46 protein-coding genes and 7 pseudogenes (2 of these 53 running past the window's edge) are annotated in these 57671 nt (G+C 65.4%); 34 read left to right on the top strand and 19 right to left on the bottom strand.

Features of this window, described 5'->3' with window-relative positions; all coding sequences use genetic code 11:
- The 4 genes and pseudogenes from JVH1_RS40985 to JVH1_RS40970 all read left to right on the top strand — a co-directional run.
- Positions 1-671: pseudogene (locus JVH1_RS40985) on the top strand (IS256 family transposase) (its annotated part extends 379 nt beyond the left edge of the window); the annotation flags it as partial.
- Between the two features lie 112 nt (positions 672-783).
- The gene (locus JVH1_RS40980) at positions 784-1845 is read left to right on the top strand and encodes a tyrosine-type recombinase/integrase (RefSeq protein ID WP_043783004.1); all 1062 of its coding nucleotides are present in this window, start codon (positions 784-786) and stop codon (positions 1843-1845) included.
- On the top strand, positions 1842-3785 hold the full coding sequence (locus JVH1_RS40975; protein ID WP_043783006.1) for a tyrosine-type recombinase/integrase: 1944 nt from the start codon (positions 1842-1844) through the stop codon (positions 3783-3785). Before JVH1_RS40980 ends, JVH1_RS40975 begins: the two co-directional genes overlap by 4 nt.
- A 49-nt stretch (positions 3786-3834) precedes the next feature.
- Positions 3835-4065: pseudogene (locus JVH1_RS40970) on the top strand (transposase); the annotation flags it as partial.
- Between the two features lie 542 nt (positions 4066-4607).
- Here the strand turns inward: JVH1_RS40970 and JVH1_RS40965 are convergent.
- A complete protein-coding gene (locus tag JVH1_RS40965) occupies positions 4608-5756 on the bottom strand; it encodes an RNA-guided endonuclease TnpB family protein (protein ID WP_009472290.1) in 1149 nt (382 codons plus the stop codon).
- Between the two features lie 22 nt (positions 5757-5778).
- Between JVH1_RS40965 and tnpA the strand changes: the two genes are divergently transcribed.
- The 3 genes from tnpA to JVH1_RS40950 all read left to right on the top strand — a co-directional run bounded on the left by tnpA (position 5779) and on the right by JVH1_RS40950 (position 9561).
- Positions 5779-6225: an IS200/IS605 family transposase gene (gene tnpA / locus JVH1_RS40960; RefSeq protein WP_083849675.1), complete on the top strand. Its 447-nt coding sequence runs from the start codon at positions 5779-5781 to the stop codon at positions 6223-6225.
- 826 nt (positions 6226-7051) lie between these two features.
- Positions 7052-8899: an RNB domain-containing ribonuclease gene (locus tag JVH1_RS40955; protein ID WP_237735057.1), complete on the top strand. Its 1848-nt coding sequence runs from the start codon at positions 7052-7054 to the stop codon at positions 8897-8899.
- 413 nt (positions 8900-9312) lie between these two features.
- Positions 9313-9561 carry a hypothetical protein gene (locus JVH1_RS40950; protein ID WP_009472295.1) on the top strand — a complete coding sequence of 83 codons (249 nt, stop codon included), beginning with the start codon at positions 9313-9315 and terminating at the stop codon, positions 9559-9561.
- A 505-nt stretch (positions 9562-10066) separates the two neighbouring features.
- Here the strand turns inward: JVH1_RS40950 and JVH1_RS40945 are convergent.
- From JVH1_RS40945 to JVH1_RS40925, 5 genes are all read right to left on the bottom strand, one after another.
- A complete protein-coding gene (locus tag JVH1_RS40945) occupies positions 10067-10714 on the bottom strand; it encodes an NUDIX hydrolase (protein ID WP_009472296.1) in 648 nt (215 codons plus the stop codon).
- A gap of 7 nt (positions 10715-10721) precedes the next feature.
- The gene (locus JVH1_RS40940) at positions 10722-12014 is read right to left on the bottom strand and encodes an adenylosuccinate synthetase (protein WP_009472297.1); all 1293 of its coding nucleotides are present in this window, start codon (positions 12012-12014) and stop codon (positions 10722-10724) included.
- Positions 12015-12098: 84 nt separating this feature from the next.
- A complete protein-coding gene (locus JVH1_RS40935; protein WP_009472298.1) occupies positions 12099-13085 on the bottom strand; it encodes a hypothetical protein in 987 nt (328 codons plus the stop codon).
- Between the two features lie 6 nt (positions 13086-13091).
- The gene (locus tag JVH1_RS40930; RefSeq protein WP_009472299.1) at positions 13092-13469 is read right to left on the bottom strand and encodes a hypothetical protein; all 378 of its coding nucleotides are present in this window, start codon (positions 13467-13469) and stop codon (positions 13092-13094) included.
- On the bottom strand, positions 13466-14170 hold the full coding sequence (locus tag JVH1_RS40925; protein ID WP_371113152.1) for a hypothetical protein: 705 nt from the start codon (positions 14168-14170) through the stop codon (positions 13466-13468). The genes JVH1_RS40930 and JVH1_RS40925 overlap by 4 nt, the downstream gene beginning before the upstream one ends.
- A gap of 33 nt (positions 14171-14203) precedes the next feature.
- Here JVH1_RS40925 and JVH1_RS40920 point away from each other — a divergent pair, with 33 nt between their 5' ends.
- Positions 14204-14407, top strand: coding sequence for a hypothetical protein (locus JVH1_RS40920; protein ID WP_016880578.1), 204 nt, complete (start codon positions 14204-14206; stop codon positions 14405-14407).
- 114 nt (positions 14408-14521) lie between these two features.
- Positions 14522-14725, top strand: coding sequence for a cold-shock protein (locus JVH1_RS40915; RefSeq protein ID WP_005242781.1), 204 nt, complete (start codon positions 14522-14524; stop codon positions 14723-14725).
- Here the strand turns inward: JVH1_RS40915 and JVH1_RS40910 are convergent.
- Positions 14637-15113: an aldolase/citrate lyase family protein gene (locus JVH1_RS40910; RefSeq protein WP_192817797.1), complete on the bottom strand. Its 477-nt coding sequence runs from the start codon at positions 15111-15113 to the stop codon at positions 14637-14639. The two genes, JVH1_RS40915 and JVH1_RS40910, sit on opposite strands and share 89 nt — an antisense overlap.
- Before the next feature lie 342 nt (positions 15114-15455).
- On the opposite strand from JVH1_RS40910, the gene JVH1_RS40905 reads away from it, so the two are divergent.
- Positions 15456-15638, top strand: coding sequence for a hypothetical protein (locus tag JVH1_RS40905; RefSeq protein ID WP_007299740.1), 183 nt, complete (start codon positions 15456-15458; stop codon positions 15636-15638).
- A 518-nt stretch (positions 15639-16156) separates the two neighbouring features.
- On the opposite strand, the gene JVH1_RS40900 is transcribed toward JVH1_RS40905, so the two are convergent.
- On the bottom strand, positions 16157-16525 hold the full coding sequence (locus tag JVH1_RS40900) for an Lsr2 family protein (protein WP_009472305.1): 369 nt from the start codon (positions 16523-16525) through the stop codon (positions 16157-16159).
- 194 nt (positions 16526-16719) lie between these two features.
- On the opposite strand from JVH1_RS40900, the gene JVH1_RS40895 reads away from it, so the two are divergent.
- Positions 16720-17124 (top strand): hypothetical protein, encoded by a 405-nt coding sequence (locus JVH1_RS40895; RefSeq protein ID WP_371113150.1) that lies wholly within the window; start codon positions 16720-16722, stop codon positions 17122-17124.
- Between the two features lie 35 nt (positions 17125-17159).
- Here JVH1_RS40895 and JVH1_RS40890 read toward each other — a convergent pair whose 3' ends face one another.
- The gene (locus JVH1_RS40890; protein ID WP_009472307.1) at positions 17160-17282 is read right to left on the bottom strand and encodes a hypothetical protein; all 123 of its coding nucleotides are present in this window, start codon (positions 17280-17282) and stop codon (positions 17160-17162) included.
- Positions 17283-17552: 270 nt separating this feature from the next.
- A pseudogene (locus tag JVH1_RS40885) lies at positions 17553-18973 on the bottom strand (wax ester/triacylglycerol synthase family O-acyltransferase).
- Between the two features lie 647 nt (positions 18974-19620).
- On the opposite strand from JVH1_RS40885, the pseudogene JVH1_RS40880 reads away from it, so the two are divergent.
- A pseudogene (locus JVH1_RS40880) lies at positions 19621-20166 on the top strand (transposase); the annotation flags it as partial.
- On the opposite strand, the gene JVH1_RS40875 reads toward JVH1_RS40880, so the two are convergent.
- From JVH1_RS40875 to JVH1_RS40860, 4 genes are all read right to left on the bottom strand, one after another.
- A complete protein-coding gene (locus tag JVH1_RS40875; protein ID WP_371113147.1) occupies positions 20167-21420 on the bottom strand; it encodes an ATP-grasp domain-containing protein in 1254 nt (417 codons plus the stop codon).
- A gap of 20 nt (positions 21421-21440) precedes the next feature.
- Positions 21441-22610: an MFS transporter gene (locus tag JVH1_RS40870; RefSeq protein ID WP_237735047.1), complete on the bottom strand. Its 1170-nt coding sequence runs from the start codon at positions 22608-22610 to the stop codon at positions 21441-21443.
- Positions 22611-22693: 83 nt separating this feature from the next.
- Entirely contained in the window at positions 22694-24034 is a 1341-nt protein-coding gene (locus JVH1_RS40865) for an AMP-binding protein (protein WP_371113145.1), read from the bottom strand.
- A 37-nt stretch (positions 24035-24071) separates the two neighbouring features.
- A complete protein-coding gene (locus JVH1_RS40860; protein WP_007299749.1) occupies positions 24072-24626 on the bottom strand; it encodes an acyl carrier protein in 555 nt (184 codons plus the stop codon).
- 509 nt (positions 24627-25135) lie between these two features.
- Between JVH1_RS40860 and JVH1_RS40855 the strand changes: the two genes are divergently transcribed.
- Genes JVH1_RS40855 through JVH1_RS40830 form a run of 6 tightly spaced genes read left to right on the top strand, consistent with a single transcriptional unit; the run spans position 25136 to position 31942 of the window.
- A complete protein-coding gene (locus tag JVH1_RS40855; RefSeq protein ID WP_016880531.1) occupies positions 25136-26464 on the top strand; it encodes a lysine 2,3-aminomutase in 1329 nt (442 codons plus the stop codon).
- Positions 26461-26829 carry a cupin domain-containing protein gene (locus JVH1_RS40850; RefSeq protein WP_007299751.1) on the top strand — a complete coding sequence of 123 codons (369 nt, stop codon included), beginning with the start codon at positions 26461-26463 and terminating at the stop codon, positions 26827-26829. Before JVH1_RS40855 ends, JVH1_RS40850 begins: the two co-directional genes overlap by 4 nt.
- Positions 26826-27926, top strand: a complete 1101-nt coding sequence (locus JVH1_RS40845; protein ID WP_029537965.1) for a MupA/Atu3671 family FMN-dependent luciferase-like monooxygenase — start codon at positions 26826-26828, stop codon at positions 27924-27926. The genes JVH1_RS40850 and JVH1_RS40845 overlap by 4 nt, the downstream gene beginning before the upstream one ends.
- The gene (locus tag JVH1_RS40840; RefSeq protein ID WP_009472317.1) at positions 27910-29253 is read left to right on the top strand and encodes a lysine N(6)-hydroxylase/L-ornithine N(5)-oxygenase family protein; all 1344 of its coding nucleotides are present in this window, start codon (positions 27910-27912) and stop codon (positions 29251-29253) included. Before JVH1_RS40845 ends, JVH1_RS40840 begins: the two co-directional genes overlap by 17 nt.
- The gene (locus tag JVH1_RS40835) at positions 29250-30725 is read left to right on the top strand and encodes a class I tRNA ligase family protein (RefSeq protein ID WP_009472318.1); all 1476 of its coding nucleotides are present in this window, start codon (positions 29250-29252) and stop codon (positions 30723-30725) included. The genes JVH1_RS40840 and JVH1_RS40835 overlap by 4 nt, the downstream gene beginning before the upstream one ends.
- The gene (locus JVH1_RS40830) at positions 30722-31942 is read left to right on the top strand and encodes a saccharopine dehydrogenase family protein (protein ID WP_043777088.1); all 1221 of its coding nucleotides are present in this window, start codon (positions 30722-30724) and stop codon (positions 31940-31942) included. Before JVH1_RS40835 ends, JVH1_RS40830 begins: the two co-directional genes overlap by 4 nt.
- Here the strand turns inward: JVH1_RS40830 and JVH1_RS40825 are convergent.
- Positions 31880-32572, bottom strand: coding sequence for a thioesterase II family protein (locus JVH1_RS40825; RefSeq protein WP_083849676.1), 693 nt, complete (start codon positions 32570-32572; stop codon positions 31880-31882). The genes JVH1_RS40830 and JVH1_RS40825 overlap by 63 nt on opposite strands.
- Positions 32573-32630: 58 nt before the next feature.
- On the opposite strand from JVH1_RS40825, the gene JVH1_RS40820 reads away from it, so the two are divergent.
- Entirely contained in the window at positions 32631-33854 is a 1224-nt protein-coding gene (locus tag JVH1_RS40820; RefSeq protein ID WP_237735049.1) for an ATP-grasp domain-containing protein, read from the top strand.
- Positions 33855-35135, top strand: a complete 1281-nt coding sequence (locus tag JVH1_RS40815) for a GNAT family N-acetyltransferase (RefSeq protein WP_009472321.1) — start codon at positions 33855-33857, stop codon at positions 35133-35135. It begins immediately after the preceding gene.
- 56 nt (positions 35136-35191) lie between these two features.
- On the opposite strand, the gene JVH1_RS40810 is transcribed toward JVH1_RS40815, so the two are convergent.
- Positions 35192-36685: a wax ester/triacylglycerol synthase family O-acyltransferase gene (locus tag JVH1_RS40810; RefSeq protein ID WP_009472322.1), complete on the bottom strand. Its 1494-nt coding sequence runs from the start codon at positions 36683-36685 to the stop codon at positions 35192-35194.
- Between the two features lie 492 nt (positions 36686-37177).
- On the bottom strand, positions 37178-37672 hold the full coding sequence (locus tag JVH1_RS40805; protein ID WP_043777091.1) for an SRPBCC family protein: 495 nt from the start codon (positions 37670-37672) through the stop codon (positions 37178-37180).
- Between the two features lie 556 nt (positions 37673-38228).
- On the opposite strand from JVH1_RS40805, the pseudogene JVH1_RS40800 reads away from it, so the two are divergent.
- From JVH1_RS40800 to JVH1_RS40750, 11 genes and pseudogenes are all read left to right on the top strand, one after another.
- Positions 38229-38663: pseudogene (locus JVH1_RS40800) on the top strand (hypothetical protein); the annotation flags it as partial.
- Between the two features lie 282 nt (positions 38664-38945).
- A complete protein-coding gene (locus tag JVH1_RS40795) occupies positions 38946-39659 on the top strand; it encodes an LppX_LprAFG lipoprotein (protein ID WP_043777094.1) in 714 nt (237 codons plus the stop codon).
- Positions 39656-41230 (top strand): MFS transporter, encoded by a 1575-nt coding sequence (locus JVH1_RS40790; protein WP_009472326.1) that lies wholly within the window; start codon positions 39656-39658, stop codon positions 41228-41230. The genes JVH1_RS40795 and JVH1_RS40790 overlap by 4 nt, the downstream gene beginning before the upstream one ends.
- 500 nt (positions 41231-41730) lie before the next feature.
- The gene (locus JVH1_RS40785) at positions 41731-41982 is read left to right on the top strand and encodes a type II toxin-antitoxin system Phd/YefM family antitoxin (protein WP_005569061.1); all 252 of its coding nucleotides are present in this window, start codon (positions 41731-41733) and stop codon (positions 41980-41982) included.
- Entirely contained in the window at positions 41979-42239 is a 261-nt protein-coding gene (locus JVH1_RS40780) for a Txe/YoeB family addiction module toxin (protein ID WP_009472328.1), read from the top strand. The genes JVH1_RS40785 and JVH1_RS40780 overlap by 4 nt, the downstream gene beginning before the upstream one ends.
- 672 nt (positions 42240-42911) lie before the next feature.
- Positions 42912-45896 (top strand): UPF0182 family protein, encoded by a 2985-nt coding sequence (locus tag JVH1_RS40775; protein ID WP_009472331.1) that lies wholly within the window; start codon positions 42912-42914, stop codon positions 45894-45896.
- Positions 45897-46294: 398 nt separating this feature from the next.
- A pseudogene (locus JVH1_RS40770) lies at positions 46295-47399 on the top strand (IS256 family transposase); the annotation flags it as partial.
- 76 nt (positions 47400-47475) lie between these two features.
- Positions 47476-48540 carry a site-specific integrase gene (locus tag JVH1_RS40765; protein WP_043777100.1) on the top strand — a complete coding sequence of 355 codons (1065 nt, stop codon included), beginning with the start codon at positions 47476-47478 and terminating at the stop codon, positions 48538-48540.
- On the top strand, positions 48537-49742 hold the full coding sequence (locus JVH1_RS40760) for a hypothetical protein (protein ID WP_009472335.1): 1206 nt from the start codon (positions 48537-48539) through the stop codon (positions 49740-49742). Before JVH1_RS40765 ends, JVH1_RS40760 begins: the two co-directional genes overlap by 4 nt.
- A 92-nt stretch (positions 49743-49834) precedes the next feature.
- Positions 49835-50767, top strand: a complete 933-nt coding sequence (locus JVH1_RS40755; RefSeq protein ID WP_202803468.1) for a tyrosine-type recombinase/integrase — start codon at positions 49835-49837, stop codon at positions 50765-50767.
- Between the two features lie 68 nt (positions 50768-50835).
- Positions 50836-50997 (top strand): annotated as a pseudogene (locus JVH1_RS40750) (IS256 family transposase); the annotation flags it as partial.
- Between the two features lie 793 nt (positions 50998-51790).
- On the opposite strand, the gene JVH1_RS40745 reads toward JVH1_RS40750, so the two are convergent.
- Complete coding sequence (locus JVH1_RS40745; RefSeq protein ID WP_009472338.1) at positions 51791-52033, bottom strand: DUF3263 domain-containing protein; 243 nt, start codon at positions 52031-52033, stop codon at positions 51791-51793.
- 416 nt (positions 52034-52449) lie between these two features.
- Here JVH1_RS40745 and JVH1_RS40740 point away from each other — a divergent pair, with 416 nt between their 5' ends.
- The 3 genes from JVH1_RS40740 (at position 52450) to JVH1_RS40730 (ending at position 54332) form a co-directional block, all read left to right on the top strand.
- A complete protein-coding gene (locus JVH1_RS40740) occupies positions 52450-53469 on the top strand; it encodes an alpha/beta hydrolase (protein WP_237735050.1) in 1020 nt (339 codons plus the stop codon).
- Positions 53470-53640: 171 nt separating this feature from the next.
- Complete coding sequence (locus JVH1_RS40735; RefSeq protein ID WP_005566052.1) at positions 53641-53955, top strand: multidrug efflux SMR transporter; 315 nt, start codon at positions 53641-53643, stop codon at positions 53953-53955.
- A 5-nt stretch (positions 53956-53960) separates the two neighbouring features.
- Positions 53961-54332, top strand: coding sequence for a multidrug efflux SMR transporter (locus tag JVH1_RS40730; protein ID WP_005566053.1), 372 nt, complete (start codon positions 53961-53963; stop codon positions 54330-54332).
- 157 nt (positions 54333-54489) lie between these two features.
- Here JVH1_RS40730 and JVH1_RS40725 read toward each other — a convergent pair whose 3' ends face one another.
- Positions 54490-57671, bottom strand: the 3' portion of a protein-coding gene (locus tag JVH1_RS40725) for a serine/threonine-protein kinase (RefSeq protein ID WP_009472341.1). The gene runs 193 nt beyond the window's last position; only the last 3182 of its 3375 coding nucleotides appear in the window; its start codon lies off the right edge, out of view — the gene reads right to left on this strand; it ends in the stop codon at positions 54490-54492.

Raw genomic sequence — 57671 nt, 5'->3', positions numbered from 1 at the left:
GACCCGCCGGATGGAGAAACTCGTCGACTCGCTCGGCATCACCAGCCTGTCGAAATCCTAGGTGTCCGTGATGGCCAAGGACCTCGACGCCCAGGTCGAGGCGTTCCGCAGCCGCCCGCTCGACGCCGGCCCGTACACGTTCGTCGCCGCCGACGCCCTCGTCCTGAAGGTCCGCGAGAACGGCCGGGTGGTGAACGTGCACGCGCTCGTCGCGGTCGGAGTGAACGCCGAGGGCTACCGCGAGATCCTGGGAATCGAGGTGACCTCCGCCGAGGACGGGGCCGGTTGGCTGGCGTTCTTCCGGTCGCTGGTCGCCCGCGGGCTGTCCGGCGTGCGGTTGGTGACCTCTTCACGCGCACGCCGGCCTCGTGTCGGCGATCGGCGCGACCCTGCCCGGGGCCGCTTGGCAACGCTGCCGAACGCATTATTCGACCAATCTCATGTCCCAGACACCGAAGAACTCGTGGCCCTGGGTGCGTGCGCTCCTGCACTCCGTCTACGACCAGCCGGACGCCGATTCCGTTCATGCTCAATATGATCGAGTGATCGACGCCTTGTCGGAGAAGCTTCCGAAGGTCGCCGACCATCTCGACGCGGCTCGCCCGGATCTGCTCGCGTTCACCGGCTTCCCGAAGCAGATCTGGCGTCAGATCTGGTCGAACAATCCCCGATCGGTTAACCGGCTCTCGGGCGACACGATTCTATGCGCGGCGTGAGGTCCGGGGCCGATGGCCGGATGGGGCGCATGCTGACGGTGTCGGCTCGATCGGAGAGGAGCAGGCGATGGCCGTTCGGGTGCACGCGGTGGACGACGGTTATGTGGTGGTCGGCGAGTGGGAGGGTTGCGCGGCAGCGAACGCGTTCCTCAAACATCTGGCCGGGCGTGCGTTCAGCGTGGCGACGGTGCGGGCGTATGCCTTCGATGTGCTGAACCTGGCGCGGTTCCTGATCGCCCGCGATCTCGGATTGGCGTCGGTGACGCCGGTGACCGTGTTCGAGTGGATCGACTGGCAGGGCGTGCGCCGTGATCCCCGACCCGGCGCAACGACGAGGAACGGCAGGCAGCGCACGGCGGCGGCGTCGACGATCAACCGGCGGGTCGCGGCGGTGCGGGCGTTGTTCGAGTACCTGGTGATGACCGGGGTGCGCGCCGACAATCCGGTGCCCTCACCCCGGCGGGGTCAAGGGTTACGTCCGTCGGGGCGGGGTTTGCTCGGGCATCTCGGGCCCGGCCGGCCCCGGGCCGGAGGCCGTCTGGTGCGCCAGCCGCGGTTGCTGCCCGAATCCCTCGACGCCGACGCGGTGGACGTGTTCGTCTCGTCGCTGCGCACCCATCGGGATCGGGCGATGGTGTGGGCGATGCTGCTCGGGGGTCTGCGCAGCGCCGAGGTGCGATCGCTTCGGTTGGCGGAGGTGGATTTCGGTCGACGCCGGCTGCGGGTGCTCGGCAAGGGTTCGAAGGAGCGTGTGGTGCCGGTCGATGCGGTGTTCTTCACCGAACTATCGGCCTATCTGCGCCTCGAGCGGCCACCCGGGTTGGTCACACCGGAGTGCTTCGTGGTGCTGCGGGGCCCCACCGTGGGGGCGCCGGTGACCGAGGCCGGGTTGCGATCGTTGTTCCGGCGGCACCGGGACCTGTCCGGCGCGGGTCGGGTGCGTCCGCACCGGCTGCGACACACCTACGGCACCGAACTCGCCTCCGCGGGAATCGATCTGATGGTGCTGCGGGAGTTGATGGGGCACGCCTCCCCGGAGACCACCGCCGAGTACGTGCACCTGTCGATCGAGCAGCTCGCCGCCGAATACGGCGCCGCCCGGGCCAGTCTCGCCGGGGCACGGCGATGACCACGGCATGGCCGACCGTGGTGGACCCGGATACGGTGCTGGCCGGCTATCTCGACCACGTCGCCACCCTCGGGCTGGGCGGAAGAGCCGTCCGCGGCCGCACCCGCATCGCAACCGCATTCCTGGCCGTGCACCCGGATCTGCGGGAATGGATGGCCCGGCCTGCCTCGGACCGGCTTACCGAACTCCGCAGCACCGGGGCGTGGCCGCTGTTGTGTCACGTCATCGGTCGAGACGAGCTGCGACTGGACCTCGAGTTCGCCGCGGTCAAGAACCTCACCGGACTCGGGAGTGCGGTCGAGGCCCGCGACCCGGACGGGTTCGCCGCGGCCCGGACTGCCGGACTGGCCTTGGGCTGGGCACCGTCGTGGGTCGAGACCGTCCTCGGCGAGTGCCTGGCGGTGCTGCTCGCCTGGCATGGCGGACTCGTCAGCGACATCACCAACGACACCGTCGACGATTTCGACGCCGCATTGGCTGCAACACAATCTATTCCGCCGTCGTCTCGGCGGGCATACCGCAACCGGATCGCGGGTCTGCGGCAGGTGCTGTTCGAGGCCCGCATCGTCGACATTCCACCACGGCGCCGGTCCTGGGCCCGCAGCCACGCCCAACGGTTCGCCGACGTTCCGATGGCAGACGCGATCCGCGAGACGTTGTTGCGCTACGTCACCGTCCGAGCCGCCGTGCTTCGCCCGAAATCCGTCGAATCACTGATCAACGACCTCCTGCCGTTCGCCGACTACCTCACCACACACCACCCCGAGGTCACGTCCCTCGACGGCCTCGACCGCAGTCACATCGAGGGCTTCCTCGCCTGGAACCGCACCCGCACCTGGCGTGGGCAACGCGCCGCCGCCGGCGCCGGACGCACCATCTCGAGGGCCGTGATCCAATCGGCGGTGCTGAGCCTGCGCAACCTACTTGACGATCTCACCGAATGGGGCTGGGAGCAGGCACCACCGCGTCGGCTGGTCTTCGCTGCCGACGTCCCCAAGCTCGACCAACCCTTGCCCCGCGCACTGGCACCCGACGTCGACGGCGTGGTGATGAACGCTGTTGCCGGATTGGAGGATCCGTTCGCCCGCATCGGGTTGACGGCGCTCCGCGGGGCGGGGTTGCGGGTCGGGGAACTGCTCGATCTCGAGCTCAGCAGCGTCGTCGACTACGGCCCGGCCGGGACCTGGCTGAAGGTGCCGCTGGGCAAACTCGCGACCGAGCGCATGGTGCCGCTCTCGGCCGCCACCGTCGCGGTGTTGGACGAGTGGACCACCCAACGCGGCGTCTGCCGACCACTGCCGCATCCGCGCACCGGAGCTTTGACCGATTTTCTGTTCGTCGCGCACGGCCGCCGCCTCGGCCAGACCCGGCTGCGCAACGGGCTGCTCGCCGCCGTTGAACGGTCTGGGTTGCGCGGCACTGGCGGCGGGCCCCTGATTGTCACCCCGCACCAGCTGCGGCATACCTGGGCCACCGAGCTCGCCAATGCCGGGATGAGCCTGCAGGCGTTGATGGCGCTGCTCGGGCACGTCACTCCTCAGATGACTCTCCGCTACGCCACCCTCGCATCGCCGACGTTGCGCGACGCCTACGACCAGGCCATGGGCAAGATGCGCCGCCGGTTCACCCTTACCCCGGTCGGCAAGCCGATCGTTCCCGACACCGTCAGCTGGCTCGGCAGCGAGATGCTCAAAACCCGTGTTGCCCATGGCTACTGTTCTCGGCACGAAGCGGCCGGAGCCTGTCCCTATGCCAACATCTGCGAGACCTGCGACAACTTCGTCACCGGACCCGAGTTCCGCGGCGCGCTCGAGGCGCAACGCACCGACGTCCAGGCACTCGAAGCCGATGCCTGCGACCGCGGCTGGCCCGACGAAGCTGCTCGCCACCACCGCGTTGCAGACGCCCTGACCGATCACCTCCACCGGCTCGACCGCTGACTCCAGATCGCCAGTCTGCGATTGACCCACACGCGAAGGCCGGTTAAAGGAACGGCTCAACAAGGAGATCCGGCGCAGAACCGACGTGGTCGGGATCTTCCCCGATCGCACCGCCCTGATTCGGCTTGTCGGCGCGGTACTCGCCGAGCAGCATGACGAGTGGATCGAAGGCCGCCGCTATCTCGGGCTCGACGTGCTGGCCCGCTCCCGCGGTGTCCACCCCGACGGCACCGCCACCGAATCCACTCAGGAGGTGACTCAAGCGGCACTGACCGCATAACCACCCGACGAAGACTCACGCGACGATGTCGTACACCACCTCACGGGACTTGACCGGGCCTTGTGGCATCGGTTACCGAGGGGCTGGGCTGGCCTTCGTCGTCTTCGAGCAGAACCTTCGCGAAGCTGCTGGTGACTTGGATTCTCGGCGCCGGTGGCTCTTTCGTTTCGTTGTTCGCCAACGGGTGGTGGACAGCGAGATTGTCGGGTCCGCGCTCGGGGCCTCTCCAAATTTCGGCGTCTTTGGTCGCAGCGGATGGCTCATACTGGGCAGAAGAGCGACTCGAAACTCGACCCGCACACCGGGGCCGGGGTCAAGCCGCCGACGGTACGGAATCGGAGGCCAACCGGTGATTACACTTCAGAACGCTTTCGAGCTTGCCCGCACGGAGCAGGGTTTAGCTGTCGTTGCGACACTGCGTACCGACGCGACCATCCAGTCAAGCGTTTTGACGTCCTCCCGGCCGTGAACGACCGGGATTCCTTACTGCGCCGCTGCGCGCCGCTTGGGTGGGTTCCTGTTTCGTTGGGGCTCGCTTCCCTCTAGGAGAGAAGGCTGACTGCCCCTCCGCAGGCGTTTAGCCACTCCGCACGTCCTGCGGCGTGGATGTTCTTCGCGGCGTTGACGTCGCGGTCGTGAACCGCTTCGCACGCCTTGCATGCCCACTCCCGGATCGAAAGCGGTTTCGGGCCGCCCCGGACCCCACATTGGGAGCAGATCTGCGACGACGGATAGAACCGGTCCACCTTGACGAAGGTGCGCCCGTAGCGGGCGGCTTTCTCCTCCACCATGCGGGTGAACATGCCCCACCCGGCGTCGTGGACCGATTTCGCCAACCGCGTCCGCGCCAGCCCCCTCACGCACAGATCCTCGACGAACACCGCTTGGTTCTCGCGGATAATCGCCGTGGAGTGCTTGTGCGCCCAGTCCTTGCGAGCGTCGGACACTCTGGCGTGGGCCTTCGCGACGCGAATACGTGCCTTGACCCGGTTGTTGCTGCCTTTCTCCTTGCGCGACAGAACTTGCTGCGCCTTGCGGAGCTTGCGTTCTGCACGGCGCAGGAACTTCGGCGAGCTGATCGTCTTGCCGTTCGACAGGACCGCGAACGTTGCCAACCCGAGGTCGATACCGACCTCCGCATCGACCGGCGGCAGAGGTTCGTCGGTGGTCTCGACCACGAACGACGCGAAGTACCGGCCCGCTGCATCCTTGACGATCGTCACCGAGGACGGTTCCGAGGGCAGATCGCGGGACCAGGCGACCTCCAACTCGCCGACCTTCGCCACGTACAGCTTCCCGTTCGGGCGATTCGAGAACCCGTTGCGGGTCAGCCGGATCGCCTGCCGATTGTCCCTGCGGGACCGGAACCGTGGCGCGCCGACCTTGCGGCCCTTCCGTTTCCCGGAGAGCGAGTCGAACCAGTTTCGGTACGCCCGCCGCGCGTCCTGACACGCCTGCACCAGCACCACCGATGCGACCTCGCCCAACCAGGCCCGCTCCGGAGTCTTCTTCGCTGCGGTGACTACCTGCTTCTGCACGGCGGTATCCGACAGCTTCACCCCGGACGCATACGCGTCCTGGTGGATGCGCAGGCAGTCGTTGAACACCACCCGCGCACACCCGAACGACCGGGCCAGCATGTCCTGCTGACCGGGCGTCGGATAGACGCGGTACTGGTATCGCAACTGCACACCCAAAGAATAACATTGGTCTATGGTTTCTGAACCTGAATACAGACGTGGCCGCTCCGTTGTTTCTGCCCTGCACGTCCACTTGGTCTTTGTTACCAAGTATCGGCGCGGAGTCCTCACCGACGAGCTGCTGACCACCTGCGAACAGGTGATGCGCAGCGTGTGCGACGACTTCGGTTCTCGGCTGGTCGAGTTCAACGGGGAGGGCGACCACGTGCACCTGCTGATCGAATATCCTCCGACCATCCAAATCTCGAAGCTGGTGAACAGCCTCAAAGGCGTCTCCGCACGCCGCCTACGCGACCAATACCGCGAATGGGTGAACCGACACTCGATGAACGGACACCTCTGGTCCCCGAGCTACTTCGCCGCATCGTGTGGCGGGGCACCTATCTCGATCATCCGGCAGTACATCGAGCAGCAGCGGCGACCGCCCCGTGCTCCCGGTAGGCCGAAGTCGATGCGCTAACCGGCCCTGAAGGACCGGGCTTGCGCGCTACGCACCGCGGTCAGCTGGACTTGGTTGTGGAGGCTGGCCACACCGGGACCAGCGTTCCGACCTTGTCGTAACGGTCGATCTGGGCGATGCCGCGCCGGGGTGGATGGGGCCGGTGCGTCTCGTTAATCGCGTGAAAGTCTGATTCGAATGTCTTCTCGCTCGATGTTCCATCATCGAGCGTTACCAGGTACCTGGGCATACTCAGAAATATGCCACTGCGGCTCTCGGTTCGGGCACAATCGTAGGATCCGTCCATAAACCAGTCATGACCGACTTCGATTCAGCGACAGCATTTTCCATCCGTGGGGCCAGCGGCAGGGCGGGCGGAGGAGTTGGTGACGGGGTCAAGCCGCGCAGGTCCATTGGCAGGTAGGGCAAATGTGAACTCTCACCGAATACACGGCGCGCCTCGCGTTAGGTTGTCGGCCCGGGTGTTAGACCAGATCTACGCTTTTGAGCGAGGTGGTCGTCTTGTTCGTGCTGGTCGGGCGTGTTCGTGCACGCTGGAGCTGCTCCCGTACAGCGCGGCCCCCGTTTCGGTGGTCGTCAGATTCGGAAGTAACGGGTGCTCAGGGGCAAGAGACCGGCACCAGGGGACACCAGGGTGGGCAGGGACGAAGCTGCCTCAACAGGGCGTTGGCGGCGTAGCCGCAAGTCCGCCGGATCGGTGGGCGTGTCGAAGGGAAGAGGTGATCGACACTGATGTCCGTCGCTGGTACTGATGGTTTCTGGTGCAGTGTCGCTGCCGATTTCTGGTTGAGGAGGCGCAGTGTCCAATAGTGGTGTGCCGTTGTTGATGGTGGATCGGTCCGAGGCCCTCGATCGCGATGATGCGTTCGCGGTGACCGAGCTCGCCGACGGTTCGGGTTGGAAGGTGGAGGTGCACATCGCCGGGGTCGCGGACGTCGTGGCCCTAGGTTCCGACGCCGATGCGACGGCATTCCTGCGCCGTGAATCGAAGTATCTGTCCCGTCGGACGGTGCCGATGCTTGGCCGCGACACCGAGCAGGCGGCGACATTGACCGAGGCAGCGGAGAGGTCCACGCTGCGGGTATTAGCTGATCTGTCCGCGGACGGGGTGGTGTCCGGGGTGAGCGTCGATCGCGGGCGGGTGCCGGCCGGTAGGTGTGTCGCGGTCGATCATGCGCAGATCACCGAAATCCTCAGGTCGGTCGCTGACCCGCTACACGAGGGCGTGCGAGCCGCGAATGGCGCTGCGGAGGTGCTGCTCCAGGGACGTCGCAGGTCCGGTGTCTTCGCCCTCTACGATCTCGCGCACGGCTGGGGCTCCACTGAGGAAGGGGGGATCGCGCCGATCCCGCTGGACGTGCGGACGGTGGGATATGTCATCGTGCAGGAGTTGATGATCGCAGCCAACGAGGCGATCGCCATGTGGTGTGTGCGGGAGGATCTTCCTGTACTGTTCCGCAATCACCGTAGCGCGGTGACGGCGGGCAGCACCGAGGACCTCGCGGCGGAGGTTGCGGTGGCGATGACCGATCCAGTGCTGTTCGAGAAGCTGCGTTCGCGTCTGCAATCGTCGTATCGTGCTGCCACGTACGCACCGACGGTGCATGGCCATCACGGGCTCCGGTTGGCGGCGTATACGCACGCGACGTCGCCGCTGCGTAGGGTGTCGGACCTGATTACCCAGCGGGTGATCTTCGCCCATCTCGACTCCGAGCCTGTCCCGTACACGACAGAGCAACTGGGCAACCTCGCCGCTGATATCAACCGGCGGGTCGCCGCGGACCGGGAAGAGAAGGCAGCGCACTTCAAGGCACGCGATCGAAAGGTGACCGCGCAGGTCGTCGCGGCCGGAGAACTCGAGGGTCTCGACTCGAAGCGGTGGGCGAAGGTGCTCGCGGCTGCAACAGCACGTGACCCGATCGGTGAGGTGGTCAGCGAGTTGCGCCGCCGCGTGCAGACCGATGACGTGACGGTGACCGCGATCGTGACGTTGCTCGAAGCCGGGGAGAATTGGGCGCCGATCCGACGTGAGGTCTTCGACTGGGCGTCGCGGGCGCATCCGGAGTTCGGGCCGAGTGTGGTGTCGATGTGGCTGCAGGCGCACCCGGACCTGCACCGGCCCGAGATTGACGGCGATCACCGCGGGCCCTCGCACACGCCGGTGTTCGCGGCCCGGTTCCGGGTGGGTCAGGTCTGTGGGCCGTGGGCCACCGCGGGCAGTAAGAAGCGCGCCGAGCAGGACGCAGCGTGGGGCCTGACGAAGGCCGTCGCGGCAGGGGAGAGCCATCCGGAGGTCGGCTCTCCGCTGCGTGACGATCCGCAGCCCGTTTCCCCGAGCGCCACCCACGCAGGGGTACGGGTGAGGTCGGCGTCAGCGCGCTGCGGACCCATGGATTCGGATTCGGGCCAGGCATCGAGACGGCGGGAGCGAGCGCAGAAGAACCCGATCGCCTGGGTGATCAGCCATGCCGAACACCACGGCCATCCCTCCCCGCAGTGGGCCGTGAGAATGGAGGGCGCCGCCCACGCGCCGGTGTTCACGTGCGAAGTCCGCTACCTGGATCACACAGCAACCGGCAGTGGGACAACAAAGAACCTCGCAAGAACCGCCGCGGCAGCGGACCTTGTCGATTCGCTTCTCGACGAGACGTCTCCAGCCCGATCACACCGGTAAACCGAAGCTCACTCACCCGGTCAGTGTCCGTGTCGATAAAGACTTTATGGGCGCCGCCGTGGCCACGGCGGCGCCGGCGAGCTCTTGATGCCTCGGCGGCGAGCGGCCCCCCGGCCAGCGAAAGGGGAGCGCTGGTCGTAGGGCCTGGCTGCCACCGGGACCGTCGAGCCCGCTGTGCAGCGTAGGTCGGGAGTACCCGCGGAACATCGGATTACTCCGCGCTTCGTCCCGGGAGAAATCGACCGTAATGCGGGCCGTGGGCGACCCGTATGCTAGCTCGCCACCTGCGCGGCCGGCGCACGTGTGGACCCACATGGCCTGAGCACAGATCGGCTGGTGGTTGTGAGTTCGTCTGGTGGGCGCGGACGGGTCATGCTTATGCTCCGAGGGGCAGCCGAAGAAAGGTGCAGTCCATGAGTGACGAGAGCGAGAAGGCGTCACCTGATGCGATGCGCGTGGGCACCCGGGTGCTGGTGCGTAGGCCGTCTGAGGCAGCGACAGGCGTGATCGTCGAGGACTACGCCGAACTGACCGACACCGCTGGACGCGGCCACGATTGGGCACCTGTCCATAGGTGGGCGGTCGCCCTTGACGACGGCCGTCTGGTCTTCGCCGACACCGAGGACCTCACGGTCGATATCGGCACAGCAGACTCCGAATAGCCGGCAGCACCACTGACGAGGTGGTCGGGAACGGTCGCACCGGCGAGTCGGTGCTGCTTCCCCAAGATCATCCCGAACCACGACGAGGAACGTTCCGACCCTCCATACGCCCTCCCAATCACCTCGGGATCTGCCGTCACCGACCCACCCACGAACCTGAGAAAGATTCGTTGCTCGACTGAATTTTCCAGCTCCTCCGTAATGGCTCATATTGTCGCAGTAGACAGTTCACGGGAACGAGTGCGACACGACGCTTTCGAGGGCGCACCGACGGTATACCGACCAATCCCGACTGGTACTACAACCTGCGTCACCGCATGCGGCAAAGATCGAACGAGACACCGAGCAGTACCCGGTGACAGGGTATGAGGTGTCGAATCCGAGCCCTGACCCCGAACAGCTGCGACCAGACTCGTTGCTACGTCTATGCTCGCGTCAGTGACCGACGTCAGGGACGGTAGCCCCGCTCGGTGCGCACGTGGCACGGCGTCCGTGGGAGTGTCATTTATGTTGTGGTCCAACGCCATACGACTGCCGGTCGGCCGGTGGCCTGCACTCGGACGCGCTCGTCGGTACGTTCGAGTCCAGGTATCGCCTTGAGCGTGCGATTGAGATTGCCTTGATCGGGCCGGCTGCCCGTGAGGGCAGTGGTGACCGTGACTGCGTGGGTGGCGGGAAATTCTGCGCCGAGGAGGGCCCGGGTGAATGTTGCGTCCCGCCAGAGGAGGCTGGTGGCGAGGATGCGGCGTCCGGCCGCGACGATGCGGTCGTGGTCGAAGGCAAGGGTGCCGTGTTCGTCGAAGCCACGCCACAGTGTGGCGGCGGCAGGGTCCGTGGTGATGTTGTCGGCGGTGATGACGGCCCACATGGCGATGGACAGGGTCGGCCCGCGTGGGTCGCGACTGGGTTCGTCGAACACCTCGAGTTGTCCCACGGCCAGGATCGCGTCGTCCGGGATACCGAGCTTGGTGGTGACGGCACGGCGGGCAGCCGTCTCGAGGCGTTCACCGGCGCCGAGAAGGACACCGGGCAGGGCCGTCTGCCCGGTGTACGGCTCCCAGCGGCGGGGCGCGACGCCGTAGCGCAGCGAGCCTGGCTCCGGGTTGCCGAACCGGAGAGCGACCACGTCGACGGAGACCGATGACTGTTCCATACGGTGATCATGCGACAGCAGGCTCTCGGACGCGACGAGCGGCCCGACGGGGACCGTCGGAGGTGAGCACCACCGGTGCGCCGACCAGCGATGCGAGGTGCGCCGCGACGTCTGCTGGATGTGTCGGCAACTCGACTGTGTCGGGCGTGAGTGCGGACAGGACGTCGGTGAGGTGTTGTTGATGCGTGAGGTCCTTCCACGGCCCGAGGGGCAGCAGGTCGCCGACGCCGGGGTACCGGCGTGCGCTACGGAGGGGAATGCCGGCCGCTGCGGCACGGGTGACGGCGTCGAAGTGGGTGACGGCGAGAGTGTCCACCCCGCCGCATACCTTTGTCGCGTACCGCATCAGTACCTCGTCGAGGTCCCCGATCCGGAAGGTGCCCTGGTAGCTGCCGGTGTCGTTGTGCCGTTCGGGTAGGACCGTAGCGAGTGTCGGGTTCTCGGTGGGCATCGGGCCTGCACCGTGCCGGGTGGTGTAGGTGCGGGTGACGCCGAGGACGTGGCTGTCGCGGCCTTGCTCGGCGGAGAGTGTGCGCGCGTTGCTCGGTTCCACGGTGGACCAGGTGGTGTGTGGGTGGAACCCGCGCCACTCGTCGAGTAGCACTCCTTGTGCGCCCTCGTAAACCAGGCGCCCTTGGTTCGCGAGGGCGGCGAGGTCACCGTCGTCGGTGATCCGGACCGCGGCCGCGAATTCGGAGTACATGATGACCATGTCGTCGAGGGCGGGCCACCGGTGCACGCTGGGGGAGACCAGGTGACGGTAGTGGTCGGCCATCGCGGCAAGTTTGGCACGCAGAACTGATGGGCGGTGGCAGTCCCCGACGGTGGGTGCGTCCGGGTGATCGAGGGCGTAGGCGGCGGTCTCGCCGATGCCCTTGCCGCAGGAGCCGTGCCGGCCGTCGCCGCGGGCGTCCTCGCGGGCGCGGTTGGCGGCGACGTGGATCGGGGTTGTCAGTAGCGCGTGGGCGTCGATGTGCAGTAACTGGAGCGGATTCGGCACCCCCAACGCGGCCAGGGCGCGGGCCTCGGTGGCGAGGGCGATCGGTTCGACGAGGACATGCTTCGACAGCACCGTGGGAACGCCGGAGAAGGTTCCGGATCCGAACTGGGAAAAGGTGTGGTGGCGACCGTCGACGACGACGTTGTGCGCGGCCTGTGCGCCGCCGTTGAACCGGACGACGGCTGCGACGTCGAGGCTGGCGTCCGGTGCGCAGAGCCAGTCGACGGTGGCGCCTTTGCCGGCGTCGCCGAAGCCCAGGTCGACGACGATGATGTCGCGGTCACCGAACACCGTGGTCATGGGTCTCCTGTCGTGGAAGGGGGCGTCCGGGAGGTGGGGCTCGCACCCGAAGCGGGATCGAATGCCCCGCCTACCGAACGGGTGTCAGGTGAAGGACACGTCGTCGCTGCCGGCCGGATCGATCGGCAGCGGGCTGACCACGACGGGGGTCCGCGCCGCACTGAGGACGGCGAGCGCGTGACCGACGGTGTCCGCTTCGGCGGCGGATCCGACGTCACGCAGGTCCGCCAGACCCTCCCCGAGGTCGATGCGGTCCTCGCCGATGCCGACCGTCAGCGCGATCAGCTCGCAGACCGCGCCCGGGTCGTCCAGCTTGAGGAACCGTTCCCCGAACAGACTTTGCCAGTGGTCCGCGATCTCGGGATCGTGGTAGTACGCCGACTGATTCGGCAGTACGAAGTAGACGTTCCACCGCCGTTCGAGTTCCCGGTACACCGACTCGACGGTGACATCGCGGTCGAGGTCGTCGCCGATCACCGTCCGCACGTGGCGGGCCGACAGTCGGGCCTTGTTCAGTTCGTCGCCGATGATGAACAGGTACCCCTTGTGGCCGCGTTTGTCCCACGCGTCCGTGGCGGTGTGACGGGCCATGAAATATGCGGCCAGTTCGTAGCTTTCGGACTTCTGCCCGCCGCCGTTGCCTTCGAGGAAGATGGTGCGGAGTTGCTCGTCCATGGCGTTGCCGGACTCGAATTGACCGACCTGCAAGGGCACTGGGTCGGAGTCGGCGTCCCCGATGCCGCCGAACAGGATCTGCGGGTCGTCGGCATACCCCTTGCGCTGCAGCAGTCCGTGCAGTTTGCCGAGCTTGTCCTGCATGATCCGCGGTACCGCGCCCATCGAACCGGTGACGTCGAAGAGCACGGCGATCGGTAGCGACTCGGGGTGCCCGGCCGAATCCCGGCATTCCCGCACGGTCACACCCAGCGGGTCCAGGGTCGGACCGGCCTTCCACTGGTCTCTCGGCCGTGCGTACATCGCGCTGGTGTAGCCGAAGTCGTCGACGCCGCGGGTGGCGCGGAACGTCTTGGCCGCGGTGTAGGTGTCGTCATCCCACTTGCCGTATCCCATGGTGGATCACTGTCCTTTCGTGGTGGGCATGGTGAACGGGCGGAAGCGTCGCCGCCCGTAGAGCGTGTCGAGCAGGTCGTCGAACTCGTCGAGCAGATCGACGGCGTCAGGGCGCAGACCAGGTTGTGGTTGCAGGCAGCCGCATGCGAACGCGCGCAGGCGGTCCGGGGCCGTGTCGGCGAGCATGGTCAGCATCAACCGGTGGGCCATGAACACATCCCAGGCCGGGGTTGCGGGGGAGCCGGTGGAACTTTCCGGTGGATAGTGATCACGCCGAGAGGGGATCGTCGCCAGCGGAACCGTTCCTGGGCGGGTGGCGAACGCCCACCCGGCCAGTACCACTCCATGCCGCTCAGGGTGAATGAGCACGTTGTCCGCGGTCACCGCGGTGTGCACCCAACCGGCGCGATGCGCGGCGGCAAGAGCCCGCAGTAGACGCCGGTGCATCCACACCCAATCCCGCGGATCGAGCCCGTCCGGGTACGCAGCCCGGACACCTCGGCGAGGGTGACGAATCCAGTGGTCAGCGAGTCCAGCACGTTCACCTGCCGCCGGGCGCCGGTCACAGGGTCGGCGTGGGTGAGGTGGTCGATCAGCTGTGGGAAGTACGCGCGCAGCCAATCATTCCCGCCCTCGGCGGACGCCGCGATCTCAGTAAGCGCGGCCCATTCGGCATCGATCAAGGCGTTCGAGGAGACATTGCGGGGAACCTTGATCACCACGCCCGCCCCGCCGCTGTCGGCGGCATGGTGCAGGTCGGCGATCGAACCGCGGGCATGCCGGGGCCCGAGTCGATAGGAGCCGCGATTGCCGTCCAACACGATCGCCGTGGCCGTGGCCGTGGCCGTGGTCGAGGTCGTAGTGGTCGCATCGTGCTGCCAGCGGCGGTACAGGTTGGACGCGTGCGTGAATGCCGCTGCGGCGCGGGCTGCGTACGCGGGATCAACCCGATCCGGGTGAATCAGAACCGACAGGCGGTGGAACCGTCGACGGGCAGCGCGCTGAGCCGCCGGATCGTGGGTGATTGGGCCGAACAGGTCGCTCGGCACGATTGCCGCACCGACGACGTCGAGTGCCTCCGTCATCGCTTCCATGGTTTTAGTCCAAACGACTAAAACATGGGATTGCAATCCCCCCACTGGGATCAGCAAGAAGCAATGCCGATCGGCGCCACCCATGTCGGCGGAACCCACGAGTACGTCGCCGCGATCCCCGCCCACTCCTGGAGTCGCCGGTTGGCGGGAACGACCGGTCACGTGCGCCAGCGACACCATCAGTCCGCCACCACACGTCATTGGAAGTGCATCGACGACCGGTCGTAGATCGATGCGAATACGGTGCGCGGTCTTCGCGACTACACCGAGGATGGGAGGATCAGGTCATCGAGATCGGAACCTCGATGTGAGGGTCCGGATCGAGATTTAGGGAGTATCGGCATGGCGCAGGGCATTGTGAAGTGGTTCAACGGTGAGAAGGGCTTCGGTTTCATCGCACCCGACGACGGAACTCCGGACGTCTTCGTGCACTACTCGGAAATCTCGGGCAGCGGTTTCAAGTCGCTCGACGAGAACCAGCGTGTGGAGTTCGAGGTCGGTCAGGGGCAGAAGGGCCCGCAGGCCACGAACGTGCGCTCTGTCTGACCAGTGTCACGTGGGGACCGCATCCGGTGGGTGTGGTCCCCCTTTTATAGGTCGCTCCGACGACGTCGAGGTCGGATTCACAGTCGGTGGATCGAACGGCGTTGACGCGTACCCACGCCGGCGTGGTGGCGGTGGCTGCGGCGACGATGCGGCGTGCATCGGCTTTGTGCTGGGTGGGCACCGCGTCCCCGAGGTCGAGGATGACGGCGTCGGCGCCCGGGCCTGTCGGATTCCCGGGCGAGTGATCGGCGCCAGGCGGCGCTAGGCCACCCGCGGCTGCGTTCCACGGCCGACCCCGCGCCCTGTTCAGGCGCACGGTGGGGTACTTCGGGTCGGACAGGATCGACGGCGCCGTCGATCTCGGGCGGTCCTGACTACGCGAAGGCATTGGCAGAAATCGGATCGGCTAGAACAGCCTTCTCGCACTGTGTAGAGCATCATTCAAAGTCGCTGCACTCACCGATCTACTGCATGCCGACATGCATCAAGACACCGGGCAAGCTCAGCGAGTTGCGCGACGATGCAGATGTCACCCGTCAGCTCTGCCGAGGGGCATACGGAGGAGTGGGCGCGGGCGAGGGTCGCGATCGACCTGTCGGTCGTACCGGACCTCTGCGCACCGTCGACTTGGTCGGCGGTGTCGGTATCGCGTCATCGCCCTGCAAGCTTGCGTCGGCGGACAATGGATCTTGACGCAATCGCGAGGCTTCACTCTTCCGAAGGAGCACCGATGACTGACACCGTTGTCGACGCCGTAGCAGCCCTCCATGTGACCGAGTACTGGGTGGTCGAAGTCGACCGCCACGACGGGACGTGTTGCACGTTCGGGCCGTTCACCGCCGACGCAGCCTGGGCCAGATTGGAACACCGGACCGCGCCCACCAGGTTCGCCGCCGTTGTTGGGAAGCGATGAGCACCAAGGACGGCGGCGAGGGCATCATCCGCATCATCTACCGACCGCCATCCCGACGTAATGAAGATGGTCTTATCCGCTGGTGGTGTCGCCAAATCTCGGTGAGGAGTCGTTGACCGTGGATACGGGTGCCGGAATTGAGGAGGAGCGGTTCCGGAATCTCCCCACTCGATCGGGGTGAGGTGGATCGTCTCTCGTTTCGAGATCTTCTCCCCTGCGTCGCCGGCGCAGCTTCACGATTTTTGTTGATAGCGCTGGTCAGAAGTGGTCGGATACTGGCGAGAGTCTGTGAAGAAGATCGAGGTTTTCCTTGAGGACAAGTGGTTCATTGGAAGGGCGGGGATTGGTCGCGGTTGCTCCGAGACCGGGCATGCGCGTCGAATGGCAGGTCTGGGAGCAGAATTTAGTGCAGGAACTCTCGCCGATACGCCATCCGCGAATGCCGACTCTCCTTCAGCCTGCCATTCCATCCACCCGATCGCGGAGCTGAAATAACAACGGCGCTCTTCTGGCGGTCGTCAGTGAGCAGCGTTGTACGCGTCCGCGATCTCGGTGGGAATTCGCCCGCGGACCCCGATGTCATAGCCCTGTTCCTGAGCCCATTCCCGTACTGCCCTCATATGGTCACGGTCCCGCCGCGCAGGTTTCCGCTTGACCTCACCACCCGATGTGAGTGTGCCTGCGGATCGATTCTTGCGGCCACCCACTTTCGTGGCGTGATCGATGTAGTGATCGAGTTTCTTGTGGAACTCTTTCGCATTCTTCGCTGACAAGTCGATCTCGTAGTCGATTCCATTTACGGAGAAGCCGATCGTTTCGCCCTTTCCCTCCACGATGGGGGTTCCGTCGATATCGTCGACGTGTTCGACAACTATTTGGCGCGCCATTCCAACTCCTTCGTCCCTTTCATGCACCCACTCTACGTCCATTGCACAATGCTCGCCTCAGCCAAATGCTGTGCTCGACACGCATGCATCGAAAATGACAAGTCGGACGGAAATTCTTGGCGGAAAGAACCTCCGTTGCAGTCGGCGGCACGGGGGGGAGAAGGACATGGCACGGGGTGACGAAACCTCACGATATGGATTTGCTGCTTGTTGTTCTCTCGACAGATCCCCGCATGGTGTTGTGTCTGGAGGTTGTGGACGGAGATGCAGCCGTCCGCGGCGGCAACATCGTGGGGCGCCCTTCCTCGACGGTTCTGTTCCGTCACGGCATTTTGTTCGATGCAGTGAAAAAGCTTTCAGGACTTCATGTTCGAATGTACGAGAGCTACCGCGGGGCGGACGCGCATGCGATCTTGGACGCCCTCGACAAGGAGTACCACCTCAATACCCCGTGGTTCACCCGGCGCGGTGGCTGGAGGGCCACGGGGTCGACTTCTAGCTATGTGACCAGTCGGGGACAGGCGGCGGTACGAGCCGCCGCCGATCCGCTGGACCGACCGGGCAACAAGGGTGCGTGCCCTGTCCTTTGCCCGGAATAGCCTCGCAGCGTGAACGAGCCACGAGACCGAGGTTGTCAGCCGTTGGCGTGGAAGGGGGCGCCCTGTCCGCGGCGCCGTGGGGTGGGGCGGCGGAGGAGGACCTCGAGGGCGGCGGTGCCGCCGAGCAGCAGCATGAGCAGTGCTTTGTGGGTGTTCACGGGATTCCTTCCTACCGGGCGGACATCGGTGCTGTGCCGGTGGTGCTGGTCGAGTGGCGGTCGGCGAATAGGGCCGCAATCCGGGTTTTGATCTCCTCGGTACTGATCGAGGTGCTGTGGAGGCCGGGTCGTGGAGAGGTGGTAGAAGTATTCGGTGCGCTCATCGAAGGGTCGCGCTTCCTTCCTGTACGGGAAAACTGGTGTCGAGTAGGGCTTTCGATCATTGCGGCCGCCCCTGCGATGGCCGTCACGGCGAGCCCAGGGGTGGTGTTACAGGCCGACGACGTGTTCGAGGGCGTCGAGTTCGGTGTCGAGGTGGTCGAGCATCGGGTGCAGGTTCGGGATGGTGCGCCGGCAGCCGGTCAACCCGAAGACGAGTTGGTCGTCGCTGCTGGTGCAGGTGATGTTCAGGGCTTGTCCGGTGACCGGGATCGACAGTGGGTAGAGGGAGTCGAGGCGGGCGCCGTTCCAATACAGCGGGGTGTCGGGTCCGGCGACGTTGGAGATCACCAGGTTGAACGGCGGCCGCTGCGGTCCCCGCCGGCCGAGGAGCATCTCGATGCCGAGGGGGGCGGCGCCGAGGGCGCTCATCGCCAGTACTTGGGCGGGGCTCATCGCGTGCAGGGCGTGTTTGCCTTCGCGCATGCAGGTGCGCACGGTGTCAAGGCGGTGGGCGGGGTCGGGTAGGTGGGTGGCGAGGTTGCACATCAGGACCCCGATCCGGTTCCCGCTCGGGGATTCCGGGTCGGTGTCGGAGATGTTGGGGCGCAGGGACACCGGGACCATCGCGATCAGAGGCTCGGCGGGCAACGCACCGAGATCGTGCAGGTAGCTGCGCAGTGCTCCGGCGGACATCGTCAGGATGATGTCGTTGACGGTGGCGTCGGCGTGCTTGGCGAGTAGCCGGATCCGTTCGAGCGGCCAGGTCCGGGCGGCGAAGTGCCGGGCGCCCCCGATTGCGACGTTGAACATCGTGTGCGGTGCCCGTGTCGACAGCGGTCCGCCCTCGGCGCGCAGGGCGCGGTCCACGGTGCCGGCAAGCGCCGGTGCCAGGCCGGCGACCTCCCCGGCCGCGCCGCGGGCGCCGCGCAGGACCTGGCCCGGTAGGCCTCGCAGGTTGGTCGGCGTCGATGGTGGTGGCGCTGTCCGGGCCTGGTCGGTCGTCGTCGCGGGTGCGGCGGGTTGCCAGGGGGGCGGGCATATTTCTGCGGGTGGGGTCCGCGCTCATGCTGCGGCGCAGCAGGTTCATCGCGGAGGCTCCGTCGGCGAGGGCGTGGTGGATCTTGGTGTAGACCGCGTAGCGGCCGTCGGTGAGGCCTTCGATCAGGTGCATCTCCCACAGCGGGCGGCTGCGGTCGAGTGGGGTGCCGTGCAGCCTCGACACCAATGTCATCAGTTCGGGCATGCCGCCCGGGCGGGGGAGGGCGTTGCGGTGTACGTGATAGTCGACGTCGACGTTGGTCGCGGTGTCCCAACCCCACTGTCCCAGGGTGGTCACCGATCGGCGGGCCCGCTTGCGGAACAGCGGGGCCACCTCGTCCGAGGCAGCCGCCGTCTCGAACATCGCCCCCATCTCGGCCGCGTCGGCCCCGTCCGGTGGAGTGAAGATCGCCAGGCCGCCGACGTGCATCGGATGCGCACGGGATTCGCCGAGGAGGAACAGCGAATCGGTCGGACATCGGCAGCAGCATGGGAGGTGTCCTTCCGTCTGTCCGGATCGAGTATCCGCACTGCCACTGCGGGTACTTCCGGGGCTGAGCGTTCAGCTCCGGGTAATCGGGTCGTAAGATAACGGTTAGGTGTGGTTCATGTCACAAACCGGCATCCCTGTTTAGTTGTACAGGACGAGCGGGCGACCGCGCGAGGCCGAAAGTCCTGGATGGGATAAGTCGGACAATTCGCCGGTCAAGTTCGGCATCCGTCGACCGCATTGGTGTGTGGGAATCGGGCATTCCGCTAGGTGGTGCCTGCGCTGGCAATACGTAGGATCATCGCCGCTGTACCATTTCGCGCGGCGGGTCGAGCGTTGTTTGTGGCCGCGGATCACAGGGTGGCGGAGGTGTAGCGATGGCCACCGGCATCCGCTCTGAACCGTGCGAGAAGAAGCGTATCGTCCAGTGTGAACTAGATCACACTGCATTGTCTGGCGCCCGGCCGCAGAACCTGGCCGAGGAGACCGATCAGTGGTTTGGCCGTCCGCCAGGGCAGGGTTGCGTCCATGACAATGGTGTACGAGCCGGATCAGGACGTCACCGGCGTGTCCAAGCCGGAAAGTAGGCGGTCATCACGTGATTCTTCGAGAGAGCTACCAACACTCGACTCGACGAAAGAGCACGCGATGGCCACTACCCACGATATCGACCTGCACCAGTTCCTGTTCGGCGGCCTCCTCGGCGCAGCCGTCGGGGGTGGTCGCAGGCTCCGCGAGGTCGCCCACCGAATCACGCCCGAATGCGCGTCGAACGATCGCCTCACCGAGGCCAGCCCTGACCTGCTGCGGAGCTTGTTGTCCACCTTCATTGAGGCGCTCATGGGCGCCGAGGCCGACACCCTGTGCGGTGCCGGCTACGGCGAACGCTCCGAGGACCGCACCAACAGCCGCAACGGGTACCGACACCGCGACTTCGACACCCGCGCCGGCACTCTCGATATTGCGATCCCCAAGCTGCGTCAGGGTTCGTATTTCCCAGAGTGGTTGCTCCAGCGCCGCAAGCGTGCCGAGCGTGCGCTGACCTCGGTGGTGGCCACCTGCTACCTGCTCGGCGCCTCCGCCCGCCGGATGGAGAAACTCGTCGATTCCCTCGGAATCACCTCGCTGTCGAAGTCGCAGGTCAGCGTGATGGCCAAGGACCTTGACGCCCAGGTCGAGGCATTCCGCAGCCGTTCAAATAGGCGAGGTTGAGCGTAGGGGAGGGAGGAGTACCCGGATCTCGGTCGCGTCGAGGGCCTCTCGCGCTCGCAAAACAGCTACTCGGGGGTCATCCGCATACGCACGAGCATGTCCGAACCGTGAATTCGAAGCGCGCAGTGGCTCCAACCTGGCACCAGCAGCGCGGTACAGCTCCACCTCGCGCACACCCTCGCGGAGCCGAGCCGCCTCGAGGCCGCTTATCGACTCGAGCGTGCAGTCCATCTCGCTTGACGCGAACCAGATTGCCTCGTACCTGGGTGGTCGCGTCGCCGCGTGGGCGAGCTCGGCGCGGAGCCCGTCGAGGAGATTCCGTTCGCCGAGGACCTGGCGGACGGTGTACTCGGTCAGGTTCACCGCAAGAGCGTCCTGGACCAGCTGGGGGATGCAATCGCCGGCGAGCCGGGTGTGTGTCTCGATGATCCGAGGCCCGTTCTCGGTCAGGACCAACTCGGTGTGGGTCGGGCCGAAGCCGATCTCCAGAGCCGACAGCACCGAGCGGACGTAGGTGCTGATCGCTGTTAGCTGGTCGGCACTCACCTCGGCTGGCAGCACGTGGCCTACCTCGACGTGGGTGAATGGGTCGGAGTACTTCTGGGTGACGCACACGATTTCGTGCGTGCCTTCGTCGGAAAATGCCTCCACGCTGACTTGCACCCCGATGTGCAGCCGTTCGACCAGCACGCCTCCGCTGGTCCACTCGCCGGTGACGTCGGCTGCATCGAAGGCGGTCGCCAGATCGGCCTCGGTTTCTATCTGGCGGATTCCTATGCTCCCTGCGCCGACGGCGGGCTTGGCGATGCACGGGAATCCGTGGATCCGTGCAAACTCGCGCAGCTCGGCGACGGACCGGACGATGGCGTGCGGTGTGTCGTCCATGCCGAGCGCGGACAGCCGCTCCCGCATGCTTGGCTTGTGGTGCACCCAGTGAATGGTTTGCTTGGTGTGCATAGGAAGGCCGAGTTCCTCTGCGATCACGGCTGCCCGATCCTGATCCCGTTCGGCGAACGAAGCGATCTTGGTGAATGGGTCGAGGCGATGGACCGCTGACGCAATCGCCAGCCACTCCTGGTCGCTCGCCTCCGCCCGCAGCCCCAATATGCGCTGATGCAAATGTTGCTCACGCAGTTTCGGCACGATGGCTAGCTGGCAGACGACCGACGTCCGCACATCGGTGCCCAAGGACCGCAACAGCCCCGGCATGGTCATGCCTCCACCGACGACAAGCACGTGATCTGACATCGTTCGCCTCATTTCGAAGCCGCTAGGTGAATGTCTTTGTCCCGAGAGGCAGTTGATATCGTCGTGAAGCCAACGGTGGCCGCGGCAAAGACGATTGCCAGAACAAGCCAGCCGGTTGTGGGCAGCGCGAGAACCACACCGGTCATGAGCACCGGCCCAACGATTCGCTGGAGGCCGGAGCCGCTGTTGAATGCGCTGAGGTACTCGCTGCGGCGGGCATCCGGAGCCAGTTCGAAAGACACCTGCCACGCCGCGATGCTATGGAGGTTCTCACCGAGGGTGAGTAACGCAACTGCCGCCGCGCAGAGGGCAATTGCCGCTGATCCGGTGAGTCGTTCGGCGGTGAGACAGCAGAAACATGCGGCGACGAGGGCGCTGGCGGCGACGAACAACGTCGAGTTCGTCGCGGTCGTCAACCGCCGAATGCGGCCGAACCCCAGTTGCATCGCCACCGTGAGCCCGGTGTTCAGCGCGAGCATCAGTGAGACCCACAGTGGCGAGGCCCCCAGTCGCAACACCATCCACAGTGGCAGCAGTACAAACAGGACGGAGTCGTGTAGCAGCAGCAGACCGTTGAGCCCGGCCAGGCTGAGAAACGCTGGGTTGCGCAATGCTGGTCTCGAGCTTCCGCAGTCCTTCTCCTGCTGTTGGGCCGGTGGGATTGCACTGCGTCGAAGCGAGTGCACGACCCACGCAAGTATGAGAAACGAGGTCCCGTTTATTGCGAGGAGGGCTGCTACCAGCGGCTGCGAGTGCGTCGTCAATGCGGCGCCCGCGACGAGAGTCCCGGCGCCGAGTGCCACGTTGCGCGCGGCCCTGATCGAGGACATCACTCGGATTCGGGCATCACCGGCGAACAACTGCGCTACCAGCGACTGTTGTAGTGGCGGCGTCGCCGCCTCCAGTGCCATCAACGGAAGCGTCAACAAGAGGAAGGTGACGTACTGGGTGGCCAGGGCATAGGCGACGAATCCGATTCCGCGCAACGCGAGGGCAGTGCAGTAAACCCTGATCAGCCCGAAGCGGTCCGCCAGTCGTCCCACGAGGATGGGACTGAGGACACCGAAGATTGCGCCGGCCGACATTGCGGCGACGACCGAGTTGGCGGTGAAACCGACGATCGTGACGAAGTAGAGGATCGTGGCGGCCGCGCTGATTCCGGTGCCGAATGAGTCCACGGCAGCGCCTGCGACCAGGCGCTGCATGCTTCTCGGCTGCGAACGTGCCGGCGTTATCGGCTCATTTGCGACGTCGGGAACGCTCATGAGTTTCCCGTCGTGCCATTGCGAAGTGCCGCACGATCGACCTTGGCTCGCCTGTCCAACGGGAGTCGCGTGACTACGAGGATCTTGTCCGGCAACTGGGCGGGGGCGAGCGTGTCGAGCAGCGCCATCCGAATAGCGCGAAGTGAGAGAGTGTCCGAACCTGCGGATACACCGCAGTACAACACGATCCGGTCGCCCTGCTGCACCACCGCGGCTGCGGCGTCGACGGCCGGGACAGCGACCGCCGCTGCCTCGATGGCCGGCAACGAGACCTTGACGCCGCGGCGCTTGACGACGTGGTCCAGTCGGCCTTCCACAACGACGCTGCCATCGGGCGCGAGTGAGGCGAGATCTCCGGTGCGCAGTCGACGTCGGCCCGCCGCATCACGCTCGAATCGGGTCGACCCGGTCACGGGCGTGAGGTAACCCAGTGCGAGGTCCTCACTGACGAGACAAAGCTCCTGGGCATCGTCGAGGTCATCGACCGGCACGAATTCGACCGCGGTACCCGGTATCGGTGTGCCGACGGGCACGATCGCGGTATGTACCTCGGCGCCCGCCGGGAGCACGTGGCGAAGTTTGATCACGGTGGACTCGGTGGGTCCATACAGGTTGATGACGACCGGGTGAGGGGCGTGTGCTCGCCAACGTCTCAACAGCGGCTGCGGAAAAGGTTCTCCGGACACTAGGATTCGCCGTAGATGCTCGGTCGCCGAGCGGACCGTAGTCGGGTCGGCGCGGTCCATCGCAGTAACCAACCGGGCCAGCATCGACGGAAGGAGGCACACCATTGTGGGCCGATGCTCGGCGAGCCACGTCAATAACGTCGTGCCGCCGGCGAGCGCAGCAGGGGGTGTCACGGTGATCGTCGCGCCGGCGACCAGAGCGCCGAGTGTTTCCTTGAACGAGAAATCGAACCACGGATCCGCAGTGTTGGACACCACGTCGCTCGGGTCGAGGGCCAGCTCTGCCTGCTGCCACTGTAGGTAGCGAGCCAGCCCGCTACGCGAGCCGACGACGACTTTCGGTTCACCCGACGTGCCCGAGGTGGTCAGCAGGTATCCGCAACCTTCCGGTGTGTCGGGGAGGGTGGTCGGATCGATCGTGGAATCTGGAGTGACCGGTACGAACGGGCGTTCCGCCAGAATGCATCCCACCATTTCGGTGAGCGACTCCACGCCCCGAGGTTTGCTGATCAGAACCGGGCCCGTGCCAGAGGTGAGTTTCGCGGCGAGTTCCCTCGATTTCGTGTGCAACTCACCATAGGTCAGCACGGCATCGCCCTGCACCACTGCTGGGTGCATCGGGTCCGTCCCGCACAATCCGGACTCGATCACCCGACGCAGTGTGACGTCGATCGAGCCGGGGGCGGCGTCAGTGGCCGGTGACCGCATCGCTCGACCCGGTGGGATGGTCGGTGACGAGGATCCGCACGCCGGCAGGATCAGAGTCGCAATCAAACCGCAGCACCGTACCTCCCCGTCGTATCAGCACGTCGCCTCCGTGCATCGGAAGGCGTGTGCAGGCACCGTTTCCGCGAGCCTGACGCAACAATGCAACCCGGGATCCGTCGCCATCGCCGTAAGCGAGCGTGACCTCTTCGGGCAGCAGGGCGTCCGCCGCGGAGGCGCCGAGTTCGGCCAGGGCATCTGCGATGACGCCGAGGTCGAACCCGGCGGCCAAATTCGTGCGGTACTCGCCGAGGCGTCGATTCAGATGGTCGAGATAGCCGGCAAACTCACGCGGAGTCGGGGCCAGATAAAGATCTCTGAGTTCAACCGGCAATCCCGTGGATAGCGAAAGTTCGGAAACGATCGAGGCAGCGAGCAACGAGTTCCCCTCGAGGTCGAAGAAGAAATCGTCATCGGGCCGGACAGGAGCCCCGTCGAGTAGCCGACTCCATAGAGCTGCGATTGAAACGGCTTCCATAAGTGATTCCCTTCCAGCGGAACGTCCAGGATGAATTGCTCCATGAGACAGTCGTTTCGGAGGGTGATCACCCTCGATGGACACGGAGAATCATCGGTGCCTGGCACACGTAAAGTAAATCCACCCTTGGTGTGGAGTGTCGGACCCCTTGTCGTGCAGGCGGGCCGTTCCGCGTCGCTCACCGCGTGCACACCAGTCGCGTTCGGGATTGCGCACGGTACCCCGGTGCACGCGGCGATCGGCCGCGGTGGGGCATGAAGGTTTCGCGCCCGGACGGGAGGCCTGTGGATGGGTCACTTTGCACCCAAGGGTGTCTATCGGTGACTGGGCGAGCCACCCATGATTCATCCCAGGCCGCCGAGGAGTCGGTCTCGAGATGAGGACGAACGACCTGCCACAATCGAACTCGCCGACGGTGTCTCCGTCGAAACCGGGGCCGATCTGTTGGTCGGGCGATCTTGCTCGGAAATGTGTCCAGCAGGCGCGTCGAATGGATCGGGGCAAGCTACATGAAGAACCGAATGCGAACCTTCCGCGGCGTGCAGCTGGCCGACCTTCCGCAGCTTGACCAGTTCACGGAGCAGGAACGGCACGAAATGCGCGTCGTCGCAAACCTATTGCCGTTCAGAGTCAACAACTATGTTCTGGATGAGTTGATCGATTGGTCGTCGGCTCCCGACGACCCAATCTTTCGGATGACTTTTCCGGCCCGAGAAATGGTGCCTCCACGCATATACGATCTGGTGTCGGACGCGCTCTCGAACGGCGTCGACCGGAAGCAGCTGCAAGCAATCGCCCAGAAGTGCCGCCAAGACCTCAACCCGCATCCCTCCGGTCAGCGTGAGCACAATGTGCCACTGCTCGACGGCGAGCCGGTTGCTGGGCTCCAGCACAAGTACCGACAAACGCTTCTGGTATTTCCATCCCAGGGTCAGACGTGTCACTCGTACTGCTCGTACTGCTTTCGTTGGGCACAATTCGTCGGTGATGCGGACCTGAAGTTCGCCGCACCTGGTCCAGGTCGGATGATCGATTACCTCCGTGGCCACCGGGAGGTCACCGACGTGCTGCTCACCGGCGGCGATCCACTGATCATGTCGACTCCGGTCCTGGCCCGGTGGGTCACGCCGCTTCTAGCGCCCGATCTGGAGCACGTGACGAACATCCGCATCGGCACCAAGGCTGTGGTGCAGTGGCCGTACCGCGTCACGTCCGGGCCTGACGCCGACGAGCTGCTGCGGCTGATCGAGGCGTGCACTGCCGCGGGAAAGAGCGTCGCGATCATGCTGCACGTCTCGCACCCACGCGAGCTCGAGAACGAGGCGGCAGCGGCCGCAGTAGCGAGGTTGCGTTCCGCGGGGGCCGTAGTCCGAGCGCAGGCGCCGATCATTCGCCACGTGAACGACTCACCTCAGGCGTGGGCAACCATGTGGCGGCACATGGTGCGGCTCGGTATCCAGCCGTACTACACCTTCGTCGAGCGCGACACCGGTGCGAGCTCGTTCTTCGAGGTTCCGCTGGCCCGTGCGCTGACCATTTACCAGGAGGCGCAGCGTGCGGTATCCGGGCTGGCGCGCACTGCTCGCGGCCCCGTCATGTCGGCCACCCCCGGCAAAATCGCTATCGATGGGGAAACGGTCGTGAACGGCGAACGTTTGTTCGTGCTGCGCCTGCTGCAGGCCCGTGACGACGCTCTTGCCGGCACGCTGTTCTTCGCCAGGCACAGCGACAGCGCAGTCTGGATCGACCATTTGACCCCTGCTCTGTCCACGTCATGGCCGTGGGAATCATCTCGCGATCGCATCCAATTCGAACCCATTGAAGGAGTTAGCCGATGACCACAGACTCGGTCACCCAGGGCGTCGCTCACAGTGTCAACGGAAGACTGCCGGAACTGGACTTCGAGAACAGGCCCTCGGGCGCGAAACTCGGAATCTTCGATCTGCCGAAGCTCGAGGTTTCGGTGGCGCCATTCACGCTGGCACACATCCGTGTGCCCGGGGGCGTCACCACCGCCGAGGATCACCATGAGGTGCGCGAGATCTGGCTCGTCCAGTCCGGATCGGGGATTCTGACCCTGGACGGAGTCCGGTCGAGGGTGCGGGCCGGCGACACGCTGTACTACGAGAGCTATCGACGCCACCAACTGCACAACGACGGCGACTCTCCGGTCGAGATCGTGTCGATCTGGTGGCGTCCGTGAACGCCAGGCCGAGCTTGAGCGTGATGTTCTTCTCCGGTTCGGTGCCGGCGGACCGCACTGACCGCTACCGCCTGGTTCACGACGCCGCGGCGGTCGCCGACCGTCTCGGCTACGAGGCGATCTGGTTGCCCGAACGTCATTTCGACGTGTTCGGTGGGCTGTTCCCGAATCCGTCCGTTCTGGCCGCCGCACTTGCGGGCACGACGAAGCGGTGTCACTTGCGCGCCGGGAGCGTCGTTGCGCCGTTACATGATCCGATAAGGATCGCCGAGGAATGGTCGGTGGTGGACAATCTGTCCGGCGGTGGCCGCATCGGGCTGTCGATCGGTTCAGGATGGAATACGAACGACTTCGTATTGGCGCCTGATCGGTACGAGACCCGGGTGGCCCATTCGCGGGACTCCATAGATGAGCTTCGCGCGCTGTGGGCAGGACGGCGGGTCGCACGGCGCAACGGTTCGGGCCGAACGGTCGAGGTGGCTATCCAACCGGAACCGCTTTCCGGTGAGTTGCCCCTGTGGATGACCGCGTCCGGAAATCCCGACACCTTCACTGCGGCAGGGCGATTGGGAACCAACCTACTTACGCACCTCTTGGGCCAGGACCTGGGCGAGCTGGCGTGCAAGATCAAACTCTACCGTGACGCACGAGCGACCGCGGGCCACGACCCCGACTCTGGCCGGGTCACCCTGATGCTGCATACGCTGGCAACGGCCGACGACGCGCATGCGTGGACGGCAGCTCGCGCACCGTTGCGGTCGTATCTGCGATCGGCGCTGGAGCTGGAGCTGCGGGCGTCAGCTGGTGGTGGCCGGGTGAGCGGCGGCAGACGAATTGCGGTGCCCGCGTTGTCCGAGGCGGTTGTGGAGGAATTGCTCGACGAACGCACGCGCCGCTTCTTCGATGACGCCAGCTTGCTGGGCGCCGTGCCCAAGTGTCTGGCGATGCTCGAGGCGGTCGCCGCCGCCGGAGTGGACGAGGTTGCGTGCCTCATCGACTTCGGTCCTTCGAGGCAGCTCGTTCTGGACGGTCTGAATCGTCTCGCACCGCTTCTCCACCCCGAAGTCGAGGGAGCTGTCAATGTTGGAACACCTTGATCTGGTTGGTATTGGTGCAGGTCCGTCCAATCTCAGCGTCGCAGCGCTTTCCGCGCCGGTCGGTCGGCTGCGGTGCAAGTTCTTGGACCGGCAACCGACACAACGTTGGTACCCCGGGCTGATGCTGTCCGCCGCGGTGCTGCAGGTTTCGCACCTGAAAGACCTCGTGACCTTGGTCGATCCGACGAGCCGGTACACCTTCCTGAACTTCCTCGCGCGCACGGGGCGGCTCCACCGCTTCGCCAGTTTGCATACCCCGCTGATCGCTCGCCGAGAATACGAGAGCTACCTGCGCTGGGTCAGCGACCAGTTGGATGAGGTGCAGTTCGGGTGTGCGGTCGAGGAAGTGACATTCGACGGGCAGGCGTTCAGGGTGGAATCCACCCGAGGTACGTATGCGGCACAACACCTGTCGATCGGGGTCGGGCCGCGACCGTACGTGCCGGAGCTCGCCACAGGCACGCTCGGTGAGGATGTGTTCCACTCATCTGACTTCGGCTACCACACCGATTCACTCGCCGGCCGCGACGTCGTGGTAGTCGGGGGTGGGCAGAGCGGCGCCGAGGTAGTGGAACACCTTCTGCAGCGTTCGGGCCGGGATGCAGTCGGCTCGCTCACCTGGGCGAGCAGGCGGATCGGGTTCCAGCCGCTCGACGAGTCGCCGTTCACCAACGAGTGGTTCCATCCGGACTATGTTCGGTATTTCCACGGTCTGTCGCAGAGCCGTCGTAGCCAGTTGCTCGACGCCCAGCAGCTCGCCAGCGACGGCATTTCGAAGGGGCTGCTGGAATCGATCTACCGCAGGCTGTACCACAACGATTTCGTCGATTCGGACCGCATCCGGACAACCCTGCTGCCTGGTCGTGAACTGACCGGGCTCTGTCGCGGGCCGGGCGGCAAGGGCTGGCGGACAACCCTGACCCACATCGATACCGGAGAAATCGATTCGGTCGGTGCCGACATCGTGGTCCTCGCCACCGGATACCATTTCCCCCTTCCCGAGTTCCTCCATACCCTCGGGGGTCGCATCGCGCGTACCAATTGCGGCCTGCCCCAGCTTGCAGCCGACTACTCGGTTTCATGGGCGGGCCCAGCCGGAAACAAGATGTTCTTCCTCAACGCCGGAAAGCTCAGTCACGGCATCGCGGATCCCAATCTCAGTCTCGCCTCGTGGCGTGCGGCCACCGTCTTGAACACGATCACCGAGAGCCCGTTATATCCCGACCTGCGTAGCTCGACGTGTTCGTGGGACGTCGCGGATCGTGCTGCCACCCATCCGCCGGTGGATTCCGGCGTCGACCTGCTCACGGAAAGTAGCCGACAATGACCCAGCACCTCATCGTGCCGAGCAATCCCACGCCGAACGGGGACCTGCACATCGGGCACATCGCTGGACCGTACATCGGTGCGGACGCACTACGGCGTGCGGCCATCGCCCGGGGTGAAGACGCCGCTGTCCTGCTCGGCACCGCCTGGCAGCAAACGCATGTGCTGTTGGCCGCCCGCCGGCAGGGTCGCGACGTCCTTGCCGTCGCGAGCGAGTTCGCCGCCCAGATCGAGGAGTCCTTCGCCGCAGCAGATATCGGGTACGACGTGATGCTTCGACACGAGGACATGCCGTCGATCGAACAGATGACCCGGCGCGCATGGTCGACGCTACGTGAGCTCGGCATGATCGCGGTGAGGGATTCCGTCGCACACTACTGCTCGCCATGCCGAGCGTGGCGCTTCCAGGGACTCGTTGCCGGTCGCTGCCCGCGTTGCGGGTCGTCTGACGCGTACGGCATCGACTGTGAACAGTGCGGTCTGTACCACGACGACGCCGAACTGCTCGACGCCGTGTGCACCGTGTGCCACGAGCCGACAGAACTTCGGTCCCTGCGCCGTGCGTTCCTCGAGCTGGAACCACAGCGTGCCTGGTTCGAGCAATACCTGGGCAGCATCACACTCGGCGACCCGGTCCGCGAATACGCCGAGTCCGTGATGTCGGAGGCGCTGCCGTCCGTTGCCGTCACGGTCCTCGGCGGACCGGGGATCCCGGCCTTGGACGAGGAGTTGCCAGGTCAGACCATCTACCCGGCATTCGAGTTGGCACCCCGCTATGTCGTCATGACCGCGCGACACAGCGCTGGCAGTGTCTACGAACCCGCACGCACCAGGACCAGCATGGTGTTCGGTGTCGACAACGCGTTCGAGCGAGTATTCCTTTTCCCCTCAGTACTGCGCGGGCTGACCGAAACACACGCTCCCTTTCCGGACGTCATGCACTTGACCTACTTCTACATGCTCGACGGGGCCAAATTCTCCACGTCCCGCCGCCACACCGTCAGCGTCGCAGAACTTGTCGGAGTGGCGGGCGCGGATGCGGCCCGCCTGTACCTCGCTGCGAACCGGCCCGAGCGTTCGCCGACCAACTTCACCCGATCGGCATTCGAGGGGTCGGCAGAGGTCTCCGCGGTACGTCGGCTGCGAGCGTGGGCGGATACCGGCGAGATTCCACGCGCGGAGGAGGACTCTTCCAGAGATCCCTGCATCGAGCTCGAGCACGCCACCTCCGAACTTGCCGATGCGCTGCAGCCCGAGCGCTTGTCCTGCCAGAACGCGGCGCGGGCGGTGCTCACCCTGACCGGGTTGGCCGGAGCATCCCACGGTGACAGGTTCCGGGACGCGGTCCTGAACGTCCTCGTCAATGGGGCAGTGCTTGTCCCGGACACCGCGGCCCGCTTGGCCAGCGCCTTCGCGGTGCCGCGAACACGTTTCGATGGTGCCGCACAGCGCACGAGTGGAGGCCGAGGATGAGCGATCCCGTCAGGTGCGCCTTGATCGGCTGTGGTCCGATGGGCGCCGCCACCGCCCGCGAGTTGGTGCTTTCCTGGCCCCACCATGGGGCGCCGCTGCAGCTGACTCTGGTCGACCGCGACGCGAGACGGCTCCATGCGCTCGCAGCGGCCCTACCGGCATCGGCCGGCGTTGCGGTCGAAGCGCACCACGGCGACGCGGCACACCATCGCACCCGGCAACTACTCGCCGAGCAAACGGTGTTGGCCACCGCCCTGTCGTGGGTCGACGCCGCACCGGCGCTCGATCTCACGCTGGAGCACGGACTTCGGCTGGTGGGTATCGGTCGCCCACCAGCAGATCCACGAACAGAACTGGCTAGTCGCGCATCGGTATCCGGTGCTTCGATCGTTGTCGGCGCCGGTCTCGAGCCCGGTTTGACCGAAATCCTGGCGCGGCGATTGGCACGTGACCTCGATGTGGGCGGAACCGTGCACTCATACTGTGGCGGGGTCCCACGGTCACCGCGACCGCCGATGCATCACGTGTCCTGGTACGGCACGCGCATGACGATCGACGCGCGACCGACCTACCGGCTTCGCGGCGGCGTGCTCCGCCAGGTCGAACGATTCAGTGGAGTCGAAATGGTCGACGTCCCCGGCCTCGGCTCGCTGGAAGCTTTCCACGACGGTCTGGCGCCCTACGTCGGCGCCGATGCCGTGCTCGGCTCGCTGGCCGACTACACGGCCAAAACGCTGCGGTGGCGGGGATATGCCGATCGTGTCCGGCTACTCGCAGAGATTGGCCTGCTGGGGGAGCTGCCGGTCCAGACCGTCGACGGCCCGGTCCGTCCCCGTGCGCTGCTCGACGCCGTACTCGCTCCGCACATTTCCGCTCAGCACGGGGACACCGACGTCACCGTGCTGGCCGTCCAGTCGAGCGGTACTTCGGGTGGAACGCCCTCGAACAGGTCGACCGTGACTATCGCCGAGACCGACCTCGTCACCGGCGTCACCGGTATGGGACGACTGACCGGGGCGGTGCACGCCGCTGCCATTCGGGCAGCATGCGGCCTGGGAGCCGGTGTTCACTACGCCCACGAAGTTCTGGCCGACGGGAAGGCGGATGCACTTCTCGAGCGTTTCCTCGCGACGGGGATATCGGTGACAGAACACTCAGACGCGTGGCTGACGCGATCGCAGCCGGGACACGGCGTCACGGAGGACCGCGATGAGTGAATCCGTCGGATCGCTTGCCGCGAAGTGGCCGCCCGGCAGGATGAGATGGGTATGAGAGGCCGCGGTGGCCGCCGACCACCGACGAACTGCGGCGGCATCGACCACCACATCGTCGATGTAGCTCAGCGCTGTGACCGGTGCGGACACCCGGACACCATCCCACGAGTAGCGTGCGCTGAGCTCGAAATCGGCGCGCAGCAACGGAATCAGCATGTCCTGAACCGAACGGTCGAGTGCGTGCGCGCCCCACGACTGGACCGTGGCCAGCAATTCTGCATCGGTCTGGTGGGTGAGTTCTCCTGCAATTCCAGCGCACTGCGGAGCCTGCCGGGCGGACACCACCAACTCGACGTCGACCGCGTCGTCGGCGAGCAGTCGGGCGGCCTCGAACGCCACCGTCGCCCCGATGCTGTGACCGAAAAGGACGACCTGGGGTTGCTCGAGGGCGAGAATCCTGCCTGCCACGTCCGCCGCGGCCGCGGTGAGCGACGTCGCAAGCGGTTCGTTCATGCGCTCCTCATGACCCGGCCGCGACAACGGCACCACGCGCGCCCCGTCCACAGCGCGCGGCCACCGGCGAAAGAACGACCGGCCGGCACCGGACGGCGGCACGCACACCACCACTGCCATGCACACTCCGAACAACGACAAGGGGACTAGCAATATGGTACGTCGAACGATCGTCTTCATGGGCACTCGGCGAGTCCCTCTGGAAGTGCAGGCGGCATTGCTCTCCGCACACGCTGCCGGGTATCGAGTTGCCCTGGTCACGGGGTCGGTTCCGCCGATGTGCAAGAACCTGGTCGACGATGTCGAAATCGTCGACATCTTCGACCGCCCAGCCGCCCTGCGGGCAGCCATGGCACTCGCGAGCCGCAGCGGGGCAGAGGGCGTCGTGTCCTGGACGGACATCGGTGTTGAGCTGGCCGCCGCGTTGGCAGAGCGATGCGGATGGCCGGGTCCTGGCACCGAGGCAGCGCACCGGGCTCGCAACAAACACTCGATGAGGTCCGCGATGGCCGATCAGCCGCAATTCATTCCACGGTTCAGACATGTTCGTTCCCTGTCGGACCTGCACTCGGCTTACGAGGAGATCGGCACACCTGCGGTGCTCAAGCCGGCGGGTGGCAGTGGCAGCAGGTCCATACTGCACGTCGAGGACGGCGCCGACCTCGCCGCGTTGTACGCGCACGCCTCCCGGCTGACCAGAACGGACATTTCTCCGTTGTTTGCCGACTACGACGGCGAATTCGTCTACGAGGAGCGGTTGGGCGGCACCGAGCACAGTGTCGAGGGCCTGGTCAGTGACGGGAAAGTGCACATCGCTGGGATCACGGACAAATGGGTGACCGAGCCGTACTACGTCGAGTACGAACAGGTGCACCCCACCGCTCTGCCGGCAGCCGTGCAGCGCAGCGTGCACGAACTCACCGAGGCCGTGGTCAAGGCGATCGGCCTGAACTGGTGCGCGTTCCATCTCGAATGTCGCGTCCTTCCCGACGGGAGTGCCAAGCTGCTCGAGGTCGCCGCCCGGCCGGCCGGTGGTTACATCACCTCCCACCTGATTCCGTTCGCCACCGGAATTCCCTTCCACGAAAACCTCGTTCGAGTGGCAACCGGGCAACAGCCCGACATGATTCCGACGCGGAATCGGTACGCGGGCAGCCGCGGCGTACTCAGCCCGGCACGGGGCCGATTCGCGGGCTTCGACGGTCTGGCCGATGTTCTCGACCTGTTTGGAATCGAGCACTTCGTCTTCGAGCGTGAAATCGGTGGGAACATCATGCTCCCGCCCGGCGACACATTGAGCGCCGTACTCGGTTACGCGATCGCCCGATCCGTCAGCTACGACGATGTCCGCGACGTTCTACGGCGCGCAGTGGCGCTGTCCCGGCCGCGAGTGGAGACCTAGATGCGCGCCAACGGATTACCGCCGGTCGAGCGGATCGAGCTCGGTGCCGGCTTGACCGGGCGGGTAGTCGCCACGGTCGACCTACTCGTGCAGGAGGGTTTGGCAGCGCTGAACGGGGAGGCGGCGTGGACCTCGCCTGAATGGTGGCGCTTTGTGGAGGCCGATCCCGACCACGAATCGCTGTACCTGGTCATCGACGGCGCGGACAACCGACCGGTCGCCGTAGCACCGGCGTTGATCATTCGGGACACCCGAGGCCTGCTGTTCTACAACGGTCCGCGGATCATCGGTGACCTGTCCGCGATCGGCTCGGTCTCCCATCTCGCGCTCGACGAACAGGAAGCGCTGCCCTGGTTGACCGCTGGGGTCGAGGCGGCGCGGCCGGCCCTCTACCCGTCGCTGACGGTCGGCACATTCGGATCGAACCTCGGATTGCGGCCCTTCGCACCCGATCGAACGACTCTCCCCGTTTCAAGCATCGTCCCGGCGCTGGCCAGACTGGCAGAGGTCGTCGCCGAACTCCTCGGCTGCCGAAGCCATGCATTGCTGTACCTCGATCCGGAGGAGGACGCGGCTTTGGCGTCGGACGCCAAAACCGCCGGCCTCTGCCGTTCGGTGTTCGGCGGTGAAGGCGTCCTCGACGTGCCAGACGGGCACTTCGACGACTACCTCTCGATGCTGCCCAGTTCGCGGCGGAGGACCATCCGTCGCGAAATCCGAGCATACGCCGAGTTCGGTGCCCGAACCGAAGTCGACTACGGCTCAGGGGCGCTCACCGACGACCATGTCCGATTGCGGTCGGCCTTGCGGGAAAAATATGGTCACACGGCCGGACGAACGTGGGCGCGTAAGGAATTCGACACCCTCCGCGACACCCTAGGCGAGAGGCTTGTCGTGTTCAGCGCCCGCGGGACCGAACAGATCCTCGGATACCTGATGGCCTTCCGATACGGCGATGTGCTGTATACGCGTGCCGCCGGCTTCGACTACGAGGCATCTTCAGGTGCCTACTGCTACTTCAACGTCGTCTACTACGACGTCATCAAATGGGCCCAGCGCAATGGCGTGCGTCGAATACACTACGGACTCGGAACCACGGCTGCGAAGGCCTGGCGAGGATGCACGCTGCGGCCGCGCTGGGCCTACTTCGGCCTCGGGCCCGACGCTGCGCCAGACGCGAGCGAAATGATCGCAATCCAGAACGCAACAGCTTCACGGTTGCTTGCCAGCCTAGGGGCAGAGTTGGAGTACGGGAGCACTGCAGGCGCGAAGGCGGAATGAGACCCTACTTTTCACGAATTCGGGTTGGGAAATGGCGGCGCCGATGATGTGAGGGGTTACCTCGACACCGGGGGACAGCCGGGGCGCAGGTATCGGACGTTGCGGGTGCACGCGGTCAGTTCGGAGAGGGCCTGGTGTAGTTGGCCGGTGACGTCCCACACATCGGGGACGAGGTTTCGGCAGGTGATGATGCCGACGTCGAGGTGCCGGCCGTAGGACATGGCGGCGATGGTGATGCCGCCGGTCATGTCGCTGACGGCGGAGACGGGGAAGTTCCCGGTTACCTCGATGCCCGCGGTGTACAGCGGCCGAGCAGGGCCGGCGGCGTGGGAGATGATCAGGTTGACCGGTGGCGTGGGCATGGTCAGTGCCCGCAGCGGTGTGCGTGAGATCGGACCGCGAAGTGCTCGCGGCAGCGCGGCGCCGAAGTCGCGGACGAGGGTGGCGGGTGCGGCGCGGAAACGTTGGGGTGCCGCCGTGAGTGAGGTGTGCACCTTGTGCAGGCGGCGGGCCGGGTCGGCTTCGTTGATCGGAAGGGCGATGGGCAGGAGGGAGAGTCGATGGTCGGCGGCCGCGAACTGTGCGTCGGTGCGCCGCGCGATCGGCATGGCCGCGGCCAGCGCAGTGTTTGGCGGGGCATCGTGGTCGATGAGCCAGCGACGCAGCATGGTGGTGCACAGCGCCGTCACCACGTCGTCGACGGTGAACCCCAGCGCGGTCCTGACCGCATCGACCTCGCCGAGCGGTAGCGAGGTGAACGCGAACCGTCGGCGCGCGGTGTCGGGGCCGGGGAATGGGGTGTCGGGCGGTGCCGGTGCCCCGGCCGTCGCCTCGTCGGCCGACCGCCGCCATGTGCGCGGAGTCAGCCTCCGGGCGAGAGTGCCCAGCAGGTCCGCGCCCGGGACGGTGAGGGCGTCGGCGAGCTCGGGCAGGTGCGGTGCCAGCCGGAGCGAGGACCACATCAGCCGCGCGGGCAACAGTGCCAGATGCCAGGCACTGTTGCCGAGCATCCCCAGGGCGCCGGCCGCCTGGTACTGCTCGTCGCTGAGCCGGTGCGGCACCGTGCGGGGTTGCGGGGTGGTGTCCATCAGCACCGCGAGAGCCTGCGCCGCGGTCAGGCCGTCGATCACCGCGGGGTGCACCTTGGTGTAGATCGCCTGCCGGCCACCGGTGAGCCCGTTCACCAGGTAGCACTCCCACAGGGGCCGGTCGCGGCTCAGTGGACGTGCCGCGAGACCGGAAATCTGCTCGGCGAGCTGTTCGTCGGTGCCGGGACGGGCCAAGGTGACCTCCCGGATGTGATAGCCGAGGTCGAGGAACTCGGAGTCCACCCAGTAGGGCCGGTCGAGCCCGAGAGGTACCTGCTGTAGCCGCCACCGCAGTGGCCCCACCAGGTGTAATCGGCCATCGGCGAGCGCCCGGAGGGCCTGCACCGTGAGCCCGCCACCCGGTGTGGTGGGGCCGAGGACGCTCAGGATCCCGACATGGGTGCAGGTGGTGGATGTCTCGGCGTCGAGGAACTGCGCATCGAGTGAACTGAGCTGGTGCATAAGGTTTTACCTGGATTGGGTGAGCCAACGTGCTGGGCGAGCCCACAAGGCGTCACCCCAACGCTACGCCGCGGCGCGCCCCCCCGTGGTGCCCGAGCAAGTCGTTGACCGAATCCGCGCTGAACTTCGCTCGAAAATTTCGAATTGGCGCACAACGAGATTCGAATTGCGCCGCCGGTGCGGCCGCACGCGGGCGGCAGCGAAGGTTCGTGACATCCCGGCGTGTCCGGACACCAGAGAACTCGGCGATCGCACCGTGGATGCGCGATTCCGGCGACCCGGGGGTCCTGCGCGGCGGGCAGGACGGAGCGGTCCGACGTGGAGAAGTCGCTGGGGCCGCGCCTCGATTTGCCGGCTACGCTTCAGCGTCCCCGTGGCGGTCGAGGTCTGGCGCGCTACCGCGGCGTGGGGACAGTGGCGGCGCGGGATGCTGGGGCCGCAGTTGATCAAGGTCGCGGGGTGTTTGTGCGCTGAAGTGCGTCGGCGGCGCGTTCATCCGGTCGCGGCGCTTCCCGGGTCCCAGGGGTGGGTCGTGCGGATGTCGGCATTGAAGTCCTCGATCCGGCGTCGCAGGTTCAATTCGGTGTAGCCGATGGCTTGGGCGGCGAAGGGTTCGAAGAGTCGACCGAGGGCCTTTCCGGTCAGCCCGGTGGGGAGTTGGTAGCTGAAGTCCACGGTCAGTCGGGTCTCGGTGATCCCGACGGCGGTGAAGCGCCAAGTCGAGGTGTTCTTGAAGCCCTCGATCGAGTCGAGGGCGATCAGTCGGTTTCTTTCCCAGGCAGTGATCGTGAGGATCGAGTGGAGGGTTTTGAAGCCGACCTGCATGGCGGCGTTGAACGTGGCGCCGAGGCCGTGGTCCAGGGTGCCCGTGGGATCGAATCGCGAGATGCCGAACACCCAGGTGGGGACGTTGCGGTAGTTGCCGATGAAGTCGAACGCGACGTCGATGGGCACGGTGGCGATCGCGCTGTGGTGGGTATGCATCATTTGTTCGCCTTTCGGTGTTGTTGCACCGAAACCGGGGCTCGTAGTGACCCGCGTATCGACTGTTCGATCGTTCGGCTGTCTCCTGAACGCCTCTTCCGGGCACAGCTCCACAAGGACCGTGGTCTACCCGATCGGCACCTCCAACGTCAGTGACTGTTCGCCGCATCGGTGGGCCCGCTGGAAACCGTTGCTCAGTCGTCGATGGGGGCGCTCGGGGCGGCACCGTTCGGTGTTCGCACATCCTTTGGCCGACTCATGGCCTGGGCCGGCCCAACACCGCTCCGCGCCGTCGGGCTAACTTGTCAACCTCAAACATACTCAAGGTATGTTATAAGCGCAATAAAGGACTATGGGTTTCTTGGCCCACCTGAGTCGCGGCCTGACCGCCAGGCAATATGCAGATGGATCCAGGGGCTGAGATCGGACTCCCGGTACAACCGGACCGCGCGCTCCCGCAGCTCCGGCGGATACTTTCCTCGTTCCCACAGTGACGTCCTTCCTCCATCTACCCAGGATCAAACCTGGTTCGGAAGTCTCCGGAGAAACGGGGGAGGCTCAGGGTTGCAACGAACGGCTGACCCGGCCGGGTGGCTACCACGATGCGTGGTGTGCGCACTGCCGGGTTGGTGGAAAGCGTGATCATGTGGCGGAGGTGAACCTCGCCAAACGTGCATTGTTGGGGCGCGGCGCCGCCGTCCGCACCCGTGACACGAAACCGGAGATCCGGAGGGTCGAGCATGCCCCGGTGCGCAAGTGCCGGGACAAGACCGGTCCCACCCGGCTCGGCCGCGGCATCGCCGTGTCCGCCGCAGTGTTCCTACCGCGACACCCCGGGGTGGGGGTGACACGATCAAGTACCCGTCCTGCATCACAAGCGTCGGTGTGGGACACGGTCGAACCCGCAGCACCGCACGGTGTTACGGGTAGCCGTGAAGCACGTACATCTTCACCGCCTGCCACCTCGGTGGCAGAAAGTATGAGATTTACGTAGACGCTAGAGGGCGGTAAACAGTGGTAGCGAGCAGACGGTTCCTGTGGCAGGGACGAAGGGCAACTGCGATCACCCGCGCATGTGGAAGCGCCAGAAACCACAAGGTCACCGAACGCGCCCCGCGCCGAGACCGTCATGCGTCGTACCGGGACTTGCGCAACGCCGGCCATTTCGGCGCACCTGCCGTGCCCGGTGATTCGGTGGCCGCCCGGCGTTCCCGCAACGACACCGGTTCTGGCCGCAAGCCGGGCGTTTTCGGAGCCGGCGTCCTACGATGCGGGCATGCTCACCCGCCGTATCTTCCTCTGGACCCTCGCGTTCAGCGTGGCGGTAGTTGCCGGCTGCAGCACCGACACCAATCCGGGAGGGAGCGCGAACCTGCCGGACGCGGCCGGGCTGCTCGCCGAGTCGGCGTCCGCCCTCCGCGATATCAAGAGCGCACACTTCACGATGACCGTCAACGGCTCGATTCCGGGCATCAGCGTGCAGACCGCCGAGGGCGATCTGACCAGGGAGGGCGGTCCGGCCGGTGGCGCGAAGGGCACGGTGAAGCTGACCCTGGCCGGCCAGCTGATCGAAGGTGAATTCGTGCTGGTCGACGACTCGCTGTACCTGAGGGGCCCGACCGGCACCTTTCAGCGGTATCCGTCCTCGCTCACCTCCGAGTACTACGACCCGACCGCCATTCTCGACCCGGACCGGGGCTTCGCGAAGGTGCTGACCAGCATCACGGATGCGAAGACCGAGGCGAGGGAAAAGGTTGACGGGACACCTGCGTACAAGATCACCGGACGGGCGGACAAGGATGCGGTGGGCAACATCGTTCCCGGGGTCGAGTCCGAGGTGGACATCACGGTGTGGCTTGACGAGGACGGCATGCACCTCCCGATGAGAGCGCTGGTCACGTTCCCGAAGCCGGCCGGCGCAGACGCCCCGACCGTCGACGTGGTGGTGTCCGAGCTGGACAAGCCCGTGACGGTGACACCCCCGCCGTGAGTGTCGAGCTGATCCCGGGGCGGAGCAGGACCGTCGCCATCGGCGCCGCGGCGCTCGCCGTGCTGCTCGGCGCGCTGGACACCTACGTCGTGGTGAGCATGATCCGGCAGATCATGGACGATCTGCTGATCCCGGTGAACCGACTGGAGCGGGTGACCCCGATCGTCACCGGGTACCTGCTCGGCTACATTGCCGCGATGCCGCTGCTCGGCCAGGCATCGGACCGGTTCGGCCGCAAGCTAGTGCTGCAGAGCTGCCTCGCCGGGTTCCTGGTCGGCTCGGTGGTCACCGCGCTCGCCGACGACCTGCCCATGCTCGTTGCCGGGCGGGTCGTTCAGGGTGTCGCAAGTGGAGCGTTGCTGCCAGTGACCATGGCGCTTGCCGCCGACCTGTGGGCAACCCACAAGCGGTCGAACGTGCTCGGCGCGGTGGGTGCCGTGCAGGAGCTGGGCAGCGTGCTGGGCCCGCTATACGGAGTGGCGATCGCAGGTCTTGCCGTGTGGTCAAGCGCGTTCGGCATCGCCGGCTGGCGCGGCGTGTTCTGGATGAACGTACCGCTCGGCGTGCTTGCCATGATCGCGGTGCAGGTTTCGGTGTCGCGCCGCGATCCGGCGCACGAACCCGTCCGGGTGGATGTGGTCGGGGGGCTGCTGCTCGCGGTCGCCCTTGGGCTGGCCGTCGTCGGCCTGTACAACCCGGACCCGCGCACCGCCGTGCTGCCACCGTGGGGCGGGCCGATGCTGGTCGGGGTCGGTGTCGCGACCGTCGCCTTCGTCGGCTGGGAGCTGCGTGCCAAGACCCGGCTGATCGACCCGGTCGACGTGCAGATGGGCGCGTTCCTCGCCGCGCTCGGGGTATCCGGTGCGGCAGGCGTCGCGCTGATGGTGACCCTGGTGGACGTCGACCTGTTCGCCCAGTCGCTGCTCGATCGGGACGACCGGGGAGCGGTCATACTGCTGCTGCGGTTCCTGGCCGCGCTCCCGGTCGGCGCGTTGCTCGGTGGGCTGCTGGCGGCACGGTTGGGCGACAGGGTGGTCGCGGCGGTCGGCATGCTGCTGGCCGCGGCGGGTTACTTCCGGATGGCCCGGTGGCCGATGGACGTGCTGTCCGTGCCGTACCAGGTCGGGCCGATTGCGGTGCCCCGGCTGGACACCGACCTGGCCGTCGCTGGGCTAGGGCTCGGCCTGGTGATCGCGCCGCTCTCCGTTGCGGTGCTCCGCGCCGTGCCGCCCATCCAGTACGGGATCGCCTCTGCAGGTGTGGTGGTCGCGCGGATGACCGGGATGCTCGTCGGGGTTGCCGCGTTATCCGCGTGGGGGCTGCACCGCTTCCACAGCCTGACTGCGAACCTGCAGGTGCCGTTCCCCGTCGGCAAACCTCCCGAGCAGGCGGCGAGGGAGCTGGCCGGGTACACCGGGGCAGTCGACCGTGCTCTGGTTACCGAGTACACCGGGATATTTCTGATCACGTCGGTGGTGTGCGCGGCGGGAGCGCTGCTGGCATTGTTCCTCGGCCGCCACCCAGCCAAGGCTTCGGACTCCGCCGAGAACAGCATCACCAAGCGGACATGACCCCGTCGAATGGCGACCTGACCGAGTACATGCACACTCCGTCCTCGGTCCTCACTACAGCCTGGCGCTCACGGTCGCCGCGTCCGCGTCCGGGACCGGAAGACCGACGGTGCGGGCGAGTTCCGCATTCGTCGGATTGCGTAGCACCTTCTCGCCGTGCCAGATCACGACGGGAGTGTCCTCGGGGGCGACGTCCAGGCTGCGCAGCAGCTGCTCCGCCGATTTGTCCCGCTGCGGGTCCTCACTCTCGGATTTTTCGATCCGGATGGGCGTCGGCCAGGGATCGCTGCGCAGCCCCGCACCGGTTGGTGGACGCGGTCGGTCTCGGGTCCGGATGAGTCGCTCGCCGGAGCGGCGGGGGGTCGGCGGGCGGTGAGGGTATGCGGACCGCGGGGTGAATTTCGTTCTCGAGCTCGCACCACGGTGGGGCGTCCCCTTCGTTTGCGGAGGCATGTCGGGTTGCGTCCAATTTCTTGTACGTAATGACTGGAGGTGTGCTCATGCGAACCATGACCTACTCGGAGTCTCGCGCGCGGTACGCCGAGGTCCTCAACGCCGTCGTCGATGACCGGGAAGAAATCGTCATCACGCGGGCGGGTCACGAGCCGGTGGTGATGGTTTCGCTCGACGACTATGAGTCGTTGAAGGAAACGGCATACTTGCTCAGGAGTCCGGAGAACGCCCGCCGGCTGTTGGCGTCGATCGATCGGTTGGAGTCCGGCGGGGGAACTGTCCGGGATCTGGCTGAATGAAACTTGTCTGGGACGAGTCTGCGTGGGAGGACTACGTCTGGTGGCAGGCGCAGGATCGGAAGATCGTCAAGCGGATCGACACACTACTCAAGGATGTCGAACGCAACGGGAACGACGGAATCGGCAAGCCCGAGCCCCTCAAGCACGGTTTTCAGGGCTACTGGTCCCGGCGTATCACCGATGAGCACCGGCTGGTTTATAAAATTGTCGATGATCAGATCCGCATTGCTGCCTGCCGTTACCGCTACGGACACTGATCGCGCTCACCACGGCGCGGCGGCTGGGCTTGTCGACAACGACTGCGGAATGGTTCTAGTCCAATGGGCATGACGCTCCGACTGTCCGCGTTTCGGGAGGGCGCGTAGTAGGCAGGATTGGTGGTTGAGGTGTGGCCGACCCGCCGAGTTGGGGGATGTCTTGGAGGCTGGGCTGGACGCCCTGACCGACCGCGGCCTGCTGGCCCGTCGAACCGATCGGCAGCGTCTGCTGACGATCGGCTTCGACGACCTTCGGGGAATCCTGCACCACGCGAATCGCTGCACGGGCCATCACCTCAGCCGACGAAACGGCCTCCCCGCACCGACGCTCTCGCTGCAGCCAGCTGATGCGCATGGACGGCGTGTTTCGGCCGGCGAGTGGCAGGGTGCCCTTGACGGTCGTTTCCACGGTTCTGCCGATCTCGATCACCGCGATGACTCGGAGGAGCCATGTGTCGCCGGCCGAGGAGGAACCGGCGACGAGCCGCGCCCGCGAACCCGGCGGCGCTCTACTCGCGGGTCCACTTCGCCCAATCCGATGCCGAGTGCTCGCCGGCCAGGATGAGCCCGGCGCCGCATAGAAATAGAATGGGGTGATACGAACGCCTTCGCTGGATCGGGCGAGGTAGTCCGCGGCGGGGCTGCTCGTGAGCCGACCCGTGGGAGGTGGCCATGCAACCGTCCGACCGGATGCGGGCGCTGCCGCGGCGGGCCCGGGTCATGATCATGGTGACGGTGGCGCTCATTGCGTTGCTGGTGATCGGGCCGCGTCTGGTCGTGGGGTATACCGATTGGCTGTGGTTCGGTGAGGTTGGTTACCGTCGCGTGTGGGGGACGGTCCTGGTCACCCGCCTGATCCTGTTCACGGCGGTGACGCTGCTGGTGGGTGCGGTGATCTTCGCGGCTGTGGTGTGGGCGTACCGGTCCCGCCCACTGTTCGCGGCCTCGGGCGCGAACACGGCGAAGGATCCGGTCGAGCGGTACCGGGAGGTGGTGTCGCGCCGGCCGCGGTCGTTCACGGTGGGGATCGCATTGCTGCTGGCGTTGCCGTTCGGGCTGCACGCGCAGGCGAGTTGGGAGACGGTGCAACTGTTCTTGCACGGCGGCGCGTTTGGCATCGTGGACGCGGAGTTCGGGTATGACATCGGCTTCTACGTCTTCGATCTGCCGTTCTACCGGCTGATCCTGGCGTGGTTGTTCATCGCGGTGTTCCTGGCGTTGTTGATTGGGCTGGGAACCCACTACCTGTTCGGCGGCATCCGGCTGGCACCGAGCAAGGACCACGTCATCGAGGTGTCCCGGCCGGCGCGCATCCAGCTTGCGGTGTTCGCGGGCACGTTCATCGCGCTGAAGGCGGCGTCCTACTGGCTCGACCGGTACTCCTTGTTGTGGAGCGGCCGGAAGGAACCGACTTTCACCGGCGCCGGGTACACCGACATCAACGCGGTGCTGCCGGCCCGGTTGATCATGGTCGCGATCGCGGTGCTGTGCGCGGTGGCGTTCTTCGCCGCGATCGCGGTGCGGGACCTGCGGATCCCGGCGATGGCCACGGCACTGCTGGTGCTCTCGGCGATCCTGGTCGGTGGAATCTATCCGGCGCTGATCGAGCAGTTCTCGGTCCGCCCGAATGCCGCCGACCGGGAGAGTCCCTACATCGAACGCAACATCGCCGCGACCCGGCAGGCGTACGGAATCGGCCCGGACCGGGTCGACTACCTCGACTACCCAGGGGTGGGCACCCGGTCGCCCCGGGACATTCCCGCCGACGTCACCACGATCGCCAACGCCCGCCTGCTGGACCCGACCGTGCTCTCGCGCACCTTCACCCAGCAGCAACAGCTGAAGAACTTCTACGGCTTTCCCGAGCACCTCAACATCGACCGCTACACCATCGACGGACAACTCACCGACTACATCGTCGCGGCCCGCGAGCTCTCCCCGAACAGCCTCAGCGGCAACCAGACCCAGTGGATCAACCGGCACACCGTTTACACCCACGGCAACGGGTTCATCGCCGCTCCCGCCAATAGGGTCAACGCCGCCGTCCGCGATGTCGCCGGGCAGAGCGCGAGCAGTGACAGCGGGTATCCGATCTATGCGGTCAGCGATATCGCCTCCCAGGTGGGCGGCGACCAGGTGATCCCGGTCGAGCAACCGCGCATCTACTTCGGTGAGGTGATCGCGCAAGCGGACCCGGACTACGCCATCGTCGGCGGCCCGGAGGGTGCGCCGCCGCATGAGTACGACACCGACACCGCCCAGTACACCTATACGGGCACCGGTGGGGTGCCGGTGGGCAGTTGGGTCAACCGGTTGGCGTTCGCCGCCCGGTACGGCGAGCGAAACATCTTGTTCTCCGGCGCCATCGGGTCCGAGTCGAAGATCATCTTCAACCGGGACCCGGCCGGCCGGGTTGAACACGTCGCCCCGTGGCTGACCACCGACTCCAACCCGTATCCGGCGGTGGTCGGCGGCCGGATCGTGTGGATTGTCGACGGCTACACCACCGCCGCGCACTACCCGTACTCGCAGGTCGGTTCACTCGCTGCGCCGGTCGTGAACGACACCGGCCGAACCCTGGCCCGCGAGGAGGTGTCCTATGTGCGGAATTCGGTGAAGGCTACCGTCGACGCCTACGACGGCACCGTCACCCTCTACCAGGTCGACGAGAACGACCCGGTCCTGCGGGCGTGGATGAGCGTGTTCCCCGGCACCGTGCAGCCGCCGACGGCGATCCCGACCGAGCTGCGCGCGCACTTCCGCTACCCCGAGGATTTGTTCCGCCTGCAGCGGGACCTGCTGGCGAAGTACCACGTCGATGATCCGCGGGAGTTCTTCACCACCAACGCGTTCTGGTCGGTGCCCAGCGATCCGACCGCCGACACCGGTGGGGAGCAGCCGCCGTACTACGTTCTGGTCGGCGACGCCGACACCGCGGCCCCGTCCTTCCGGCTCACCAGCGCCATGGTCGGCTTCAACCGCGAATTCCTCTCCGCCTACCTCTCGGTGCACTCCGACCCCGAAAACTACGGCAGGATCGATATTCTGCGGTTGCCGACGGACACCCAGACCCAGGGCCCGCGGCAGACCCAGAACTCGATGATCTCCGACACCCGCGTCGCGTCCGAGCGCACCCTGCTCGAGCGGTCCAACCGGATCTACTACGCCAACCTGCTGACCCTTCCGATCGCCGACGGCGGCATCCTCTATGTCGAACCGGTGTTCACCGAACGTTTGACCAGCACGCCCAACAGTTCCACGTTCCCGCAGCTGGCCCGGGTCCTGGTCAGCTATCGCGAACCCGGCACGGGCGGGGTGCGGATCGGATACGCCCCTACCCTCGCCGAGGCCCTCGACCAGGTCTTCGGCACCGGCACCGGCACCGGAGCCGTCGCCACCGCATCCGGCGGCGACGCCACCACCACGCCACCACCTACCGGCGGGCAACCGCCGGCGCCAGCCCCACCGGGCGCCCCGCCCGCCCCGCCGCCGGCGGCATCGGACCAGCTGACCGCCGCGGTCCTCGAACTCAACGACGCCCTGGCCAACCTGCGCGAGGCGCAACGCACCGGCGACTTCACCGCCTACGGCGCCGCCCTGGACCGCCTGCAACAGGCCATCGACACCTACCTGGCCGCGGGCGGAACCCCGCGCTGACCCGTCCCCTCGGCGCGGTGGTCCGTGCAATGACGTTGTCCCGTAAGGAAAATTGCGGATTCAGGCTGTAGACCGCCAGGACCACCCGCCGGTCGCGCACGCGTTCACCATCGCCGTCTCTCCGCCCCTCGAACTGATCAAGATCGACGGCGGCGAACTCTCTGCCGATCCTCGGTCTGGTTTCGCTCCCGCTCGTCGGGTAGCGACCCATCCTTGTGTCGTTACTCGGCGGCCCGCCGCCTACGCTCGCGTGTCCCGTATCCGCCGGAAGGGCGTCCCGGCACGGTGACCAGCACCGTCCAAGACCACGAGAAGTGGGCGCATGCGGGGACTGTCGGGATAACGGTTGAACTGGATCTGGCGGACACGCCGAGTTCTCTTGGCGAGAAGGCAAGACGATGACCGAAACGCTGGATCCCATGGATCAGTCGAAGATTGACCACCAGAAGCTGGCCCAACAACTGTTGGCCCAGGCCAAAGCCGAGGGCGTCGAGTTGGTCGGCCCGAAAGACTGCTCAACCAGCTCACCGCGAACGTTCTCGAAACCGCACTCGAAGCCGAAATGGACGAGCACCTCGGCTACGAGAAACACCACGTCAGGGGACGAAACGGAGAAAACTCCCGGAACGGGAGGCGGACGAAGACCGTGCTCACCGAAATCGGACCGGTACAGATCCAGGTGCCACGAGACACCGATGCCTCGTTCGATCCGCAGATCGTCAAGAAACGGCAGCGACGCCTGACCGGGGTCGACGAAATCATTCTGTCCCTCTCGGCGAAAGGCCTGACCACAGGGGAAATCGCGGCGCACTTCGATGACGTCTACGGCGCATCGGTCTCGAGGGAGACGATCAGCAAGATCACCGACAAGGTCCTCACGGAGATGACCGAATGGTCCGTCCGTCCCCTCGACTCGGTGTACCCGGTGATGTTCATCGATGCTATCCACGTCAAGGTCCGCGACGGTCAGGTCGCCAACCGACCCGTCTATGTCGCCGTCGGCGTCACGACCGCCGGGGTACGCGAGATCCTGGGATTGTGGGCAGGTGACGGCGGGGAGGGGGCCAAGTTTTGGCTCGCGTGCTGACGGAAATTCGCAACCGAGGGGTCGCCGACGTGTGCATCGCCGTCTGCGATGGGCTCAAGGGGCTGCCCGACGCGATTACTACCGTGTGGTCACTCACGGTGGTTCAGACATGCCTGATTCACCTCCTGCGTAACACCTTTCGTTATGCGTCACGTCAGTACTGGGACGAGATGTCACGGGACCTGCGGCCGATATACACCGCAGTCAACGAGGCCGCGGCCAAGGAGCAGTTCATCGAGTTCGCCGACAAGTGGGGGCCGAGGTATCCGGCGATCGTCCGGCTGTGGGAAAGCGCCTGGAGCGAGTTCGTGCCGTTCCTCGATTACGACCCAGAGATACGCCGGGTCATTTGCTCGACGAATGCGATCGAGTCCCTCAACGCGCGCTACCGGCGGGTGGTGCGGGCGAGGGGCCACTTCCTATTAGTTACGTGGAATCAGAACAGGGCTGAGAGGATCTCGGCCAAGGTGACCACGGAACTGGGAGGCAGGCATGGGAACGGTGGTGCTAGAGGAGAAGTGGCCGGTGCTCGGCAGGCACGAGCGCGCGGCAGGCTGGTTGCAGGTGTGGGGTGATCTGGGTCGAGCACCGCGGACGATCGACGCGTATGCCCGCGGGCTGGCGGAGTTCCTGCAGGTCTGTGAGGACCATGACATCGACCCGGTCACCGCGAACCGGGCCGATGTCGCGGTGTTCGTTCGCGAGCTGACCGGGCGGGCCAGCCGCCGCGGCACGAACGTGGTGTCGATCGATTCCGGGTGCGGATTGGCGAATGCCACGATCCAGCAGCGGCTGGTGCCGGTGCGGCTATTCTTCGACTTTTTGGTGGAGGAAGGTGTTCGGGAGTCTAATCCTGTTGGTCGAGGAAGGTATACGCCAGGGCGGAAGTGGGGTGGGCAGCAGCGTGGCCTTGTGCCACGGCTGGTGAAACTTCCGTGGATCCCGACCGAGCAGCAGTGGCTCGACATCCTCGCAGTCGCCGCGGCCGAGCCGCTGCGCAACCGGCTGATGCTCGCACTGGCCTACGACGCCGCGCTGCGGCGCGAGGAGCTGTGCTCGCTGCGCACCGACGACCTGGATCCAGCTCGTCGAATGTTACGCGTGCGAGCGGAGACGACGAAGAACCGGCTCGAGCGAATACTGCCGTATTCGGCACCGACCGGGGTGTTGCTGCGGGAGTATCTGACGCATCGAGCGACCATAAGCCGGGCCCGAGGACCGCTGTTTCTGTCCGAGTCGCGCCGCAACTACGCTGAGCCGTTGAGTTTGTGGACGTGGTCGAAAGTGTTGCGGCGCATTGCGATCGACTCTGGAGTGCCGCAGTTCTCCACCCACACGACCCGGCATCTGTGCTTGACGGACCTGGCACGGACGGGTTGGGAACTACACGCGATCGCCACCTTCGCCGGACATCGCAGCACCGAAACCACACTCACCTATATCCACCTGTCCGGGCGGGAGCTGGCCGACAAGCTCGCTCGCGGCATGGACCACATCCACTCCTGGCGGGTGGAGATGCTGGCCCGCCTCGGCGAGCAGGAGACCAGTCGCCGATGACAACGATGGTGAATTCGCAGGCACAATCCGCTTGGGAGTGGCCTCTACGGCTGGATCGTTTCCGGCGCCACGAACGGCTCTCGAAGAACGAAACCGATGCGCTGCAGACCCTCGGTTTCGATCTGCTGCGGCTCGACCGGGACCGCGAACACCCGCAATGGCAGGCAATTGCGCGGTTGACCGCACCACTGGACGAGGCGGTCGCGGCTCTGCACTGGCATCCTGACACCGTGTTCCAGCGACGGTTCGCCCGCTACGCCACCGCGATCGTCCTGCACCGCTGCGGTGAGCTGGGCCGCGACTTCTGGTCCTGGTCGACACAGGAGTGGGCCGAGCTGCTGCGCCCACCGCAGCTGCGGCAGCGTTTCCGGGGGCAGGTCGGCATGCAGGCACGCCCCTATCTGCTCGCCCATGCCTATCTGCTCACCGGGTTCACCGCATTCGATCTGGTCGGCCCGTTCGCGCGGCAAACTTTGGCGCAGCGGATATTCGGTTCCGCCAGCGTCGATCAGGCGGTCGAGCCGGTTCGCGCGGTGCTGAACGGATGGGGATATCGTGCCGCGAATCTGGAGTCGATGATCTGCACCTTGCTGCTGCTCAACCGCAGCCCGAAGCTGAACGAGCTCACCTCACCGGCGCTGGATCGGCTGCGGGCGGACGCGGCGATCGAACGGCACTTCCACGGCCGCCACCTGCACGGCGTTCACCGTGCTCTGGCCACGCTCGGCCACACCGGCCCGCCACCGGCACCGAGATACGGGGACGGGCCCGTCCCCATCACGGGCACCGCCCCGGGCTGGGCGCAGGCCGTCGAACGCTGGCACGCCTCCGCAACGGTCCAACCGAGTACCCGCGACACCCATCGCGTCGTGCTGGCCAAGATCGGCCGCTGGCTCGCCGCCGACCATCCCGACATCACCGGGCCCGCTGACTGGACACGGCAGACCTGCACGGCCTGGGTCGCCGCCGTCGACCGCATGCGTGTCGGCGACCACATCCAATCGAAGAACTGGCGTGAGAGCCGCACCGAACAGCTCGGAAAACTGTTGTCGGCGAAAGCGAAACGCACCTACATCCGCATCGCCCGCACCTTCTTCCGCGATATCCAGGACTGGGACTGGATCCCGCGTCGGTTCGACCCCGCGCGAGCACTGAAACCCCGCGCAGCATCCGGGCACTGCAAGGACCCGACCCGCGGGTGATCGCCGACGACCTCTGGGCCAAACTTCTCTGGGCCGGCCTCAACCTCGATCCCGGCGACCTGCCCGGAGGACCCGGAGCCCACCCCGCCGACATGGTCCGCGCCATCACACTGACCTGGCTGTTCGCCGGCCAGCGCAGCGACGAGATCGCCCGGCTCCGGCTCGGCTGCATCCGCTGGCAACACGATCAGCCCGCCGTCGGCGACGACCCACAGCAGACCGACTCATCGGTCTGTCTCCTCGATATCCCCACCCACAAGACCGGCACCGCGTTCACCAAGCCCGTCGACCCGCTGTTGGGTCGGGCGATCGAAGCATGGCAGGCCCTGCGCCCCGCGCAACCACCGATGCTGGACCGGAAAACCGGTGAGAAGGTGCACTTCCTGTTCGCTGTCCGGGCCGGACGGATCAGCAAGAACTACATCAACGACACGATCATCCCAGCACTCTGCCGCAAGGCCGACATCCCGTCCGCCGACGTTCGCGGACCGATCACCAGCCACCGCGCTCGCTCCACCATCGCGACACAGCTCTGCAACGCCAAGGAACCAATGACGCTGTTCGAGCTGCAGGCTTGGCTCGGCCACCGCAGCCCGGAATCGACCCAGCACTACGCCAAATCACCCCGGACACCCTGGCCAAGACATACAACGACGCCGGCTACTTCGCCCGCAACGTCCGAACCATCGAAGTCCTCGTTGACCGCGACGCGGCCACCTCCGGCGCTGCCGCCGCTGGTGAGCCTTGGCAGCACTACGACCTCGGCCACGGGTTCTGCAGCTACACCTTCTTCGAGCAATGCCCGCACCGCATGGCCTGCGCCCGCTGCGACTTCTACATTCCCAAAGAGTCCAGCAAAAGCCAACTCCTGCAGGCGAAAGCGAATCTTCAGCGGATGCTCGTCAGCATCCCGCTCACCGACGATGAACAAGCAGCCGTCGAAGACGGTCAAGCCGCCCTCGACCAGCTACTGCAACGCCTCGCCGACGTTCCGACCCCGGCCGGAACAACACCACGCCAACTGACCGCCACCCCGTTGCCGATCGGCGCTGTCAACCATGGCCGACCAGCACGAACTTGACAATCCTGATTCCACAGAACCAGCGAGCAGTCCGCGCTCAAGTGTCTCTACCTCGCCACCCGGTCGCTGGACCCCACAGGTAAGGGAAGAGCACGATGGGTGACGAGGTGGAAGCCGGCCCTCAATGCGTTTGCTATCACATTCGAAGGCCGTATCACCCCAACTGTGATCTAGATTCATGCGCCAGATCTGGATCCACCGATGTTCTGACAGTCCCCCGCTGCTTGACAGATGAGCAAGTGACAGTCGCGATGACGGCGGAAAACCTTCCTCGCCGCGGCGATGTTTCGATCCCGTCAAAGCTGTGGTTTAGAACATATCTCGAATGGGGTACAGAGATAACCCTGAGGGGGACTGTCACACGCTTTCAGTAGTGGTTTGCTTCAAGTTCTCCGCAGTCCACCTGATTCTCGAAATGTGAGTGACCATGACTCAAGATGAAGTCGCCATGCTTACCTTCGCCCTGCGCTGGGCGCCCTACGGAGGCGGAGACGAGCATATCCTTCCCGAGTTCGGATTGCTTCCGACAGTGTTCTACCGGCGTCTCCAGGCCATACTGATGGCGAGAGCGCTCAGCGGAGTCGAATTCGCAACAAGACGTGGTCTGCTCGAACTGTGCGCGGTCAAGCTTTCGGGGTCGAGTTCATCGGCATCCAGTGCAGGGCGACGAGAGACAACACAAAGCGCTTAGGCGGCTCGCCGGCACACTGTTCTGCGGACGATTGTTCGTCGACTCCTCGTGTTGAGAACGAACTCAGCGGTCGGTGGCGATACACAAGTGCTCGACACGAACTATTGGTGCAGTCAGCATTTCGTCTCGGAGTCGCCGGGATGTGTCAGGGACACTTCGCGGGACTCGCCAACGATGTCGGCGGTCGGCTCAAGTCCCGGGGCAGCGAGGTGCGTGTGCGGCAGCACGGTCCGGCCGTCGGCCCAGTCGCGGCATGTCCCGTTGCCGGGCTCCGTTCTACGCCGTCGGGGCGGGCCGTGAGGCGCGTAGGGACACGAAACGACGGAGGTCGTCGCGGAAGTTGGGATCGAGTTGGTTGGCTGTCGGTCCTGCCAGGATGCTGTCCAGTCTCGCGATGTAGCAGGCTGGAGTCATGCCGAACTCGACCAGGAGGTCGCCGGTTGTACCACCGCCGTAGGGAAGCCATCGGCGCGCGAACTCGATGATCCTCATATCTTCGATGGCAGAGTCGTCGAACACGGTACTACCTCCAACCGTTAGACCTGGACAAACGTGGAGAACTGCGTCTTCTCGACCGAGTTGTTCCGGGACGGTGCCCGGACCCGGACAGGCTGTCGCCAGAATTGGATTGCTGTCTGAAATTCTACCGAGTGCGCGAGACCATTCGATCTGTCTAGTGCACCAGCGCGCGGACTGGACTGCAACTCCTTGCAGGAAGGATCCCCCTGTTGGGGAGTGTTTTTCCCCCTCAGGGGGAGTCCGGTCGGGTGATGTGAGCCATATCTTGAGAGATGTCTTGGCACGGCGTTTGGGTCTATGCGCCTCAAATCCGGCATGTTCATCCCTGGAAGTTTGGAGTACCGATGTCAGCCGTCAGCTCGGTGGAACAGCCCGGGGAGGGAGTTGGCGTTGTCGGAGGGAACCACACACGAAGGGTGGGGACCGAATCGGATTTCTTGACACGTTCGAGTTTCTTTCCTGGCAACAGCCTTCAGTCCAAGCTCCTGACACACGCGTTACGTGCGACCGTCAAACCTGCGCTCGGTGTGTGGGCACACGTTCCGAGCGCACGTTGGGCCGCGCGGCTGGTTGACCAGGCCGCGTGCGTGCTACCCCCGCTCGATGGGGTCGGGCATCGTCGTGTGCGCTTGACGGATTGCGACGCGGATTGGATCCAGGCGCACAACGCCGACCTGCACAGCGTGGTCCTCTACCTTCACGGCGGGGGGTTCCTGACCGGTGGCCTCAATACGCATCGCCGTCTCGCTTCCCGGATTTCGCAGTCGGCCGATGCCAGCGTGCTCAGTGTCAACTACCGACTGATGCCCACACACGCAATTGGGGACGCCGTCGCCGACGGGCTCGCCGGCTATCGCTGGTTGCTTGCACGAGGATTCTCCCCGACCCAGATCGTCATCGCCGGCGATTCCGCCGGCGGATATCTTGCGTTCATGGTGGCACTGGCACTCGCCGACCTGGATCTGCCGAGGCCGGCCGGTCTGGTCGCATTATCACCGCTCACCGACTTGGACCCGACCGTCAAGTTGCAGCATCCCGCGTCTGCACGATGTCCGATCCTTCCCAGTTCTGCACTGGTAGCGCTGACCGCCCTCACCGAGCGCGTGGAGCGCCGTACTCGTGGCGTTTCGGAGCTGCCTTTGTCTCCCGTCGACGCAGACCTGCGCGGGCTCCCGCCGGTACTACTTCAGGTCGGATCCAGAGATATGCTATTTCCCGATGCGCGGTTGATGTTCGAGTGCCTTACCGATGCCAGGGTCCCGGTCGCCCTCGAGGTCTGGGATGGCCAGTTCCACGTCTTTCATGTGGCTGCGGATCTTCTGCCCGAGGCACGCAGGGCAATTGAGCGCGTCGCGGAGTTCATTCGCGTGGTGACCACCGTTCGAGGCGGCGATTCGGCACCTGACCCCCTTGATTCGGACCGCGAGATCGCCTAACGCTTCACGCAAGTCGGTACGGGCGATGCTCTGGGGTTGAATCCTGTACGGAAGATCGCTAGCGCGATGTGACAGCAGATCTGTGTGAGCAACATTTTCGGCACGAGCCGCACAGGGTGATTTGCGTGGAAGATACGGCAAAACCTTCACGAGGGATGGGAATCGATTTCAATGGCCTGGCTGTTTCTTGTTATAGCGATTGTTCTCGAGGTTGCGGCTACGAGTATGTTGCCGCTCACGCATGAATTCACCCGATTTCGGGTATCTGCGGCGGTGTTGGTGCTCTATGGGGGCGCGTTCTTTCTGTTGGCGAATGCAGTCAGGCAGATCGACATCGGCGTTGTCTACGCGCTGTGGTCGGCGCTGGGGACGGCGGCGGTGGTTGCACTCGGCGTCCTCTTCCATGGAGAACGTGTCTCACGGGTCAAGGTTGCCGGTCTGGCTCTAACCGTCGTCGGTATCGTCGCGATGAATTTTGGAGGGTAGGCGCCATGGGTTGGTTCTACCTCATGGGGGCGGTTGTCGTGGAAATCTTTGCCACAACCGGTCTTCACTTGACTGACGGGTTCACGCGGCTGCTTCCGACGGTCGGGGTTCTCGCTGGATACCTCCTTTCGTTCTTCTTCTTGTCGAAGGCGCTCAGATCGCTCTCTCTGGGTGTCTCGTACGCGTTGTGGTCGGCAATTGGCACCGCCTCTATTGCGGTGGTGGGAGTGCTGCTGTTCGGTGATGCTGTATCGGTCGCACGAGTGGCCGGATTGATATGCATCGTGGCCGGTGTGGTCATCTTGAACATCGAGACGGACCGTGAGTCCAGGCCGACCGTGCCAGTGGATGCCCAGCAAACGGTGGAGTGCGACTGAAGGCAATCGCGCGAGAGCGTCGGCACTTGTGATGCCGTACACGCGTGTTCTCCCAACAGAGGAAAGCCGATGGTCTTCGGTATCCGCGTGAGGTGCAAGGTTGTCCGCAGACAGAAGGTCTTTACGTCGATGAGTTCCGGTGGCGCCACGTGTGTTGTCAGGTCGCGGCCAGTATGTGGGCGATCCGTGCGTCCTCGTCCAACAATACTTGGGTCAATCCGAGCTCCGAGCATTTCGCTGCGACCGGAGCCAGCACGGACCGCGCCTCCGCGAACTGCTCCGCGGCGGACAAACACACCGTCAACAGCAATTTCGTGCGGATGAGCGCCCGGGGTCTGGCCTGACTTTCGATGCTGAGCATGAGTTCCTTCGCGCGCGCACAGGCGTGCGCGACACTGTCGGGAGAATCCTCACGGAGCAGGAGCCTGATCGACGAGTCTTCGTCGAGTTCGGATGTGATGGTGGCGATCCCGTCTGCTTGCGGACGGTAGGCCTTCGACGCCATCAACCGCGTGCGGATCTCGTCGCCGACGGGAAGCCCTGCGCGGATCCGCTCGTTGACCATCCGGGCGGCCAGACGTGGCAGCCGCAGCGATTCGGCAATCCTGGCGCCCTCCTCGAGCCGATGTTCGGCCTCCTCATGATGTCGGAGTGAGGATTTGACCCGTGATCCGGTGCCGTAGGTGGCGAGCATGAATTCCACGAGGCCACCGCCCTCGGAGCCGAGTTTGTAGCTTTCGTCCAGGAGTCGTTCGGCCTCGGCAATCTGTCCCATCTCGTAGAGAAGCGCTCCGAGCAAGGCCCCGGCGAGTCGTGCTGCATGGGCGTGGACCCCAGATTTTCCAGTCATCGCCACTGCGGATCGGAAGTAGTTCTCGGCCGCGGGAATATCGAGTTGTTCGTATGCCGCCGCGCCGGCCAGACAGTATCCGTACATGACACTGAAGGGGCCGCTGGTTTGCGCATGATATGCGGCTGCCCAGTCCTGCCAACGGCGCGCTGCGTCGAAGTCGAATGTGTAGAGGGCCACGAAGGAAGCGATGCTGCCGGCGCCCGACGCGAGGAAGGGCCGCACCGCGTTCGGGTGGCGCAAACAATCGGCGACGAGTTCCTGCACCCCTGAAATCTCATCGGCAAAGAGTTTGCCGGATGCTTGGACGACAGCAGCTTCGACGCGAAGGGCATGTATTGCAGCCTCGTCTGCCTCGGTGTTCGTGAGTGCGGCATCGAGTTGATCGAGTGCTGCTCTCATCTGTCGTGGACGCTGCATCAGAATGTTCGCCCAGGCGATGTTCAATTGGAGTCGGGCACTTGTCACAGCAAGGTTCGGGGGAAGTTTCGCGACAAGCCCGAGGAGGGTCGTCATCCGCGAGTCCTCGATGAGTGTCATGCCACCGTCCTCGACCAGTCGAAGGGCGTGGTCGGTGTCGCCGGCGGCAAGCGCGTTGTCGACCGCCTCGCTGAGCATGTTGTGGTCGGCAAACCAGTGTGCGGCGATCCGGTGGAGATGTTCACGACGGCCCGGATGGAGGCGTTCGAGGCGGCGATGGAGGAGATCGGCGAACAGGTGGTGGTAGCGGAACCATTCCCTGTCGTCATCGATGCTTTGCAGAAACAGGTCTCGTCGTTCGATTTCCTCGAGCATCTCTTGGCCGGATGGAACGTGTGTGAGCTTTCCTGCGAGGTCACCGCAGGTCTTCTCCGTGATGGCTGTGGACAGGAGGAACTCGAGGATCGTCGGTTCGAGCGTGCTCAGGACGTTCTCCACCAGGTACTCGTGGATGGCATGGTGTCCTCCGGACAGATGCGCGATGAAGTCCAAGCGATTGCTGCGCCCACGTAGCGACAGCGATGCCAATTGCAGCGCCGCGACCCACCCGTCGGTCGATTGGCGGAGGCTGCTCACTTCTTCGTCGTCCAGTGCGAGTCCGTTGACGTCGACGAGGAACGCCCTGGATTCCGCGCTGTCGAAACGCATTGCCGTCGGCCCGATCTCGACGAGTTCGTCGCGTACTCGCATGAGGCTCAGCGGAAGACCGGATTGGGATCTTGTCGCGACGATGACCTGGACGTGATGGCATCCGTTCTCGAGCAGGAAGTCCATTGCCGCCACAGTGTCGGAAGAGGTCACCCGGTGCCAGTCGTCGATTATGATGGCGATCGCGCGGCCACCGTCGTGAATGTCGTTGATCAACGAGGGCAGCACGTATCGCGCGGCATCTTCGTAGTGGTCTTCGAGGATGCGCTCCAGTTCGGGCGTGATCGTGGGCAGCGCGGTGTGGATTGCCTTCACCAGGTGGGACAGAAACCAGGTGACGTTGTTGTCATCGCGGTCGATGGTGAGCCAGGCGACGGGCATTCCGTCGGCGATGAGAGCGTGCCGCCATTGGGAGGCCAGGGTGCTCTTGCCGAAACCTGCGGGGGCGTGGATCACTGTCAGGCGTCGACCAGCACCGGCGTGCAGGGTCTCGAGGAGTCGTCGGCGCTCGACCAGTGGCCGAGCCGAGGTCGGGGGACGAAACTTTGTGGCGGCGGTGGGCGGGGTGTTCGGCACCGCTGCCGACGTCTTCGATGCGGGAGCCCCGCCCCTTCCTGTCGGGGGCGATGTGGCTCGGTACGGATCGGCGGGCATTGCCATCGCGTCCATTTGCAGCCCGTGCAGGAGTTGGACCGTTCGAAGCTCGTTTCCGAATGCGTCGGCCGATGCTGGTCGATCGGCGGGATCGCCCGCCATGGCGTGTTCGATGGCGGTGCACACGTCGTCGGGAATACCGTGCTCACGCAGGTTCGGGACCGGTTGGTTGGTGACCCGCACGAACTGTGCAACCACCCCTTCCTGGGTGCGGCGCTCGAAGGCAGCGTGTCCAGTCATCAGGCAAAACAGCGTCGCACCGAGACCGTATATATCGGACGCGGGACTCGGAGGTTGTCCCTTGAGCACTTCGGGGGCGGTGAAGGCGGGGGTGCCGACGATGCTGCCCGCGGATGTTTCGAATTCGCCCCCGATCCGGGCGATGCCGAAGTCGGTCAGTTGCGGCTCGCTATATCCCGTGATCAGGATGTTGGCAGGTTTGATGTCACGGTGGAGGATGCCCTCGCGGTGAGCGGCCGCCAGAGCACCGGCCAGTTTCACTCCGATCCCGAGCACGGTGGGCAACGGGAAGGGCCCTTTCTGCCGAAGCAGGGTTTGGAGAGACCCGTGTTCGTGGTATGGCATCACGAGGAAGAGGGACCCGTTCGCGGTGACGCCGACATGGAGAATTTGGACGATGTGGGGATGGCTGGAGAGTTTGCCCATGGCGCGTTGTTCTCGAATGAAGCGGGTGCGGTCGTCTGGGT

Source organism: Rhodococcus sp. JVH1 (assembly GCF_000280725.2).
Classification (GTDB): Bacteria; Actinomycetota; Actinomycetes; order Mycobacteriales; family Mycobacteriaceae; genus Rhodococcus_F; species Rhodococcus_F jostii_A.
This window is presented reverse-complemented; position numbering and strand designations above follow the sequence as displayed.

Coding starts and splice junctions, on each gene's coding strand:
- JVH1_RS40980 (WP_043783004.1), top strand. CDS start 784: ATGGCCGTTCGGGTGCACGCGGTGGACGACGGTTATGTGGTGGTCGGC.
- JVH1_RS40975 (WP_043783006.1), top strand. CDS start 1,842: ATGACCACGGCATGGCCGACCGTGGTGGACCCGGATACGGTGCTGGCC.
- tnpA (WP_083849675.1), top strand. CDS start 5,779: ATGGTTTCTGAACCTGAATACAGACGTGGCCGCTCCGTTGTTTCTGCC.
- JVH1_RS40955 (WP_237735057.1), top strand. CDS start 7,052: ATGGTGGATCGGTCCGAGGCCCTCGATCGCGATGATGCGTTCGCGGTG.
- JVH1_RS40950 (WP_009472295.1), top strand. CDS start 9,313: ATGAGTGACGAGAGCGAGAAGGCGTCACCTGATGCGATGCGCGTGGGC.
- JVH1_RS40945 (WP_009472296.1), bottom strand. CDS start 10,714: ATGGAACAGTCATCGGTCTCCGTCGACGTGGTCGCTCTCCGGTTCGGC.
- JVH1_RS40940 (WP_009472297.1), bottom strand. CDS start 12,014: ATGACCACGGTGTTCGGTGACCGCGACATCATCGTCGTCGACCTGGGC.
- JVH1_RS40935 (WP_009472298.1), bottom strand. CDS start 13,085: ATGGGATACGGCAAGTGGGATGACGACACCTACACCGCGGCCAAGACG.
- JVH1_RS40925 (WP_371113152.1), bottom strand. CDS start 14,170: ATGACGGAGGCACTCGACGTCGTCGGTGCGGCAATCGTGCCGAGCGAC.
- JVH1_RS40920 (WP_016880578.1), top strand. CDS start 14,204: ATGGGATTGCAATCCCCCCACTGGGATCAGCAAGAAGCAATGCCGATC.
- JVH1_RS40915 (WP_005242781.1), top strand. CDS start 14,522: ATGGCGCAGGGCATTGTGAAGTGGTTCAACGGTGAGAAGGGCTTCGGT.
- JVH1_RS40910 (WP_192817797.1), bottom strand. CDS start 15,113: ATGCCTTCGCGTAGTCAGGACCGCCCGAGATCGACGGCGCCGTCGATC.
- JVH1_RS40905 (WP_007299740.1), top strand. CDS start 15,456: ATGACTGACACCGTTGTCGACGCCGTAGCAGCCCTCCATGTGACCGAG.
- JVH1_RS40900 (WP_009472305.1), bottom strand. CDS start 16,525: ATGGCGCGCCAAATAGTTGTCGAACACGTCGACGATATCGACGGAACC.
- JVH1_RS40895 (WP_371113150.1), top strand. CDS start 16,720: ATGGATTTGCTGCTTGTTGTTCTCTCGACAGATCCCCGCATGGTGTTG.
- JVH1_RS40860 (WP_007299749.1), bottom strand. CDS start 24,626: ATGGAAGCCGTTTCAATCGCAGCTCTATGGAGTCGGCTACTCGACGGG.
- JVH1_RS40855 (WP_016880531.1), top strand. CDS start 25,136: ATGAAGAACCGAATGCGAACCTTCCGCGGCGTGCAGCTGGCCGACCTT.
- JVH1_RS40850 (WP_007299751.1), top strand. CDS start 26,461: ATGACCACAGACTCGGTCACCCAGGGCGTCGCTCACAGTGTCAACGGA.
- JVH1_RS40840 (WP_009472317.1), top strand. CDS start 27,910: ATGTTGGAACACCTTGATCTGGTTGGTATTGGTGCAGGTCCGTCCAAT.
- JVH1_RS40835 (WP_009472318.1), top strand. CDS start 29,250: ATGACCCAGCACCTCATCGTGCCGAGCAATCCCACGCCGAACGGGGAC.
- JVH1_RS40830 (WP_043777088.1), top strand. CDS start 30,722: ATGAGCGATCCCGTCAGGTGCGCCTTGATCGGCTGTGGTCCGATGGGC.
- JVH1_RS40825 (WP_083849676.1), bottom strand. CDS start 32,572: ATGGCAGTGGTGGTGTGCGTGCCGCCGTCCGGTGCCGGCCGGTCGTTC.
- JVH1_RS40820 (WP_237735049.1), top strand. CDS start 32,631: ATGGGCACTCGGCGAGTCCCTCTGGAAGTGCAGGCGGCATTGCTCTCC.
- JVH1_RS40815 (WP_009472321.1), top strand. CDS start 33,855: ATGCGCGCCAACGGATTACCGCCGGTCGAGCGGATCGAGCTCGGTGCC.
- JVH1_RS40810 (WP_009472322.1), bottom strand. CDS start 36,685: ATGCACCAGCTCAGTTCACTCGATGCGCAGTTCCTCGACGCCGAGACA.
- JVH1_RS40805 (WP_043777091.1), bottom strand. CDS start 37,672: ATGATGCATACCCACCACAGCGCGATCGCCACCGTGCCCATCGACGTC.
- JVH1_RS40795 (WP_043777094.1), top strand. CDS start 38,946: ATGCTCACCCGCCGTATCTTCCTCTGGACCCTCGCGTTCAGCGTGGCG.
- JVH1_RS40785 (WP_005569061.1), top strand. CDS start 41,731: ATGCGAACCATGACCTACTCGGAGTCTCGCGCGCGGTACGCCGAGGTC.
- JVH1_RS40780 (WP_009472328.1), top strand. CDS start 41,979: ATGAAACTTGTCTGGGACGAGTCTGCGTGGGAGGACTACGTCTGGTGG.
- JVH1_RS40775 (WP_009472331.1), top strand. CDS start 42,912: ATGCAACCGTCCGACCGGATGCGGGCGCTGCCGCGGCGGGCCCGGGTC.
- JVH1_RS40765 (WP_043777100.1), top strand. CDS start 47,476: ATGGGAACGGTGGTGCTAGAGGAGAAGTGGCCGGTGCTCGGCAGGCAC.
- JVH1_RS40760 (WP_009472335.1), top strand. CDS start 48,537: ATGACAACGATGGTGAATTCGCAGGCACAATCCGCTTGGGAGTGGCCT.
- JVH1_RS40755 (WP_202803468.1), top strand. CDS start 49,835: ATGGTCCGCGCCATCACACTGACCTGGCTGTTCGCCGGCCAGCGCAGC.
- JVH1_RS40735 (WP_005566052.1), top strand. CDS start 53,641: ATGGCCTGGCTGTTTCTTGTTATAGCGATTGTTCTCGAGGTTGCGGCT.
- JVH1_RS40730 (WP_005566053.1), top strand. CDS start 53,961: ATGGGTTGGTTCTACCTCATGGGGGCGGTTGTCGTGGAAATCTTTGCC.